This window comes from Streptomyces curacoi, assembly GCF_001513975.1.
In the GTDB taxonomy this organism is placed as follows: Bacteria; Actinomycetota; Actinomycetes; order Streptomycetales; family Streptomycetaceae; genus Streptomyces; species Streptomyces curacoi.
Genome location: NZ_KQ947993.1, coordinates 113,412 through 168,629, shown reverse-complemented (window position 1 = coordinate 168,629; position 55,218 = coordinate 113,412). Strand labels below are relative to the sequence as shown.

The window sequence follows — 55,218 nt, the reverse complement described above, 5'->3', positions numbered from 1 at the left end:
CGTCGAACTCGTCCCGCTCACCGGCGCCCGCGTGGTGCCCGGCCTGCGTGGCGAGACCGGAGGTGCCCTCGATGCCTGAGATCTCCCGTGCCGCGTACGCCGACCTGTTCGGCCCGACCACCGGTGACCGCATCCGGCTCGCCGACACCGATCTGCTGGTCGAGATCGAGGAGGACCGCAGCGGCGGGCCCGGGCTCGCCGGTGACGAGGCCGTGTTCGGCGGTGGCAAGGTCATCCGCGAATCCATGGGCCAGTCGCGTGCCACGCGGGCAGAAGGCACCCCCGACACGGTGATCACCGGCGTCGTGATCATCGACCACTGGGGCATCGTCAAGGCCGACGTCGGCATCCGCGACGGCCGGATCACCGGCATCGGCAAGGCGGGCAACCCCGACACGATGGACGGGGTGCACCCGGATCTGGTGATCGGGCCGGAAACGGAGATCATCGCGGGCAACGGCAGGATTCTGACGGCCGGTGCGATCGACGCCCACGTCCACTTCATCTGCCCGCAGATCGCCGACGAGGCACTGTCGGCGGGGATCACGACGCTGGTCGGCGGTGGTACCGGTCCGGCCGAGGGCTCCAAGGCGACGACCGTGACGCCCGGCCCGTGGCATCTGGCCCGGGTGCTGGAGTCGATGGAGGCCTACCCGCTCAACATCGGCCTGCTCGGCAAGGGCAACACCGTCTCCCACGAGGCGATGCTGTCCCAGATCCGCGGCGGCGCGCTCGGCCTCAAGCTGCACGAGGACTGGGGCTCCACCCCGGCCGTCATCGACGCCTCGCTGACCGTCGCCGACCAGACCGGCATCCAGGTCGCCATCCACACGGACACGCTGAACGAGGCGGGCTTCGTCGGTGACACGCTCGCCGCGATCGGCGGGCGCGGCATCCACGCGTACCACACCGAGGGTGCGGGCGGCGGGCACGCACCGGACATCATGACCGTCGTCTCCGAGCCGCACGTGCTGCCGAGCTCGACCAATCCGACCCGGCCGTTCACCGTCAACACCGCCGAGGAGCACCTCGACATGCTGATGGTGTGCCACCACCTCAACCCGGCGGTCCCCGAGGACCTCGCCTTCGCCGAGTCACGGATCCGCCCGTCGACGATCGGGGCCGAGGACATCCTGCACGACCTGGGCGCGATCTCGATCATCTCCTCGGACTCGCAGGCCATGGGACGGGTCGGCGAGGTCGTCCTGCGGACCTGGCAGACCGCCCATGTGATGAAGCGGCGGCGGGGCGCGCTGCCGGGCGACGGGCGGGCCGACAACCTGCGGGTGCGGCGGTATGTCGCCAAGTACACGATCAACCCCGCGCTCGCGCAGGGCCTCGCCCGCGAGATCGGCTCCGTGGAGACCGGCAAGCTCGCCGACCTGGTGCTGTGGGAGCCGGCGTTCTTCGGCGTCAAGCCGCACCTCGTCATCAAGGGCGGGCAGATCGCGTACGCGCAGATGGGCGACGCCAACGCGTCCATCCCGACGCCGCAGCCGATCCTGCCCCGGCCGATGTTCGGCGCGATCGGCCGGGCGCCGGCCTCCAACTCGGTGAACTTCGTGGCACCGCTCGCGATCGAGGACGGGCTGCCGGATCGGCTGCAACTCGGGAAGCGGTTCGTGGCCATCGAGTCGACGCGTGGGGTCACCAAGGCCGACATGCGGCAGAACGACGCGCGGCCCGACGTGCGCATCGATCCCGACAGCTTCGCCGTGCACATCGACGGAGAGCTGGTGGAGGCCACGCCCGCCGCCGAACTGCCCATGGCGCAGCGGTACTTCCTCTTCTGAAGGCTGGGATCTGATGTCACGGGCAGCACTTCTCGTCCTGGCCGACGGCCGCTTTCCCGCCGGAGGGCATGCGCACTCCGGCGGGGCGGAGGCGGCCGTCAAGGCGGGGCGGATCACCGGGGCCGCGAGCCTGGAGGACTTCTGCCGGGGGCGCCTGCACACGGCCGGGCTGGTCGCCGCCTCGCTCGCGGCGGCGGCCGCACTCGGGGTCGACGCGGTGGTCCTGGACGAGGCCGCCGACGCCCGTACGCCGTCCCCCGCGTTGCGGCTGGCCGCGCGGAAGCTGGGGCGGCAGTTGATGCGGGCGGCTCGGGCGACGTGGCCGTCCCAGGAGCTCGATGATCTGGCGCGCCGCTTTCCCAAGGGGGCCCATCAGCCGGTGGTGCTCGGGGTCGCCGCTCGGGCGGCGGGGTTGGGGGCCGTCGACGCGGCGTACTGTGCGGGGTACGAGAGTGTGAGCGGGGCGGCGAGTGCGACGGTGCGGTTGCTGAGTCTCGATCCCTTCGACGCGACGGCCGTGCTGGCGCGGTTGGCGCCGGAGGTGGACCGGGTCGCGGATCGGGCGGTGGAGGCGGCGCGAGGTGTGGTCGATGAGGGGACCGATGCCTTGCCCGCGGCTTCTGCTCCGCTGCTGGAGATCGGTGCGGAGGTGCATGCCGGGTGGCCTGTGCGTCTGTTCGCGTCCTAGTGGTTCTTCGCCCCGCCGCCCCTACCCGTCCCATCCTTGAAGGGGCTCCGCCCCTTCGACCCCCGCTGGGGGCCTGCCGCCCCCAGACCCCCGCTTCGGCCCTGAACGGGCCTCGTCCTCAAACGCCGGACGGGCTGGTTGTTGCGGACCGGCGCGGAGAAGCCAAGCCCTCGGCCCACATATGAAAGGAGCCGCCCCATGCACCTCGACCACTCCCACCACGGCCCCTCCGCCGTCAGTGCCGACGCTCACCGTCCCGACGGAACGCGGCGTGCCCTGCGCATCGGTCTCGGAGGGCCCGTAGGGTCCGGTAAGACCGCGACCGTTGCCGCGCTCTGCCGTGCCCTGCGCGACGAGCTGTCCCTCGCCGTCGTCACCAACGACATTTACACGCGCGAGGACGCCGAGTTCCTGCTGCGGGAGGCCGTGCTGCCGCCCGAGCGGATCACGGCCGTGGAGACCGGGGCCTGTCCGCACACCGCCATCCGGGACGACATCTCCGCGAACCTCGAAGCCGTCGAGGATCTGGAGGACGAGGTCGGCCCCCTCGATCTGATCCTCGTCGAGTCCGGCGGGGACAACCTCACGGCCACCTTCTCCAAGGGGCTCGTCGACGCGCAGATCTTCGTGATCGACGTCGCCGGGGGTGACGACATCCCGCGCAAGGGCGGGCCCGGCGTGACCACCGCCGATCTGCTCGTCGTCAACAAGACCGACCTCGCGCCGTACGTCGGCTCCGACCTCGGCCGGATGGCCGCGGACGCCAAGGCGCAGCGGGCCGAACTGCCGGTGGTGTTCCAGTCGCTCAGGGGCGGGACCGGAGTGAAGGACGTCGCCGACTGGGTGCGGGCGCGGCTCGCGGCGTGGACGGCATGACCGTGGCCGGCGGGGTACGGGCCGTCGCCCGGATCGTCGCCCGGGACGACGGGCGGGGTGGTACGTCGCTGCCGGTGCTCGATGGTGACGGACCGCTCGCGCCGAGGCGGACCCGGGGGAGCGGCGCCGAGGCGCGGGTCGTGCTCGTCGGTGCGATGAGCGGGCCGCTCGGTGGTGATCACTTCAGCGTCGAGGCCGATGTGGAGGCCGGCGCCCGGCTGCGTGTCGGGTCGGCCGCCGCCACCATCGCACTGCCGGGGCAGAGCAAGGGCGAGGCCCGTTACGATGTACGGCTCTCCGTCGCCGACGGGGGCGAACTGCACTGGCTGCCCGAGCAGTTGATCTCCGCCCGGGGCAGTGACCTGTACGTCACGACTCGGGTGGACGTCGGTGCGACGGGGCGGCTCGTGCTGCGTGAGGAGCAGGTGCTCGGGCGGGTGGGGGAGGAGCCCGGTCGGCTCGGCAGCCGGCTCCGGGTGTGTGTCGCGGGACGGGTCGTCCTCGATCAGGAGCTGGCCTGCGGGCCCGGTGCGCCGGGTGGCTGGGACGGGCCCGCAGGGCTCGGCGGATCTCGTGCCGTCGGGCAACTCGTCGTCGTACGGCCCGAGTTCGCGGACGTTCCGGTGACGGCTCGGCCCCTGGGCGAGAACGCCGCCGTGCTGCCCCTCGCCGGGCCCGCCGCTCTGGTGAGCGCCGTGGCGGCGGACGCGCTGCGGCTGCGCAGGCTGCTCGACGAGGCGCTCCGTTCCCTCGGCTGAGTGCCGCTGAGCCGAGGGAAGGACCGCGTCAACGGCGCGTCAACTGATGGGCAGCCGCGGGAACTTGCGCTCCCTCTCCTTGGCGGCGGCCTCCTCCGCCTTGACGACGGCCGCGTACTGGTCGACGTACTCCTGCTCGGACAGCGCCAGGATCGCGTACATGATCTCGTCGGTCACGGCGCGCAGGATCGCCTTCTCGTTCTCCATGCCGGCGTAACGGGAGAAGTCGAGCGGCTCGCCGAAGCGGATCTTCACCGGGTGGATGTTCGGGATGACCTTGCCCGGCGGCTGCGCCTCGAACGTGCCGATCATCGCGCAGGGGATGACCGGGACCTGGGCCTTGAGCGCCATCACCGCGACCCCGACCTTGCCCTTGTAGAGCCGGCCGTCGTGCGAGCGGGTGCCCTCCGGGTAGATGCCGAGGAGTTCGTCCTTGCCGAGGACCCCGAGCCCCTCGCGGATCGCGGCCTGGCCCGCCTCCTTGCCGGTGCGGTCGACCGGGATCTGCCCGGCGCTGCGGAAGAAGGCCGCGGTCAGGCGGCCCCTGATGCCGGGGCCCGTGAAGTACTCCTTCTTGGCGAGGAAGGTGATGCGCCGCTTGAGTATCGCGGGCATCAGGAAGTGGTCCGAGAACGACAGGTGGTTGCCGGCGACGATGGCCGCACCCGTTGCCGGTACGTGCTCAAGGCCTTCTATTCGGGGCCGGAAGACCAGTCTCAGCAGGGGTCCCAACAACACGTATTTCAGTACGTAGTAGAACAAGGGGGTCGCTCCTCACTCCGGCGGATCAGCTCCAACCGCCGTGCTGTGGCAGGTCAACCGGCGTGCCGTGGGGCTGCCAGTCTAGGCGCAGGGCTGACCGGCCGGAACCTGGCCGGATCGGACTGACGCCGGCCGGCGCAGATTGTCCTGACGGGGCGTCAGGATGCTGGCGGACGGCGTCGCGTGCGGATGGGGAGGACCGCCGGACCAGCCTGGTGGCGTCGGCGGGCGCGCGGCAACCCGACGGCGTGGTTTGGCGTGATCGCGATCGCCGGGTGGCAGGCGTCCCACCCTTGCCAAGGCGGCGCTCCCTCTGCTCGTTCACAGCCGTACGACGATCAGCGCGGTGTCGTCGGTGGCGCCGCCCGGCGGCAGCAGCTCCAACAGCACGGCGTCGGCGAGGCGCTCGGGGTCCGCCGTGCGGTGCCGGGAGAGCGAGTCGGCGAGACGGGACAGGCCGGTGTCGATGTCCTCGCGGCGGCGCTCGATCAGGCCGTCCGTGTACAGCACGAGCGTGGCGCCGTCCACGAACGTGGTGACGGCCTCGGGTCTCGGGAGCGGGTCGGGGCGGGCGTCCAGCGGTGTGTCGGTGGCCTGGTCGAGGAACTCCACGCGGCCGTCGGAGTGCACCAGCGCGGGCGGCGGATGGCCCGCGCTGCTGTAGGTGATGGTGCGGGCGTCGAAGTCGATGAACGTGGTGACCGCGGTGGCCGACTCGGCGCCGTCGACCACATGGGCGTACCGCCCCAGGACGTTCAGCGCCTCGGCCGGGCCGTCCGCCACCCGGGAGGTGGCGCTGAGGGCGCTGCGCAGCTGGCCCATGACCCCGGCGGCCTCCAGGCCGTGGCCGACCACGTCGCCCACGGACACCCCGATGCGGTTGCCGCCCACCAGGTCGACCAGGTCGTACCAGTCGCCGCACACGTTCAGCGCGCCGACGGCGGGCCGGTAGCGCACCGCGGCCCGGTGGTTGCCCACCTGGCGGCGGGCGGGCAGCATCGCCTCCTGCAGGGCGAGGGCCACCTCGCGCTCACGGGCGTGGGCCTGGCGCAGCCGTTCGTTGAGCTCCTGCAGCTCGCGGGCGCGCGTGTACAGCTCGGCCTCCAGGACCCGCGCCCGGCTGTCGCCGCCCGAGCCGCCGCGCAGGCGGACGAGCTCGGTGACCTCCTCCACCCGGTGCAGGATGAAGGCCACCTTGCCGTCCGGGCCGCGGACGGGCGCGTTGATCGGGCTCCAGTACCGCTCCTCCCAGTGGCCGGGGCGCATGGGGTCCTCGATGTCGTAGCGCTGCAGCGCCATCGTGTCGCGCTCCCCGCTGGTCACCACACGCAGCATCGACGCCCGGACGTCGCGCATGCCGGAGGCGGCGGGATCGTTGGGGTTGTCCGGGAAGATGTCGAAGATGTACTGGCCCACCAGCTGTTCGCGGGTGCGCCCGGACAGGCGCTGGAAGTCCTCGTTGGCGTCGGCGTAGACCAGCTCCGGCGTCAGCAGCGCCACCATGCCGGGCAGCGCCTGGAACACCGCCTCGTAGTCGATCGCCGTCTCTTTCATGGCTCCTGCCTCACCCCCGAACGCGGCTCCCGCCTCGGCCCCCGGAACCTGACCAGTTTCCCACGGTGTGCGGCATATGCGCCGATGTACTGCATCTGGGCCGATACGGCAGATCAGGGGGACGGATCCGTGAGGGACTGCTGGGCCCAGATGATCTTCCCCTCGGGGACGAAGCGCGTGCCCCACCGCTGGGTGAGCTGGGACACCAGCAGCAGCCCGCGCCCGCCCTCGTCGGTGGTGCGGGGATGGCGCAGATGCGGGGCGGTGGCGCCGCCGTCGAAGACCTCGCAGATCAGCGCCCGCTCCCTGATCAGACGGAGCCGGATGGGGCCGGTGGCGTACCGGATCGCGTTGGTGACCAGCTCGCTGACGACCAGCTCCGTCGTGAAGGCCAGTTCCTCCAGACCCCAGTCCGCCAGCTGCCGGGCGGCCACCTTACGGGCGTCGGCGACGACCGCCGGGTCGGCGGGCAGGTCCCAGTCGGCGACCTGGTCGGCGCCGAGGATCCGGGTACGGGCCATCAGCAGGGCCACGTCGTCGTGCGGCCGGTCCGGGACCAGGGCGTCGACGACGGCCCGGCAGGTCAGGTCCAGGGCGGTGCCGCGCCGCTCCAGGGCCCCCCGCAGCCGGTCCCGGTCGGCGTCCACGGCCCAGTCGTCCCCGTGTGCCAGCAGCCCGTCGGTGTGCAGGGCGAGCGTGCTGCCCGCCGCAAGGGCCAGCTCGACCGACTCGAACGGGGGGCCGCCCACTCCGAGCGGCGCTCCCTGCGGAAGGTCGACGAAGCTGACCGTGCCGTCGGGCAGCACGACCGCGGGCGCCGGATGGCCCGCGGCCGCCATCGTGCACTGCCCGTCGACCGGGTCGTAGACGACGTACACGCACCCGGACCCGACGGGCTGGGTGCTGTCGTCCTCCGCTCCGCCCGGCTCGATGCCCTCCTCGCGGGCCGACCGTGCGACCACGTCGTCCAGGTGGGCCAGCACCTCTTCGGGCGGCAGATCCAGCGCGGCCAGCGTCCGTACGGCGGTCCGCAGCCGCCCCATCGCCGCGGCGGCGTCGATGCCGTGCCCGGGCACCTCGCCCACCACCAGGGCGACGCGGGCGCCCGACAGCGGGATCACGTCGTACCAGTCGCCGCCGAGGCCGGTAAGCTCGTCGGCCGGCCGGTAGCAGGCGGACACCTCCACCGCTTGCTGCTCGGGCAGCCGGTGCGGCAGCAGGCTGCGCTGCAGGACCAGCGCCGCGTCCCGCTCACGGGTGTAGCGCCGGGCGTTGTCGACACAGACGGCCGCCCGGGAGACGAGGTCCTCGGCCAGGTTCAGGTCGTCCTCCTCGAAGGGCTCCTGGCGGTGGCGCCGGAAGAAGGTCGTGACGCCCAGGGTGACGCCCCGCGCGCGGATCGGCACGATCATCACGCTGTGCAGGCCCAGTTCGAGGAAGATGGCGGCCCGGCCGCCGCGCGCGTGATCGGCCCATGCCTCGCCGAGGGGATCGAGTTTCTCCTCCCGCCAGGACCGGGCCGTTCGCAGACAGCGGATCGGCGGCGATCCCGCCGGATAGGTGACCAACTCGCCGATGCCGACGACGGCCTCCGGCACCTTCGCGGTCACCGAGCGATGCCCCGCACGGCGCAGCGGCACCGGATCCGTGTCGCTCAGCGGGCCGGGCGCGGGCTCCCCGCCGCGCAGCACCGACTCCAGCAGATCCACGGTGACGAGGTCGGCGAGTCCCGGCACGGCCACGTCCGCCAGCTCCTGGGCGGTGCACGTGATGTCGAGCGTGCGGCCGATGCGCTCGCCCGCCCGGTCGAGCAGGGCCAGGCGCTGCCGGGCGCGGTGCCGGTCGGAGATGTCCTCCACCGTGTAGTACACGCCCATGGGGTGGCCGTGGCCGTCGTCGAGCCGGGTGAACGACATCATGTGCGCGGTCTCGCGGAGCGGGGCGGAACGTGCCCGGCCCACGTGCTCGTAGCCGACGATCGGTTCGCCGGTGACCAGCACATGGCGCATCTGCGCCTCGATGGACTCGGCGTCCAGACCGGGCTGGATGTCCGCGAGCCGCAGACCGAGCCGCCGGCTCGGCGGGCCGCCGCCGAACTGGGCGAGGGCCGCGTTCGACCAGACATACCGCAGATTCGTGTCGACGATGGCTATGCCGACGGGAGAGCGGGCGACCATCTGCTCCAGTACGTCACGGCTCATGTCCCAGCCGGGTGACTCCGCGAGCTCGGACAGCAGCACCAGCCACCGGGAAGGGCCCTGCGTGTCGAGGGCCGACGTGATCCGCACCATGAGCCCGACGCGCACCCCGCCCCTGCGCCGGGCCGTGAGCAGCCCCGCCCAGCCGCCCTCCCTGCGGCACCGCTCCATCAGCTCCGGCACCCGCCCCGCGTCCTCGGCGGTCAGCAGTTCGGCGACGTTCCTGCCCACCGCCTCGGAGGCCGGGTAGACCAGCAGCCGCTGCGCTTCCCTGGTCCACCCCGTCACCAGACCCCGCGCGTCGAGCAGCAGAGGCGCGGCGTCCGCCACGTCGAACCACTGCCGGGCAACGCCCTGCTCCTCGTAAGTGCCCACGGCCGACCTCTCTGTCGCTGAGAGCGGTCTACCACCTCTTGTCCCCATCTTCACCCTTCCGGGCAACGCCGCCTCTTTGCGGGGGCCGGGCGTGTGGGGGGAGCTGGGGGCACGTCGGGGCGAGGAGGTGGGGGAGTACGGGGTGGTTGGGCGTGGTCGGGGACCCGGGGTGTGGCTGTGGACGGTGAACCGTGGCTTCGCGTCCCGCGGGCTGATCAGCGGCTTGGTCGTCCGCCGGAACGTCGGCAGCCCGGCCCCCGACGGTTCGGGAGCCGGGCCGCCGTGCCGGGCGGCGCTGTTACGCCAGTACCTTCTCCAGCGCCCCGAGTGCCCCCTCCAGCTCCTCCGAGGTGATCGTCAGAGGCGGTGCCAGGCGGATCGTGGAGCCGTGGGTGTCCTTCACCAGGACCCCCTCGCGAAGGAGCCGTTCGCCGATCTCCCGGCCCGTGCCCACCGCCGGGTCGATGTCGACGCCCGCCCACAGGCCCCGCGCGCGGAAGCCGAGCACGCCCTTGCCGACCAGCGCCGCAAGGCCGCCGCGCAGGACCACGCCCAGCTCGGTGGCCCGGCGCTGGTACTCGCCCGTCTCCAGGAGTTCGACCACCGCCGTGCCGACCGCGGCGGCCAGCGGGTTGCCGCCGAACGTCGAGCCGTGCTCACCCGGCCGCAGGACGCCGAGCACTTCCCGGCGGGCCACCACCGCCGACACCGGCACGATGCCGCCGCCCAGCGCCTTGCCCAGCAAGAGCACGTCCGGGACGACCGACTCGTGCTCGACGGCGAGGGTGCGGCCCGTGCGGCCGAGGCCCGACTGGATCTCGTCGGCGATGAACAGGCAGCCCTTGCGGCGGGTCAGTTCCCGTACGCCGGCCAGGTAGCCCTCGTCCGGGACGACCACCCCCGCCTCGCCCTGGATGGGCTCCAGCAGCACCGCCGCCGTCGTCTCGTCGACCGCCGCCTCCAGCGCCGCCAGGTCGTTGTACGGCACGATCCGGAAGCCCGGTGTGAAGGGGCCGAAGCCCTGCCGTGCGGTCTCGTCCGTGGAGAACGACACGATCGTCGTCGTACGGCCGTGGAAGTTCTCCGCCGCCACCACGATCGTCGCCCGGTCGGCCGGGACGCCCTTCACCTCGTACGCCCACTTGCGGGCCACCTTGATGCCGGACTCGACCGCCTCGGCGCCCGTGTTCATCGGCAGCACCATGTCCAGGCACGTCAGCTCCGCCAGCCGCTGGGCGAACTCGGCGAGACGGTCGTTGTGGAAGGCGCGGGAGGTCAGGGTCAGGCGGTCCAGCTGGCGGTGGGCCGCCTCGATCAGCGCCGGGTGGCGGTGGCCGAAGTTCAGGGCCGAGTAACCGGCCAGCATGTCGAGGTAGCGGCGGCCCTCGACGTCCTCCACCCAGGTGCCCTCGGCGCGGGCGACGACCACGGGCAGCGGATGGTAGTTGTGCGCCAGGACCGGCTCCTCGGCGCGGATCAGATCGGCGGACGAACGGGTCTGCGCGGGGGCGCTCATGAGCGGATCTCCTGGGTGCAGCACTTGATGCCGCCGCCGGCCTTGTGGAACTCCGACAGGTCGACGGGGACGGGGACATAGCCGCGCTCGTCCAGGCGGACGGCGAGGGCCTCGGCCTGCGGCGCGATGAAGACATGGCGGCCGTCGGACACGGAGTTCAGGCCGAACGCCTCCGCGTCGTCGCGGGTGGCGAGCACCGCGTCCGGGTACAGCCGCGCGAGCACCTCGCGGCTGCCGGGCGAGAAGGCCTCCGGGTAGTAGACGATGTTGTCGTCGTCCAGCACGAACAGAGCCGTGTCCAGGTGGTAGAAGTACGGATCCACCAGCGTCAGGCTGATCACCGGGTGGCCGAAGAACTCCTGCGCCTCGCGGTGCGCCTCACGGGTCGTACGGAATCCGGTGCCGGCGAGCACATAGCGGCCCGTCCAGACCAGATCGCCCTCGCCCTCGCAGACGGACTCCGGGCGGTGGACGTCGTAGCCCGCCGACTTGAACCATGTGTCGTAGTGCTCGGACTCGGGACGGCGCTCGGGCGCGTGGAAGAGGGAGCCGAAGACGCGGCCGTCGACGACGACCGCCGAGTTGGCGGCGAAGACCATGTCGGGGAGGCCGGGGACCGGGTCCACGGCGTCCACCGCGTGACCATGCGAACGGTAGGCGCTGATCAGCGACTGCCACTGCTCCTGGGCCAGATCGACGTCCACCCGGACGTCGGGATGCATCCAGGGATTGATCGCGTACTGCACGGCGAAGTGTCTGGGTTCACAGACCAGGAAGCGCCGCCGGCGCGGCACACGCGTTTCGGGCACAGAGGGGTCCCTCCGTTTCCTGCGGTGTCGATGAGGATTGACACAAAGGTAGAAACGGACGCCGACGCCCGACAAGAAACAGGAATTGCGTGTCCACGCAGGAATGCTGCGTCTTTCGCCAGGTCAGCGCACGACTGCTGCGTCACCCCAGGAAGACCCGGTGTTCTCCTCCGGAACGGCCTGGGTGGCTCCCGCCTCCGGGCTCTCCGGGATGAGATGGGACAGCACCATCACACTGATCGTCTTGCGGATGAACGGCTCGACGCGGATGCGCTCCAGCACCTCCTCGAAGTGCTCCACGTCCCGCGCCCGCACATGCAGCAGCGCGTCCGCGCCGCCGGTCACCGTCATCGCCGCGGTGATCTCCGGATGGTTGCGGACCACCTCCGCGAGCCGCCGCGGCGGGGCCGCGCCCTCGCAGTACACCTCGACGTACGCCTCCGTCCGCCAGCCCAGCGCCGACGGCTTGACCGTGGCCGTGAACCCGGTGATCACTCCCGTGTCGCGCAGCCGGTCCACGCGCCGCTTGACCGCCGTCGCGGACAGCCCGACGCTCGTGCCGATCTCCGCGAAGCTCGTCCTGGCGTTCGCCATGAGGGCGGTGATGATCTTCCGGTCGAGTTCGTCGAACGATGCCGCGCCGCTGTTCATGAGGGCACTGTAAGCGGCCCGCCACCCAGCGAGAACGCCCACCCGGAGCACATGTCCAAGCGTGCGAATTACTCCTACACTCCGGGTTCATGCTGCGCGCCCTGGCTGTCGACGACGAACGCCCCTCGCTGGAGGAGCTGCTCTACCTGCTGAACGCGGACCCCCGCATCGGCAGCGCGGAGGGCGCCGGTGACGCGACCGAGGCGCTGCGCCGGATCAACCGCGCCCTGGAGTCGGGCCCCGGCGGGCCGGAGGCGATCGACGTCGTCTTCCTCGACATCAACATGCCCGGCCTCGACGGCCTCGACCTGGCCCGGCTGCTCACGGGCTTCGCCAGCCCGCCGCTCGTCGTGTTCGTCACCGCCCACGAGGACTTCGCCGTCCAGGCCTTCGACCTCAAGGCCGTCGACTACGTCCTCAAGCCCGTCCGCAAGGAGCGCTTGGCGGAGGCCGTCCGCCGCGCCGCCGAGCTCAGGGACACCGCGGCCCCCCGCATACCCGTGAGCGAGCCCGACCCCGACCACATACCCGTCGAGCTCGGCGGCGTGACCCGCTTCGTCTCCGTCGACGACATCACCCACGTCGAGGCCCAGGGCGACTACGCCCGCCTGCACACCGACAAGGGCAGCCACCTCGTCCGCATCCCCCTGTCCACCCTGGAGGAGCGCTGGCGCTCCCGCGGCTTCGTCCGCATCCACCGCCGCCATCTCGTCGCCCTGCGCCACATCGGCGAGCTGCGCCTGGACGCCGGCACCGTCAGCGTCATGGTCGGCGCCGAGGAACTCCAGGTCAGCCGCCGGCACGCGCGCGAGCTGCGGGACCTGCTCATGAGGAGGCCGTGACGATGCCCCAGAACCCCGCGGAGCGCCGCGTCGTCGTCACCGGCCCGCCCCGGCGCACCCGCCGGGTCTCGGGCTACTACCGGCCGCGCACCGAGATCGACGAGCAGACCACCCTCGGCCACACCTACGTCCGCTCCCTGATGCGCACCCAGCTGCGCACCGCCCTCGCCGTCCTCGCCGTCCTCGGCCTGCTCGTCGGCCCCCTGCCGCTGCTCTTCGCCGCGATGCCGCACGCCCGCCACCTGGAATGGGCGGTCCTCGGCTTCGGCCTGTACGCCCCGCTCGTGCTGCTGGCCCGCTGGTTCGTACGCCGCGCGGAACGCAACGAACGCGACTTCGTACGGCTCGTCGAAGACCGCTGAGCCAGAACCGACCGAGCCCGAGAGAACCGATGCGGCCGTGAACTCCAGCTACGCCGTCCCCGCCGTCGCCCTCGTCGTCCTGGCGACCGTCCTCGTCGGCGCCTTCGGTCTGCGCATCTCCCGCACCACCTCCGACTTCTACGTCGCCTCCCGCACCGTCGGCCCCCGCCTCAACGCGGCCGCCATCAGCGGCGAGTACCTCTCCGCCGCCTCCTTCCTCGGCATCGCGGGCCTGGTCCTCGTCCAGGGCCCGGAGATGCTCTGGTACCCGGTCGGCTACACCGCCGGATACCTGGTCCTGCTGCTGTTCGTCGCGGCCCCGCTGCGCCGCTCCGGCGCCTACACCCTCCCCGACTTCGCCGAGGCACGGCTCTCCTCCCAGGCGGTGCGGCGGCTCGCGGGCGCCTTCGTCGTCGGCACCGGCTGGCTGTATCTGCTGCCCCAGCTCCAGGGCGCCGGGCTGACCCTGACCGTGCTGACGGGCGCGCCCGACTCGCTCGGCGGGCTGATCGTCGCGGTCGTCGTGGTCGCCATCGTCGCCGCCGGCGGCATGCGCAGCATCACCTTCGTGCAGGCCTTCCAGTACTGGCTCAAACTCACCGCCCTGCTGGTCCCCGCCCTCTTCCTGATCCTCGCCTGGCAGGGCGACGGCGCCCCCAGCCGCGCCTTCGACGAACCGGCGACCTTCCGCGAACGCAGTGTCGTCCGCGTCGACGACACCCTGGACCTCACACTCGACCGACCGCTGACCGTCACCGTCAGCGGCACGATCGACGGCCGTGCCCACGACAACGACCGGCTCCGGCTCCCCGCCGGCACCCACCGCGTCGAGGACGGCACCCGCCTCACCTTCGCCAAGGGCGGCGACGTCCCCGAACGCGACCGCGGAGCGGGCGGCGACCTGTCGCCCTCGCAGGCCGAGAGCCGCGGCGAACGCCCGCTGTACGCCACGTACGGACTGATCCTCGCCACCTTCCTCGGCACCATGGGCCTGCCGCACGTGGTCGTCCGCTTCTACACCAGCCCGCACGGCGTCGCCGCCCGCCGCACCACCGTCGCCGTCCTCGGCCTGATCGGCGCCTTCTACCTGCTGCCACCGGTCTACGGTGCCCTCGGCCGCCTCTACGCCCCCGAACTCACCCTCAGCGGCGACGCGGACGCCGCCGTCCTGCTCCTGCCCGACCGCGTGATCGGCGGCCTCGGCGGCGACCTGCTCGGCGCACTGATCGCCGGGGGCGCCTTCGCCGCGTTCCTGTCCACCGCCTCCGGCCTGACCATGGCCGTGGCGGGCGTGCTCACCCAGGACGTGCTCCCGTCCCGGGGCGTACGGCACTTCCGGCTCGGCACCGTCCTCGCCATGGCCGTCCCGCTCGCCGCGAGTGTCCTGGTCGGCGGGCTGCCGGTCGCCGACGCGGTGGGCCTCGCCTTCGCCGTGTCGGCGTCCTCCTTCTGCCCGCTGCTCGTCCTCGGCATCTGGTGGCGGCGGCTGACCCCGCCCGGCGCGGCCGCCGGGATGCTGGTGGGCGGCGGCTCCGCGCTGCTCGCCGTCGCCGCGACCATGGCCGGTTTCCCCGGCGCCGGGGCACTGCACGCGCTGCTCGCCTGGCCCGCGCTCTGGTCGGTGCCGCTTGGCTTCCTCACCATGGTGCTGGTGTCCCTGGCCACCCCGGGCCGGGTGCCGGCCGGGACGGCAGCGATCCTGGCGCGGTTCCATCTGCCGGAGGACCTGCGGGCGGAGGTGAAGGCATGAGCGGATTCATCGCCGGACTCTGTGTGGCGATCCTCCCGCTGCTCGCCGCAGGCTTCTGGCTCGGCCGGCGCACGGCCCGCACCGAGAACCTCGGCGGACTCGGCACGCCCGTCGAGCACGCCACCTTCGAGACCCTGCACACCGCGTCCCTCGCCGCACCCCCGCTGCGCGCCGGCCTCACCGAGGAGACCGCCCGCAAGTCGGCCCGCAGACTGCGCTCACTCCTCGGCACCGACGCGCTGTGCCTGACCGACGAGAAGCAGGTCCTCGTCTGGGACGGGGTCGGCGGCCACCACCGTACGGAGATCATGGAACTCCTCGCCGGCCCCCTGGAGTCGGGCCGCGGCGAGGCCTTCCCGCTCACCTGCGACACCCCCGACTGCCCGGTGCGCTGGGCGGTCGTCGCCCCGCTCACCGTGGACGACCGGGTGCACGGCGCGCTCGTCGCCTGCGCGCCCCGGGAGTCGGCGGTGCTCGTGCGGGCGGCGGGCGAGGTGGCCCGCTGGGTCTCCGTGCAGCTGGAGCTGGCCGACCTCGACCAGTCCCGCACCCGCCTGATCGAGGCCGAGATCAAGGCCCTGCGGGCGCAGATCTCCCCGCACTTCATCTTCAACTCGCTCGCGGTGATCGCGAGCTTCGTGCGCACCGACCCCGAGCGCGCCCGCGAACTGCTCCTGGAGTTCGCCGACTTCACCCGCTACTCGTTCCGCAGGCACGGCGACTTCACCACCCTCGCCGACGAACTCCACGCCATCGACCACTACCTGGCGCTGGTGCGGGCACGCTTCGGCGACCGCCTCTCCGTCACCCTCCAGATCGCCCCGGAGGTGCTGCCGGTCGCCCTGCCCTTCCTGTGCCTGCAGCCGCTCGTCGAGAACGCCGTCAAGCACGGCCTGGAGGGCAAGGCCGACAAATGCCGCATCCAGATCACCGCGCAGGACGCCGGCGCCGAGGCCCTCGTCGTCATCGAGGACGACGGCGCCGGAATGGACCCCGTCCTGCTGCGCCGCATCCTCGCCGGCGAGGTCAGCCCATCGGGCGGTATCGGGCTGTCGAACGTCGACGACCGGCTCCGTCAGGTCTACGGAGACGACTACGGCCTCGTCATCGAGACCGCGCCGGGAGCCGGGATGAAGATCACCGCCCGGCTGCCGAAGTACCAGCCGGGGGTGCACTCCGCGGGGCGGCTCGCCCGGGGGTGAGGCTCAGGTGCTGCGGCTGACGACCATCCCCAGCGTGATCAGCCCCAGCACCACCCACCCGAACCACAGCCAGCCGTTGCTCCCGAGCGCCACCGTGTAGGCCGTCACCACGACGAGGCCGCCGACGGTGACCACCCCCATCGCCTTCGTAGAACCGTCCGTAGAACCGGGCATCGCAACACCCTCCTAAGGTTCGACCTCCTCCATGGTGCCCCCGTTCTGCCTCCGGACGGTGCACACGACGAAATGCGTCCCCGACTTCCAGGCCCCCTCGCTCGTCCAGGAGCCGGCCGTGTACACGGAAGGATCGAAGCCGTACTCGCGCGGCGGCACCTCCCGGGCGCACGCCGTGTCCGACTCGGTGCGTGCCTCGGTCAGTGTGACGTCGGCGCCCAGCCGGGTGAACCCGAGCACCTGCTCGTCGTGCGGGCCCGCGCAGGACACCAGGCGGGCGTCCCGGTGGGAGCGGACGTCCAGACAGTCCCGTCGCTGCATGGTCGCCGTGTCCGCGAAGGCCGACCCCGGCCTGCGGTGCTCGCCCAGCGGGCCGTACACCGGCCCGTGCGCGCCCAGCACCAGACAGGCCGTGCGCCGCCCGGCGGCCTCGAACCCCGCCTCGGTCGGGACGACGGCGAAGCTGCGGACGTCCGCCAGCCGGTCGCGGACGCCCTCCGTCCGCTTCTCGCAGGCCGCCGGCCCTTCCTGGCGCGCCTCGGCGGCGGACCCGGCCGCCACGAACGCCATGACCTGCCCGTCGGGTGCCTTCTCCCGGCAGCTGGGATCCAGGCTGAGCCGGGGCGTGCCCCGGAAGGCGGTCGCGCCGGGCCAGTCGGCGAGCACGCAGTCACCGGCCTTCAGGGGCTCGCCGAGCCCGACGGCTTCTCCGTACGGCCGCTCCGCCCCTTCGGGGTCCGACTGCTGCGCCATGGCGTACCAGACACCGGCCCCCGCGACCGCCAGCCCGAGCAGGCCGGCGAGGACCGCGTGGAGGACGCGAGGACGGGTGGAGGGCTGCCTGCCCGGCCCGGGGTCGAAGACCTGCGGACCACCGGGCTGCTCGGGCAGCGAGTATCCGGAAGGGGAGGAATGTCCGGAGGGGGAGGAGTATCCGGAGGAGGAGTATCCGCAGGAGGAATGTCCGGCGGCGGAGGGATATCCGTCGGGGGAGCCGAAGCCCAGCGCCTCGCCCGGCCGAGGGAACACGGGCAGGGAGCCGAACCCCGCCGCCTCCGGTGCGGGCCCCGGCGGTGGCGCCCCATCCCAGTGCGGCTGCGAGCCGAGGTCGGTCTGCGTCCGCGCGTAGGCGTCGGCCTCCGGCGTGACGATCCGCGACAGTCCCGCCTCGGCCTGCGCCGCGGACATCCGCCGCGCCGGGTCCTTCTCCAGCAGTGCCCCCAGGACCGGCCCCAGCGCCCCGGCCCGCGCCGCCGGCCGTGGATCCTCCATCACCACCGCGGTGAGCTCCGCCAGATGCGACTCGCGGTCGAACGGACCCCGGCCCTCGACGCCGTAGTACAGCGTGCAGCCCAGCGAGAACAGATCGGTGGCCGGCGTGGGCGCCCCGCCAGTGACGCGCTCCGGCGCCAGATAGCCCGAGGTACCGACGAGGACCGATGCCAGCGTGTACCGCGGCTCACCGGCGTCCGGCTGCACCGAGATGCCGTAGTCGGTGAGCAGCACACGGCCGTACGGCGCCCCGGCGCGATCCGGCGCCAGCAGGATGTTCGCCGGTTTCACGTCCCGGTGCAGGACGCCCCGCTCGTGTCCGGCGGTCAGCGCGTCGAGCACGGCGAGCCCGATGCGGGCACACTCCGCGGGCGCCAGCGGGCCGTGCCGGCGGATCAGATCCCGCAGGTCGACGGCGCCCGCCACGTACTCCATGACGATCCACGGCAGCCCCTCGTGCTCCAGCACGTCGTGCACGGTCACCACATGCGGATGCCCGCGCAGCCCGGCCGCGTGCCGGGCCTCGGCCCGGGCCCGGGCCACCCGGGCCTCGCGCTCGTCGGTCTCGGCCGGATCCCGGAACACGATCTCCTTCAGCGCGACCTCGCAGGCGAGTCTCTGGTCGTGGGCGAGCCAGACATGGCCCATACCGCCGCTGCCGAGCCGGTTCAGCAGCTGATAACGGCCGGCGATGATCCGGCCCACTCCCGACGTCGGTGATCCTGAAGGCATCCGGTGGCTCCCGGTTCTGCGGGGTCCTGCATGGCTGCTATGCGGTCGTGCTCGCGGTGGGCTCGCCGGTGGACGGGGCGCCGGTCGCCGGTCCGGTGCTGACCGGCGAGCTCGTGGCCGGCGAGCTGGTCTCCGGCGGCGGCGCGCTGCTGGTGACCGGGGCGGTGGTCGGCGGCGAGCCGGTGGTCGGCGGGGGTGCGCCGGTCACGGGCGGCGGTGGCGAGCTGGTCGTGGGGTCCTTGGTCGACGGGGGCGGCGAGGAACTGGGCGGCGGGCCCGACGACGACGTGCCCGAGGACGGGGGCCTGCTCGTGGCATCGGGGCTGCTGGGCCCGGAGCTGCCAGGGCCGGAGGACGAGGGCGGCGGAGTCGAGGCGGACGGCGAGGACGTCGACGGCGTGGAGTCCGACGGCGTGGAGTCCGACGGATCCCGCGTCGGCGGGGAGGTCGTCGCCTCCGGGGGAGCGGTCCCCGCGTCGGAGGACCCGCTGGACGGCGCCCCGGCGGACCCGTCCGAAGACCCGTCCGAAGACCCGTCGGATGTCGTCCCCCCGGCCACGCTCAACGTCACGTACTCCCCGAACCGCAGCTCGGTCCCCGCCGGCGGATCCGACGCCATGACCCGGGCGTCGTCCGGCGGCAGCCCGCCGCCCTCGAAGGCGACGGCGAGCCCCTCGCCGGCGAGTTTCCGGCTCGCCTGGCCGAACGTCGTCCCGGCGAGGTCGGGCACCGCGCGCCGCTCACGCGTGTCGAACGCGGTGTCGTCCTTGCCCGTGGTGCCGACGGGACGGTGGATGCCCCGGTCGGGTTCCTCGACGTCGACGAGCGCGAGCCGCTCCACCGCCCGCGCGGCGGGGCGCACGGCCACCACGGAGGACTTCTCGTATCCCTGCCATTCCTCGTTGCGGTCGTCGAACTCGACCTTTATCCGAGTCGTGTCGCCCTCGAAGGGCCGCAGCGGATTTCCGCACGAGCACTTCACGGCGGGAAGGCCTTCCGCATCGACGAGAATCGCGATTCCCGCCTGCAGCAGCGCGTTGAAAGGGACGGCCTTTCCCGTTTTGTAGTCATGGTTCTGCACGAGGGTGTCGTGACGCAGGAGAACGGGTGTGAGGCGATCGAGATAATCCGGAATTCCGGCCGTGTCGATCGAGAGCGCGGCTGCCCACGCCTGCGCCTTGCGCTCATGGGCGGGATCGGTGAGGAACTCCTTGAGTCGTACGACATCGCAGATCGTCGGCTGTTTCGACCCCCCGTACAGCCCCGGAGTGTCGCCCTGCTGCAGACCGCCGTGCATCGTCTGCGCCCGGATCCGGGCGTCCTGCCCCAGACCCTGGCTCTCGTCGAAGAAGGGCGCGAGCGACGGAACTCCCGCGGCCACCGCCTTCACCACGAACAACGGTGCGTCCCGGTCGCACCCAGCGAGCGCAAGAACGAGGACCAACAGGACGGCGATCCTCCGCATCGCCGATTTCCCGGACCTGCGTACGAGAACACGAAACGCCATTACCGCTCCCCCCGGCGGTTCCCCCGACGCGCTTCATGCTACTGAAAGGCGAAGCCTTTCGGTTTCCTCAGTTTCCGCGTGCGTTCAATGAGGCCAAATAGGCGTTGTAGGCCTCGAGTTCCTTGTCGCCGTCCCGGTCGGCGGCCCGGTCCTTGCGCTTGGCCTGGCGCTGCTCCGAGCTGTACCACTGGAACAGCAGTGCGATGAGCACCAGTACGGACGGAATCTCACTGAACGCCCAGGCGATACCGCCGGCCGCGTTCTGGTCGGAGAGCGCGTCGATGCCGAGCGAGGCGGGCGGGTTCTTGAACGTCTCGACCATCGGGGACGACGCCATCATCAGCGCGATACCGAAGAACGCGTGGAACGGCATCCCGGCGAACAGCTCCAGCATCCGCATCAGATACCCCGGCCGGTGCGGCCCCGGGTCCACACCGATGATCGGCCAGAAGAACACCACACCCACGGCGAGGAAGTGGACCATCATCGAGATGTGGCCCGTCTTGGAGCCCATGAGGAAGTCGAAGAGCGGCGTGAAGTACAGCGCGTACAGGCTGGCGATGAACAGCGGAATGGTGAACGCCGGATGGGTGATGATCCGCATGTACCGGCTGTGCAGCAGGGCCAGCAACAGCTCCCGCGGCCCCTTGCGCCCCCGCGCCGCCGGCGGCAGCGCCCGTAGCGCCAGCGTGACCGGGGCGCCGAGCAGGATCAGGATCGGCGACAGCATGCTGATCACCATGTGCTGGACCATGTGCACGCTGAACATGACCATGCCGTAGTCGTTCAGCCCGGTACACATGACGAGCATCACGGACAGCACCCCGACGACGTACGAGACCGTACGCCCCACGGGCCACTTGTCCCCGCGCCGCCGCAGCCGCACAACGCCCCACCCGTACAGCGCGAGCCCGACCAGACAGGCGACGAGGAAGAAGGGGTCCGCGGACCACGCAAGCCCCCGTCCCAGCGTGAACGGCGGCAAGTCCATCATCATGCCGTGCCCGCTGTGATCCATCCGGCGGCTCCTGTTTCGTGCGGGGTTGTGCGATCTGTCCGCACCAAGACTAGAACTGCCCCCGGCCACGTCAGTGACCGGGGGCAGGACAGCAGCCTCAGGGGCGCGGGGCCGTGTTGATGCGCGGCTCCGCCGCGTGGCCTAGAGCACGCACTCCGCCTCTTCGTACCGCTCCTCCGGAACCGTCTTCAGCGTCTCGACGGCCTCCGCGAGCGGCACCATCACGATGTCGGTCCCGCGCAGCGCCGTCATGTGACCGAACTCGCCCCGATGCACGGCCTCCACCGCATGCCACCCGAACCGCGTCGCCAGCACCCGGTCGTACGCGGTGGGCGTACCGCCCCGCTGCACATGCCCGAGGATCACCGGCCGCGCCTCCTTGCCGAGCCGCTCCTCCAGCTCGATCGACAGCTGACGGGCGATCCCGGCGAACCGCTCGTGCCCGTAGATGTCCTTGCCGCCCTCGTCGAACTCCATGGTTCCGGGCCGCGGCTTGGCCCCCTCCGCCGCCACGACGATCGCGAAGCGCTTGCCCGCCTCGAACCGCTCGCCGACCCGCTGGGCCAACTCCTCGATGTCGAAGGGGCGTTCCGGTACGACGATGGCGTGCGCGCCGGCCGCCATGCCGGAGTGCAGCGCGATCCAGCCGGTGTGGCGGCCCATGACCTCGACCACGAGGACCCGCTGGTGGGACTCGGCGGTGGTCTTCAGCCGGTCCAACGCCTCGGTCGCCACGCCCACGGCCGTGTCGAAGCCGAAGGTGACGTCCGTGACGGCGATGTCGTTGTCGATGGTCTTCGGCACGCCCACCACGGGCAGGCCGCTGTCCGACATCAGCCGGGCCGCCTTCAGCGTGCCCTCACCGCCGATCGGGATGATCGCGTCGAGGCCGAGCTCCTCGACATGGCCCTTGGCCCGCTCCACACCGTCCCGCAGATGGGAGGGCTGGACCCGGGAGGAACCGAGAATCGTGCCGCCGCGAGCCAGGATGCCGCTCACCGCGTCGAGGTCGAGCTTGAGGTAGTCGCACTCCAGGAGGCCCTTCCAGCCGTCCCGGAAGCCGATGACCTCGTCGCCGTGGTCGACGACGGCGCGGTGCACGACGGACCGGATGACGGCGTTCAGGCCGGGGCAGTCGCCGCCGGACGTGAGGACACCAATGCGCATAGCCCGAAAAACCTTCTCACCGTGGGCCTGGACCGGACCACGCTGTCCGGCTCGAATCCCCGCCACCCTAGCGGCATCGGGGGGCGGGGCCGAAGCGTGCGTCCGCCTGCTGGACGGCCCCGCTCACCTGTGCGGACGGGCTGTCAGACGGGCTTCTTCCGCCGGCTGGGACGGCAGCTCAGGCAGGCTGCTGAGCAGCCGCGATGCGCTCGTTGCGCAGTGCCTCGTACCAGCGGTCGTCGACCGGCGGCAGCGCGTTCACATCCAGCGCCAGCTTCAGCAGCAGATCGGCGATCAGCGGGTTACGGGCGAGCACCGGGCCGTGCATGTACGTACCGAAGACGGTGTCGTTGTACGCCCCCTCCGTGCCGTCGCCCGTGCCGTTGCCGTTGCCGAACCGGACCTTGGCGAAGGGACGGGCCGTGGGACCGAGGTGGGTGACGCCCTGGTGGTTCTCGAAGCCGGTCAGCGGGGGGAGGCCCAGGCGCGGGTCGATGTCGCCGAGCACGTCACCGACGCACCGGGCGCCCTCACCGCGCACGGACACCACGTCGATCAGCCCGAGGCCGGGCTCGCGCTGGCCGAGGTCGTTGATGAACTCGTGGCCGAGGATCTGGTAGCCGGCGCACACCGAGAACACGATCGCGCCGTTCTCGACGGCCCGGTGCAGACCGCCGTCCCGGCGCAGCCGCTCGGCCGCGAGCCGCTGCGGACGGTCCTCGCCGCCGCCGATCAGGTAGATGTCGCCGGAGGTCGGGATCGGCTGGTCGCTGCGCACGTCGAGGCGGGCCACGTCGAGGCCGCGCTGCCGGGCCCGGCGCTCCACGACCAGGACGTTGCCCTGGTCGCCGTAGGTGCTGAGCAGGTCCGGGTAGATCCAGACGACGCGCAGACTGTTGTCGCTCATGAAGTCACTGTCCTTGTGAATGCGTCTGAGTCCGTCAGTTGCCGACGCGGCGGCGCAGGTCCTGGAAGGCGGTGTAGTTGGCGATGACCTCGATACGGCCGGGCGGGCACTGCTGCACGGCCTGGTCGAGGTTCTCGCAGACCTGGAACTGCTGGTTTGCGACCTCCAGCCGCACCGCGAGGTCGAGTCTGCGGTCACCGATGACACAGATCGGGTGCCCGGTCAGCCGCGTGTAGTCGACGTCCCACAGCCAGGAGGTGTCCGTGCCGTCGGCGCTGCGCGCGTTCACGGAGAGGATCACCGGGGTCGGCGGCGGATCGATGAGGGAGAACGTCTCCAGCCAGCCGGCCGGGTTCTTGGCGAGCAGCAGCCGCAGATCCCGCCCCTGGAACTGCACGACGTCATAGCGCCCGGCGACGGCCTGCACCTGGTACATCCGCTCCAGGGCGACCTGCGGCGGCACCCCGAACACGGCGGCCACGGCGGCCGAGGAGGCGGCGTTGGCCTTGTTGGCGCGGCCGGGCAGCTGGAGGTGGATGGGCCAGGCGGACCCGTGCGGGTCGAGGACGTGGTCCCCGGACAGCGCCCAGCTCGGCGTGGGACGGCGGAAGCCGCACTCGCCGCAGAACCAGTCGTCGCCCGGGCGCTGCATCACGCCACCGCAGGACGGGCAGGACCAGGCGTCGTCCTTCCACATCTGCCCGGCGGCGACCCAGATCACATTCGGGGAGGAGGAGGCGGCCCACACGACCAGCGGGTCGTCGGCGTTGGCGACGATCACGGCCTTCGAGCCCGCGAGCCCCTCGCGCCAGTTCTCCGCGAGCATCCGGGTCTCGGCGGCGCGGTCCAGCTGGTCACGCGAGAGGTTGAGCAGCGCGATGCACTTGGGGTCGGTGTCCCGGGCGACCCCGGCGAGGTACTTCTCGTCGACCTCGATGACGCCGTAGCGCGCCTCCGAGCCACCGGCGAGCGCCGAGGTGATACCGGCGGGCATGTTGGCACCGAGGGCGTTGGAGACGACCGGCCCGGCGGCCCGCAGGGCCTCGGCGATCAGCCGCGTCGTCGTGGTCTTGCCGTTGGTCGCCGAGACCAGGACCACGTCCAGGTTCTGCGCGAGCCGGGCGAGGAGGTCGGGGTCGAGCTTGAGCGCCACCCGGCCACCGATCACCGAACCGCTGCCGCGCCCCGCGGCGCGCGATGCCGCCGCGACCGCCTTGCCCGCGGTCACGGCCAGCTTGGCCCGCGGCGTGAGCGGGTCCGAGTTGCCTGCCATCAGTTCTCGATCCTCCTTGCGTACGCGCCGCGCCTCTGCCTGACGGCAACGTGGTGGTGGTCAGCCTATCGAGATCCATTCGCACTCCCGAATCGCCGTACCCTTGCGGCCATGCGGAACGGCTCCATTCCGGGTGCGCACGGGCGCGTCCGTCCCCTCACCCTGCTCGGCGACCCGGTGCTCCAGGCACCCTGCGAGGAGGTCACCGACTTCGGCCCCGAATTGGCGACGCTGGTGGAGGACTTGTTCGCGACGATGTACGCGGCGCGGGGCGTGGGCCTGGCCGCGAACCAGGTGGGGGAGCGCTTGCGGGTGTTCGTGTACGACTGCCCGGACGACGAGGACGTACGACACCTCGGGCATGTGGTGAATCCCCGGCTGGTGGAGACGGACGGGGTGGTGATCCGCGGTCCGGAGGGCTGCCTGTCCCTGCCGGGGCTGGAGGCGGGGACGGAGCGGTACGACCACGCCGTGGTCGAGGGCTTCACGATGACGGGCGAGCCGGTGACGATCCATGGCACGGGGTTCTTCGCCCGCTGCCTCCAGCACGAGTGCGACCACTTGGCGGGCACGGTGTACGCGGACCGCGTGACGGGCTGGCGCCACCGCCGCCTGATGCGACAGGTGGCCCGAGCTTCCTGGCGCAGGTCGGCATTGCCCACCTAGGGGCGCGGGGCTGTGTCGGCATGCGGCTCCGCCGCGTGGGCGCGACCAGCCCCCACTGGCCGATGGACGGCAACGACCGTCAGAACCCCGGACCGCCCATTTTGTCCCCGGCGGCAGCCAGCCGTCCCCACAGCAGGTCGGCCAGACTGCGCACCAACTCCGCACGCGAACAAGGCCTTTCACCGAGCCACCAGTCACCGGCCGCGTGCATCATCCCGACGATCCCGTGCCCCCACACCCGAGCCAGCTGCTGACTGCCGGGCCCGAGGTCCAGCCGCTCCTCGATGACGGTGGCCAGCTCCTCACCCATCCGCCGCAGCAACGGCGCCGAGTGCTTGCCGACGTCGAACCCCTGGTCCCCCGCCTGGCCGCCTTCGGCCGGATGCATCAGAAACCGGTACACCTGAGGCCGTGCCTCGATCGCCGCGAGGTACGTGTCCAACGTGGACTCGACGCGCTCACGCCGATCCGCCGGGGCGTCCAGCGCCGCCCGCAGTGAATCCAGCAGCGCGTCCGTGTGCCGCTTGGCCAACGCCGCGTAAAGTCCGCCCTTGTCGCCGAAGTGCCGGTACAGAATCGGCTTGGTGATGCCCGCCTCCGCGGCGATCGCGTTCATCGAGGCCTGTGGGCCGTCGCGCAGCACCACCCTGTCGGCGGCCTCCAGCAGCTCGCGCCGACGGCGGTCGGCGGACCGCTGCTGATCGGTCCGCTGCGTGGTGTCCATGAGCTCTCCCCACCCGTGGTGAATCGATGACGCCTGCGCAAACTAACACTCAACCTGCCTCAACCATCGAACGGGCTGCCGACCGGTCCTCATGAGTTGACTTTATCTACCCGCGGGTAACAAACTAGGGTTACCGCTAGTAACAAGCATGCACGTAGCCATGCACGTACGCCGCTGGAGGGGACATGGCCGAGTTCACCATGGAGCTCAACGACGAACAGAAGGAGGTCCGCGACTGGCTCCACGGCTTCGCCGCCGATGTGATCCGCCCCGCGGCCGCCGAATGGGACGAGCGTGAGGAGACTCCCTGGCCGGTCATCCAGGAGGCCGCGAAGGTCGGCATCTACTCCCTCGACTTCTACGCCCAGCAGTACTTCGACCAGACCGGGCTCGGCATCCCCATGGCGATGGAGGAGCTGTTCTGGGGTGACGCGGGCATCGCCCTGTCGATCGTCGGCACCGGTCTCGCCGCGGTCGGCGTCCTCGCCAACGGCACCGAGGAGCAGATCGGCACCTGGGTGCCCCAGATGTACGGCGACGCCAATGACGTCAAGCTCGCCGCGTTCTGCTCCTCCGAGCCCGACGCCGGGTCCGACGTCGCCTCGATGCGTACGCGTGCCGTGTACGACGAGGCCAAGGACGAGTGGGTGATCAACGGCACGAAGACCTGGGCGACCAACGGCGGTATCGCCAACGTCCACGTCGTCGTCGCGGTCGTCGACCCGGAGCTGGGCTCCAAGGGCCACGCGTCCTTCATCATCCCGCCGAACACGCCGGGGCTGTCCCAGGGGCAGAAGTTCAAGAAGCACGGCATTCGTGCCTCGCACACCGCCGAGGTCATCCTCGACAACGTCCGGGTGCCGGGCTCCTGCCTGCTGGGCGGCAAGGAGAAGCTCGACGAGCGGCTGGCGCGGGCCCGCGAGCGGGCCAGGGCGGGCGGTGAGCGGGTGAAGAACGCGGCGATGGCCACGTTCGAGGCTTCGCGTCCGGCCGTCGGTGCGATGGCCGTGGGTACGGCCCGTGCCGCGTACGAGGTCGCCCTCGACTACGCCAAGACGCGGGAGCAGTTCGGGCGGCCGATCATCGACAACCAGGGTGTGGCCTTCCAGCTGGCCGAGATGCGGACGCAGATCGATGCCGCGCGTCTTCTGGTGTGGCGGGCGTCCTGGATGGCGATCAACGGCAGGCCGTTCACGGCGGCCGAGGGGTCGATGTCGAAGCTGTTCGCGAGTGAGACGGCGAAGAAGGTCACGGCTCAGGCGATACAGATCCTCGGGGGCAACGGCTACACGCGGGAGTACCCCGTGGAGCGGATGCACCGGGACAGCGCCATCTACACGATCTTCGAGGGGACGAGCGAGATCCAGCGACTGGTGATCGCCCGTACGTTGTCGGGGATGCCCATTCGGTAGCGGCATGGAGGGCGCGACGCGGTCTGCGGCTGGTTTGCTGCTGGTCGCGCCCACGCGGCGGAGCCGCATGTCGATACAGCCCCGCGCCCCTGGGCCGGCTGCTCTTACGGCGTACTTCCGCTGCTGTGCGCGATGCACGCCACATCGATCCGGTCGGCGAGCTTCGCGAGCTCGATGGTCAAAGCGGCCACCGTGTCCTCGTCGAGCCCTTCCTCCCCGGCCTCGACGAGGTGCAGCCACCGACCGCCCACCGTGCGCAGCAGCTTGCTCACATCGGCCGCGGAGACCTGCAGGGTCCCGCGGTCGTCGACGATCAGCGGCAGAGTAACTTCGCGGTTCACACCCGGGATCGTAGTCGCGCTGTGCTCACGCACCCTGCCAAACCGTAGTGATGTTGCAGAACTCGCGGATTCCGTGCCCGGACAGCTCACGCCCGTACCCGGACCGCTTCACGCCGCCGAACGGGAACGCCGGATGGGACGCCGTCATCCCGTTGACGTACACACTTCCGGCCTCCAGATCCCGTACGAACCGGTCGACCTCGGCCTCGTCGCGCGTCCACACGTTCGAACTCAGCCCGAAGGGTGAGTCGTTGGCGATCAGCACGGCCTCGTCCAGGTCGCCCGCCCGGTACAGCGTGGCGACCGGCCCGAACGCCTCCTCCCGGTGGATCCGCATCTGGCGGGTGATACCGGCGAGGACGGTCGGCGGGTAGTACCAGCCGGGCAGTTCGGGCCGGCGCAGCCGGTGACCGCCGCACAGGACCTCCGCCCCACTGCGCCGGGCGTCGTCGACGAGCTCCTCCAGATCGTCCCGCCCCTTCTCGCTCGACAGCGGGCCGACCTCCGTCTCCTCCTGCATCGGGTCACCGACCACCAGCGCCTTCATGCCCTCGACGAACCGCTCGGCGAAGGCGTCGTAGACGTCCGTGTGCACGATGAACCGCTTGGCGGCGATGCACGACTGCCCGGTGTTCTGCACCCGAGCGGTCACCGCGACCTGCGCGGCCCGGTCGAGGTCGGCCGACGGCATCACGATGTACGGGTCGCTGCCGCCCAGTTCGAGCACCGTCTTCTTGACCATCTCGCCGGCGGTGGAGGCGACCGCGCGGCCCGCGGGCTCGCTGCCGGTGAGGGTGGCCGCCCTGACGCGCTCGTCGCGCACGATCTCGTCGACCTGGCCGGAGCCGATGAGCAGGGTCTGGAAGCAGCCCTCGGTGTAGCCCGCCCGGTGGAACAGGTCCTCGATGTAGAGCGCGGTCTGCGGGACGTTCGAGGCGTGCTTGAGCAGGCCGACATTGCCCGCCATCAGCGCCGGTGCCGCGAACCGGACCACCTGCCAGAGCGGGAAGTTCCACGGCATCACCGCGAGGACCGGTCCCAGCGGGCGGTAGCGCACCCGCACCCGTGACGCGCCGGAGTCCTTCACGTCGGACTCGGCCGGCTCCTCGTCGGCCAGCAGCTCCTCGGCGCGGTCGGCGTACCAGCGCATCGCCTTGACGCACTTGGCGACCTCCGCGCGGGACTGCTTGATGGGCTTGCCCATCTCGGTCGTCATGACCCGGGCGATGTCCTGCTGGTCCTCTTCCAGGAGGGTCGCGGCCTGGAGCAGGAGACGGGCGCGGTCGACGAAGCCGGTCAGCCGGTAGGTGCGGAACGTCGCCTCGGCGAGCTGGAGCCTGCGCTCGATCTCCTCGGCGCCCATGGCCTCGTACGTCTTGAGCGTCTCGCCGTTCGCCGGGTTCACCGTTGCGATGGGCATGACCGACCTCCTGGGAGCGGACTGTTGATTCGACCTTCGCGCGCGGCGGGGCGGACCGCAACGCGTGTACGTCTGCTCAGGCCGAGTGCTCCGCCAGCCGGTCGAGAAACGTGGCCTGGGCCTTGACGACGACCTCGCGTGCCCGGTCGAGGCCGAGCCACTCCACCCGGTCCAGCTCCGGGAACTCCCGCGTCTGCCCCGAGCGGGGCGGCCACTCCATGCGGAAGGTGCCGGGGACCACCGTCGCCGGGTCGAGGTCGGCCTCGACCGCCCACACCGTGACGACCTTCCCGCCGGACTGCCGCACCTCGCCGAGCGGTACGGCCTCCCCGTCGGGCGGCGGCAGCCCCAGCTCCTCCTGGAACTCGCGGCGCGCCGCCTCCCAGGAGGGCTCGTCGGGTTCGTACTCGCCCTTGGGGACCGTCCACGCCCCGGCGTCGCGCTTGGCGAAGAACGGGCCGCCCATATGGCCGAGCAGCACCTCAAGGCCGTCGTCGGTGCGGCGGAAGAGCAGCAGGCCCGCGCTGCGCTTCCCACCGCGGGACGCGGTCACGGCTTCACCCCCGCGGTCACGGCTTCACCTCGGGGTGGGCGGCGAGCAGGGTCTCGACGGTGTCGGCCTCCTCCGGGCGCTTGTCCTCGCGGTAGCGGACCACGCGGGCGAAGCGGAGGGTGACGCCGGCCGGGTAGCGGGTGGACCGCTGCAGGCCGTCGTAGGCGATCTCGACGACGAGTTCCGGCCGTACGACCACGCCCCACCCCTTGTGCTCCACGGCCAGCTCCTGGAGCCGTTCGGTCTGCCACGTCAGCAGCGCGTCGGTCATGCCCTTGAAGGTCTTGCCGAGCATCGCCAAGCCGCCGTCCGCCGTACGGGCACCCAGGTGGAGGTTGGAGAGCTTGCCGGTCCTGCGCCCGTGGCCCCATTCGGCGGCCAGCACCACCAGGTCGAGGGTGTGCACGGGCTTGACCTTCAGCCAGGACGCGCCGCGCCGGCCCGCGCTGTAGGGGGCGTCGAGGGCCTTGACGACCACGCCCTCGTGGCCGCGCTCCAGGGTCTCGGCGAGGAAGTCCTCGGCCTGCGGGAGGTCCTCGGGGCCGGAGACGAGCGTGCGGCGCACCCGCATCGGCCCGGGGACCAGTCGGGCCAGTTCCGTGTGCCGCTCGGTGAACGGCAGGTCGAGCAGGTCGCGGTCGTCGACGGACAGGGCGTCGAAGAAGACGGGCGAGACGGGGACCTCACGGGCCGCCGTCGTCACGTCCACGCGGGAGCCGACGCGCCCTGCGGTCTCCTGGAAGGAGCGGGGGCGGCCCTCCTCGTCGAAGGCGATGACCTCGCCGTCCAGGATGAAGCGCTCGCCTCGCAACTCCAGGGCGGCGGAGGTCAGTTCGGGCAGGCGGTCGGTGATGTCGTCGAGGGTGCGGGTGTAGATCCGTACCGCGTCGCCGTCCCGGTGCACCTGGACACGGATGCCGTCCAGTTTCTCCTCGACCGCGCAGGCGCCGAGTTTGTCGACCGCCTCGGACACCGAGGAGGCGGAGTGCGCCAGCATCGGCAGGACCGGGCGGCCGACGGTGAGCCGGAAGCGGTCGAGGGCGGCGGGGCCGTCGGCGAGGAGGGCCTCGGCCACCGTCTGGAGCGACCCGGCGAGCATCACCGCCCGCCGTACGTCCGCGGGCGGTGTCCGCGTCGCCTGGGCCAGGCCCTCCACGGCCACGGCGTCCAGGGCGCCCTGCCGCACCTCGCCGGTGATCAGCCCGAACAGGAAACGCTGCTCGTTCTCCGTGGCCGCTCCCATCAACTCGCCGACCAGGCGGGCGCGTTCGGCCTGCGAGCCGGTGCCGGACACCTTGCCGAGTTCGGTGAGCCGCGCGTCCACCTCGCGCACGGTGAGGGACGGTTCGGCGGCCGGGGCGGCCGGGCGGCTCAGCACCTTCCAGCCGATGCCGAGCCGCCCCTGCGGCAGGCGCCCCGCCAGATACGGGATGACGATCGGTACGTCGTCCGCCTCGGCGTCCCGGAACAGCTCCGCGAGCAGAGCGATCTTGCGCGACCGTGCCGAGGTCGCGGCTACTTCCTGGGACACCTGGGCCAGCCGGGTCAGCAGCATGCAGCCCATGGTGCAACGGGCTCCGCAGGTTTACACCCCCACGCCGCTGTCCTGGGCCGGGGTGGCCGCGTCGAGGTCGGTCATCAGCAGCTCCCCGTTGATGGTGGCCCCGGCGCGGTAGCCGCCGGCCGCCGCGTTCACGACCTGCTCGGCGAAGCCCATCGTGTTGCCGACCGCCCAGACGCCCGGCACGGAGGTGAGCCCGGTGGGGTCGACCACCGGGTACGCGCCCATGGGGGTCTCCTGGAGCTCGGCGCCGAGCTTCTCCAGCAGCCCGGTCTGCGGGACCGCGCGGGGCGCGGTGAACACGACCTCACGCGCGTGCACCGATCCGTCCGCCAGCCGCACGCCGGTGAGCCGGTCGCCGTCGATCACGAGCTCGGCCACCTCGCCGGGCACCACCTTCACCCCGGCCGCCGCGAGCCTGCGCAGGTCGTCGTCGGAGAGGTCCGACTCGGCGACCTCGTGCAGGAAGAAGGTCACGTCCTTCGACCACTGCGACACCATGAGCGCCTGGTGCACGCTCATCGGCGAGGTCGCCAGCACACCGAACGCCTGGTCGCGTACCTCCCAGCCGTGGCAGTACGGGCAGTGCAGCACGTCCCGGCCGAAGCGCTCGGCGACGCCGGGGACGGCCGGCAGCTCGTCCTTGAGGCCGGTGGCGACGACGAGCCTTCGGGCGTGCACGTGCCGGCCGCCGGCCAGCGCGACCGCGAAGCCCTCGCCGCGCTCGACGTCCACCACCCGGTCCCGGATCAGCTCGACGCCGTACCGCGCGATCTCCTCGCGCCCGGCGGCCAGGAACTCGGCGGGCGGCATGCCGTCCCGGGAGAGGTAGCCCTGCATATGGGCGGAGGGCGCGTTGCGGGGTTCCCCGGCGTCGACGACCAGGGTGCGGCGCCGGGCGCGGCCCAGGACCAGGGCGGCGGACAGGCCTGCCGCGCCACCGCCGACCACGATCACTTCGTATGTCTCGGTCATACCGACACGGTCGCTCCGCGGTCGCGAGATTGACAAACGTCTTTGCTGATTCTGCAATATCTCCCATGACTACCGATGACGTTCTCGCGGAGGTCGGACCGAGGCTGCGGCGGATCAGGAAGGACCGGGAGGTGACGCTCGCGGCGCTGTCCGAGGCGACCGGGATCTCGGTCAGCACCCTGTCCCGGCTGGAGTCGGGTCTGCGCAAGCCCAGCCTGGAGCTGCTGCTGCCGATCGCGCAGGCCCACCAGGTGCCGCTGGACGAGCTGGTCGGGACACCGCCGGTGGGGGACCCGCGGGTGCGGACCAAGCCCCTCGTGCGGCACGGCCGCACCTACTGGCCGCTCACCCGGCAGCCCGGCGGCCTCCAGGCCTTCAAGGTGCTGGTGCCGCAGCGCAGGGAGGAGCCCGAGCCGCGCACCCATGAGGGCTACGAGTGGTTGTACGTGCTGTCCGGGCGGCTGCGGGTCGTACTGGGCGAGCACGACGTGGTGCTCACGGCGGGAGAGGCGGCGGAGTTCGACACTCGGGTGCCGCACTGGTTCGGGTCGACGGGGGAGGGGCCGGCGGAGTTCCTGAGTCTGTTCGGGCCGCAGGGGGAGCGGATGCACGTACGGGCGAAGCCCCGGGAGTCGTGATGCCCGCTACTGTTCCGCGGCTACCTGTTCCCTGATCGGCAAGCGACCGCTTAGTATGCGAACCGACCCCGGTCAGACGAAGCAGTCCCCCGTGGAGGCCCCGCATGCAGGCATGGCAAGTGCACCAGAACGGCGAGCCGAGCGAGGTGATGCGCCTTGAGGACGTCGAGACGCCCACGCCCGGTGACGGCCAGGTCCTGCTGAAGGTGCGTGCCGCGAACATCAACTTCCCGGATGCGCTGCTGTGCCGGGGCCAGTACCAGGTCCGGCCGCCGCTGCCGTTCACGCCGGGCGTGGAGATCTGCGGCGAGACCGAGGACGGGCGCCGGGTCATCGCCAACCCCGCGCTGCCGTACGGCGGTTTCGCCGAGTACGCCGTCGCGGACGCCGCCGCCGTCCTGCCCGCGCCCGAGGCGCTGGACGACGCCGAGGCCGCCGCCCTGCACATCGGCTACCAGACCGGCTGGTTCGGGCTGCACCGCCGGGCCGGTCTTCAGGCCGGGGAGACCCTGCTCGTCCACGCTGCCGCAGGAGGGGTCGGCAGCGCGGCCGTGCAGCTCGGGAAGGCCGCCGGCGCCACCGTCATCGGTGTCGTGGGCGGCGCCGAGAAGGCGGCCGTCGCCCGGGAGCTGGGCTGTGACGTGGTCATCGACCGGCGCGGTGAGGACGTCATCGCCGCCGTGAAGGAGGCCACCGGCGGCCGGGGCGCCGACGTCGTCTACGACCCGGTCGGCGGCGAGGCCTACGCCCAGTCCGCCAAGGTCGTCGCCTTCGAGGGCCGGATCGTGGTCGTCGGCTTCGCGAGCGGGAGCATCCCCAGCCCGGCGCTCAACCACGCCCTGGTGAAGAACTACTCGATCCTCGGCCTGCACTGGGGCCTGTACAACACCAAGAACCCGAAGCTGATCCAGCACTGCCACGAACAGCTCACCGAACTGGCCGCCCGGGGTGCCATCAAGCCGCTGGTGAGCGAGCGCGTACCGATGAGCGGGGCCGCGGCCGCCGTACAGCGGGTCGCCGACGGTGTCACCACGGGCCGCGTCGCCGTGCTCCCGGGACTCACCGAAGGAGGAGCGGCATGATCGACGCCGCCGAACTGCGCCGCCGTACGGCGGAGTTGCTGGCCGCGCACCCGCCGGCCACCACCGACCGCCTCGACTTCCTCCGCGCCCGCTTCGACGCCGGCCTGGCCTGGGTGCACTACCCCGAGGGCCTCGGCGGACTCGGTGCGCCCCGTTCCCTCCAGGTCGTCGTGGACGCCGAGCTGGAGGCCGCGGGCGCTCCCGACAACGACCCGCGGCGCATCGGCATCGGCCTGGGCATGGCCGCGCCGACGATCCTCAAGTACGGAACCGAGGAGCAGAAGCGGCGCTATCTGCGCCCCCTGTGGACCGGTGAGGAGGTCTGGTGCCAGCTCTTCAGCGAGCCCGGCGCCGGATCCGACCTCGCGGCGCTCGGCACCCGGGCCGTCAGGGAGGGGGACGACTGGGTCGTCAACGGGCAGAAGGTGTGGACGTCCAGCGCCCACCTCGCCCGCTGGGCCATCCTCATCGCCCGCACCGACCCGGACGTGCCCAAGCACGCGGGCATCACCTACTTCCTGTGCGACATGACCGACCCCGGCATCGAGGTCCGTCCGCTGCGCCAGATCACCGGCGAGGCCGAGTTCAACGAGGTCTTCATCAGCGACGTCCGCATCCCCGACTCCCGCCGCCTCGGCGAGGTCGGCGACGGCTGGCGGGTCGCGCAGACCACCCTGAACAACGAGCGCGTCGCCATCGGCGGCATGCGGCTGCCGCGCGAGGGCGGCATGATCGGCCCGGTCTCCACGACCTGGCGCGAACGCCCCGGACTGCGCACCCACGACCTGCACCAGCGGCTGCTCAAGCTGTGGGTCGACGCCGAGGTCGCCCGCCTCACCGGCGAACGCCTGCGCCAGCAGCTCGTCGCGGGCCAGCCCGGCCCGGAGGGCGCCGGCATGAAGCTCGCCTTCGCCCGCCTCAACCAGGAGATCAGCGGCCTGGAGGTCGAACTCCGCGGCGAGGAGGGCCTGTTGTACGACGACTGGACCATGCGCCGGCCCGAGCTGGTGGACTTCACCGGCCGCGACGCCGGCTACCGCTACCTGCGCTCCAAGGGCAACAGCATCGAGGGCGGGACCAGCGAGGTCCTGCTGAACATCGTCGCCGAGCGCGTCCTGGGCCTGCCGTCCGAGCCGCGCACCGACAAGGACGTCGCCTGGAAGGACCTGTCCCGATGAGCACACAGCCCGACCTGCTGTACTCGGAGGAGGAAGAGGCGCTCAGGGCCGCCGTACGGGACCTGCTCGCCGACCACTGCGACGCGCCCGGCGTCATCGCGCGCACCGAGTCCGACGCCCCGCACGACCTCGCGGCCTGGAAGGCCCTCGCCGACGGCATGGGCCTGGCCGGTCTCCTCGTGCCCGAGGAGCGGGGCGGCCAGGGCGCCACCCACCGCGAAGCCGCCGTCGTGCTGGAGGAACTGGGGCGCGCGGTGGCCCCCGTGCCGTATCTGACCAGCGCCGTCGTGGCCACCGAGGCGCTGCTCGGCTGCGAGACCGACGGTGGCCTGCTCGCCGAGCTGGCGTCCGGACGGAAGATCGGTGCCCTCGCCGTCGCGCTCAACGTCGGTCCCGGCGGCGCCTACCGAGTCGTACGGCACGAAGACGGCGCGCTGCACGGTGAGTTGACCGCCGTCGCGGACGCGGCCGTCGCCGACGTCCTGCTCGTCCCCGCTGACGACGGCGGGCTGTACGCGGTGGACGCCGACGCCGTGACCCTCACCCCACAGGTGTCCCTGGACCTGACCCGCCCCCTGGCGACGGTCACCCTGGACGGTGCGCCCGGCCGGCTGCTGGGGGACGCCGAGCCCGCCGTACGACGCGCCCTGCGCGCCGGGGCCGGGCTGCTCGCCTCCGAACAACTCGGGCTGGCCGACTGGACGCTGACCGAGACGGTCCGCCATCTGAAGGACCGCAAGCAGTTCAACCGTCCCGTCGGCGGCTTCCAGGCCCTCAAGCACCGGCTCGCCCAGCTGTGGCTGGAGGTCGTCAACCTGCGCGCGGCCGCCCGTAACGCCGCCGACGCGCTCGCGACCGGAGAAGACGCGGACGTGGCGGTCGCCGTCGGCCAGGCCTACGCGGCGCCCGTCGCCGTGCACGCCGCCGAGGAGGCGCTGCAACTGCACGGCGGTATCGGGATGACCTGGGAGCACCCGGTCCATCTGTATCTGAAGCGAGCCAAGGCCGACTCGATCGCCTACGGCACCGCGGGCGCCCACCGCGAGGCCCTGGCCGAACTCGTCGACCTGCGGGCTCCCTGACGTACACCTGAGCGAAGCACACGAAAAGCCCGCCCGACCTGGGGTGGGCTTTTCCGTGCGCGCTGCGCCGATGAAGTGAACGCAGGGCGGCGGTCCGGACAACTCCCCGCCCGGCCCTGCTGTTTGGGCCCATCGGGATCGCATACTCACAGCGGTTCCCCACGGCCCTCTCAGGGAGGCAGCGCATGGCACTCACCACCCGTCGCAGAGCCCTCACCACCCTCGGCGCGGCCCTCACGGGCACGGTCGCCCTGCCCGCCGCCCGTGCGTCGGCGGGCGAACGAAAGCACGGACCGCGCCCGTTGTGGCGGGCGCACGCCCACAACGACTACGAGCACCCACGCCCCCTCCTCGACGCCCTCGACCACCGTTTCGGCAGCGTGGAGGCCGACATCTTCCTGGTCGGCGACCAGCTCCTCGTCGCCCACGACCCCGAGGACCTCGACCCGACCCGCACGCTTGAGTCCCTCTACCTCGACCCGCTCGCCGCCCGCGTCCGGGCCAACCACGGTTCCGTCCATCGCGGCTACCGCAGGCCGCTGCAGCTCCTCATCGACATCAAGACGGAGGGCTCCTCGACGTACCTCGAACTCGACCGGCACCTCAGGCGCTACCGGCACCTGTTCACGACGTACGCCCACGGGCGCGTGTTCCCGGGCGCGGTCACCGCCGTGGTCTCCGGCGACCGTGCCGCCCGTACGCCGATGGCGGCCCAGACCGTGCGCCGGGCCTTCTACGACGGCCGGCTCGCCGACCTCGGCAGCTCCGCGCCCGCCTCCCTCATCCCGCTGATCAGCGACAACTGGACACTCAACTTCACCTGGCTCGGTGTGGGCGCCTTCCCGGACGCCGAGCGGCACAAGCTGCACGGCATCGTCCAGGCCGCGCACTTGCGCGGGCAGAAGGTGCGGTTCTGGGCCACCCCGGACATGGCGGGTCCCGCCCGGGACGCGCTGTGGAGCGAACTCCTCGCCGCGGACGTCGACTTCGTCAACACCGACGACCTCGCCGGCCTGGAGGACTTCCTCGACGCCCGCCGCGCGGTCCGGAACGCGTGACACCACACGTTCGGCGGACAGGTCAGCCGCACGGACGAACCCTCCGCTACGCCACACTTGCGGCCGAACGCTGCGAAGTGGACGTGGCGGAGGAGGTTGAGGATGGCCGTTTCCATCTCTGTGGTGCTGCTGCTGTTCGTCCTGGCAGTGATCTTCTTGCGCAACGGCGGGCTGAAGTTCTCCCATGCGATCGTGTGCCTGCTGCTCGGCTTCTATCTGGCCAGCACGAGCATGGCGCCCACCATCCACAGCGGCCTGACGGCCACGGCGGACATCGTCAGCAGTCTCAGACCCTGAGGGTCAGCGAGTCGAGAACACCCCGATGCCGTTGGGTACGGGGCGCTCCACGCCGTCGGACGGGTGGTTCCGTACGGAGACCCGCGCCGCCCCGGGCTCCCGGGCGACCAGCGTCGAGGAACCGCCGCCGTCCAGGCTGAAGGCGTCGACCGAGCCCAGGTCCCGCATGACAGAGGCCACTTCGGCGATGGTCAGGCCCGACCGGTACGCCGGCGCGCCGTCCAGCGCGAGCAGCAGCAGGCGCCGGCCGCCGTCCGCGATGCCCACGGCGGTACGCACGGCCGAGGCCCTGGTGTCCAGGCCGGGCAGCGGCTGCCCGTCGTCGAGGACCGGATAGCCGCCGAGGGCGAAGCGGAACGGGACCTGTGACGCCGACGCCGCCAGCCGGTGCCGAACCTCCACCCGCTCACCCGTGAAGAGCTTCCGCAGGTGCTGCGCACCCGCCTCCCGGCCCACCAGGACGGTGGTGTCCGGGGCGATCGGCCCGCTCCCGGGAGTGTCGGCGGCCGACACGACCCGGCCCCGGCGGACCGTCACCTCATAGGTGTCGGTACTGCACGGAGCCGCCCGGTCGGTGTCCGTGCCGCAGGTGGCGCGCACCCGGGACACGCTGCCCCACCCGGCGGTGAACGCCCCGATGGAGCCCACCGGCAGGGCGTACTGGTTGAGCCCGCGCAGCGGCAGCCGGGCTTCGGACGTGCGGATCGAGCCCACGAGGGTCAGACCGTCGAGCCGGGCCCGGCGGTCGACGCCGACCCCGATGACGTCCTCGGTGCTGGTGCCGGGCGGCAGCGCGGGACCGAAACGCTGGCCGTTCGGCACCGCCGCCTTCAGCACCCGCCCGCGCGCGATCGCCGGGCCCACACTCGCGCCGGTCGCCTGGACGCCCGGGTGCTGCGCCTCGCTGATGTTGAAGAAGTCGCCGTTCACCCCGGCGACGGCCCCCTGCGCCGTGGCCAGCTGCGAGACGGTCGCCCGCGCCGCCACCGCCCCCGGATACAGCAGATCGAGGCGTACGCGTGGATTGCGCAGGTCGACGGTGAGCACATGGGCGTGCGCTGTGCCCCTCGCCGCCGGGATGTCGAACTCGTCGTATCCGACCCCCGGCGCGATCTCGCTGCCCCTCTGCGCGGCGCCGGCCGGTGCCGCCCCCACCAGGGCCGCACCGGCCAGCGCGCTGAGTGCCGTGAGCAGCGCGAGTGCCGCTCTGCCTGCTCCGAGCCTTTTTTGACGTGGCGTCACTTATCCCCCCTGATGTCGCGTCAAATGTCCCAGGAGTCAGGGGAAGTGCACCAGACGGCGATGACCTGCGCGATTGCTAAGCGCCGACGACGCGAGAACGGGTGAGGAAACGCACCCCCTCGGGTGCCTCCAGGGAGAAGCCACTGCCCCGCCCCTCGACGACGTCGACGATCAGCCGGGTGTGGCTCCACACCTCGTACTGACTCCGCGCCATCCAGAACGCGACCGGCTCCGCCACCCCCTCGACATCCAGCTCCGCGAGCAGGACGTCCGCGTCACCCGTACGGAACTCGCCCCGCGGGTAGCACATCGGGGCGCTGCCGTCACAGCAGCCGCCGGACTGGTGGAACATCAGCGGGCCGTGCGTCGCGCGCAGTCGGCGCAGCAGGTCGGCGGCAGCGGCAGTGAGTTCGACACGCGGAGTCTCCTCATACATGGGACAAGGGCAGCACGGGCAACGTTGCGAAGGGGTTGCGCCTATCGCCGGGTGTCGCCGATGGTGACGACGCCCGTGGCCTTCGTGGCCGTGGCGTTGTCGTAGGCGACATCACCGGTGGACTTCTGCCAGATCCTGATACGGAAGGTGTCCGGGCCGTCGGTCGCGGTGATCCGGAAGCCGTAGCCGCCGCTGCCGTCGACCGTGCCGGAGCCCTGGTACGTGGCCTCGGAACCGGTGACCACGAGCCAGTCGGAGCCGGTGGAGCGGAACTTCAGCCACGCCGGGCCGAAGCTGAAGGCAGCCTTGCCGGTGGGGGTGGTGGCGCCCTAGGCGTAGGCGGCGGCGAAGGAGAAGGCCGCCTTTCCGGTCAGGTCCGGCTCGGCCGGGTAGGCACCGGCCGGGGAGATGAGCACGCCCGTGCCGAGCGCGGGGCCGGCGGCGCGGTCGTAGACGATCAGCTCGCGGAGCGTGCGGCTGTCCGAGGCTCCGTCGTCGTCGGTGACGGTGATCACCGGGTGGCGGATGCCGGCCTTGGCGTAGGTGTGCTCGGCCCGGCAGATGGTGGCGTTCGCCGGGACCTTGGTCGGCTCGGTGCCGTCCTTCCAGTCGACCTCGCAGGTGTGGGTGTCACCGGTGCCCGGGTCGTCGAATTCGGCGGTGACGACGGTCCGCTTGCCGACCGGCACCGGGGCGGCGGCGCCGGTCGCGGAGGTGATCGCCGGGGGCGCGTCGGTGACGGTCACGGTGGCCTTGTCGCTGCTCCGGCCGCCGGTCAGGGTGACCTCGTAGGTGCCGTCGTCGGTGCAGGTGAGCGTGGTCTTCGCCGCCCCGGCGTCGGCGAAGGCGCAGGGCGCGCCCTCCTCGACCGTCCACTTCGGGCTTCCCGCGCCGGAGACGGTGCCGTTCAGCCGGATCCGGTCGCCTTCCACGCCCTCGGTGTCCGGGCCGGCGCGGACGACGGTGACCGGGTCGATGCTCGTCAGGGTCGGCTGACGAGTCCCAGCAACAGCGACGCGGCGGTGAGCCCGGCGAGTCTGCCCGCCAGGCGTCTACCGCGGGCACGGACGCGTGCGGAGTACGGCATGTGGAGTTCCCTGCTGAGGCATGGCGGGGCCTCGGCCGTGGACACCCTGCCGTTTCGGCTGTGTGACGTCGTGTGGCGAGAGTGTCAGCCGGGGGGTGGTGCAGCGTCCAGAGGTTTCGAACAATGTCCGACTGGTCGAACAGCCTTGAATGCTTCCCCGGTTGCCTCGGTCGGAAGGCCTGACATGGCCAATCTGGGCCTGTACGTTTCAGGCGTCGCCCGTCTGCACAACTTCAGTCAACTCCATGGCGTGCACACCCCGTTCTCTCCAGGAGGAGCCCATGCGAAGGCGCACACTCGGGCTTGCCCTTGCGGCCGTGACCGTCGCCGCCGTCGCGGGGTGCGGCTCGCCGGACTCCGGGAGCGGCGCCGCGCCGCCCGCGAACGGCACCGGGGCGACGCGGGTCACGGTCGGCGTCATCCCGATCGTCGATGTGGCGCCGCTCTATCTGGGCGAGAAGAAGGGGTTCTTCCGCAGCCGTGGCCTCGACCTGGAGATGGTCGCCGCCCAGGGCGGCGCGGCGATCATTCCCGGTGTGGTGAGCGGGCAGTTCCAGTTCGGCTTCAGCAACACCACCTCGCTGATGATCGCCCAGACCAAGGGCGTTCCCGTGAAGTCCGTGGTGAACGGGGCGGCCTCCAACGGCAAGGTGGGAGGCGATGTCACGGGCGTGGCGGTCAGGAAGGACAGTCCGGTCAGGTCCGCCAAGGATCTCGCCGGCCGGACGGTCGCGGTGAACACCCTCCAGAACATCGGCGACACGACGGTCCGTGAGTCGGTGCGCAGGGACGGCGGCGACCCGTCCGAGGTCCGGTTCGTGGAGATACCGTTCGACCAGATGCCGGCCGCCCTCGACGGCGGGCGCGTGGACGCCGCCTGGATGGGCGAACCGGCGATGACGGTCGCCGAGGCGCAGGGCGCCCGCGTGATCGCCTCGCCGTTCGCCGAGACCGACCCGAAGCTCACCGTGGCGACGTACTTCACCGCCACGAGGCTCGTACGGGAGAACCCCTCGCTGGTGAAGAAGTTCACCGAGGCGATGACGGAGTCGCTGGAGTACGCATCCGGGCATCCCGACGAGGCGCGCCGGATCCTCACCACCTACACCAAGATCAGCGACGACGTCCTCGTCGACCTCACGCTGCCCGCCTGGCCGACCCAGGTCGACCTGGCCTCCCTGGAGAAGCTTGCCTCGCTGGGTGAGCAGGACGGCATCTTCGGAGGGAAGAAGCCGGACGTCGACGCGCTGTTCTCCTGAGGGCACGCCGGTCCGGTGCGGGGCGACGATACGAGGGGCACGGCTCAGCGATCGCGCCTCGCGCGGCGTGCCTCGGTCAGCAGGGGCAGCAAGGGCAGCAGGGAGATCACGACGACGAGGGCGACCAGCGGCCACAGGAAGGCGTCGATGTCGGGCACGGAGGCGCCGAGGGTGTACCCGGCCAGGACGAGACTCTGCGACCAGAGCAGACCGCCGACGATCTGCCAGACGGTGAAGGTCCGCGTCGGGACGCCCAGCGCACCCGCCGCCGGGTGCAGGACCGTCCGCACCATCGGGACGAAACGCCCGATCACCAGCGCCTTGCCATAGCCGTAGCGGGCCAGGAGCTGCTCCGCCCGCGCCGCCGTCTCCCGCACCCGCCGTCTCGACGTGCGGGCCAACAGGGCCCGCCCGCCATGGCGCCCGAGCAGGAAGCCGACCTGGCCGCCCGCCACGGCGCCGACGGCCGCGCACAGCAGCACCTGCCACAGCACCAGCCGTGGGGCCTGCCCGGCGCTCCCCGCGCACAGCACACCGGCCGGGAACAGCAGCGTGTCACCGGGCAGGAAGAAGCCGAACACCAGCAGACCCGACTCCGCGAAGATCACCACGAGCACACCCAGGGCACCGAAGGTCGCAAGGACCGAGGCGCCGTCCATCGGGTTGACGGCGATCATCGCCCTCACCTCCGGCCGTCCTCGTCGGTCGCCTCCCGTCAAGCATCGCGTGCGCTCGGCGTGGGCGCCTGTCCCGGCCCGGTCTGCTGCTCGGTGGTCGCGATGTAGCGGCGCAGGGCCCGGCGGGTTCGGCTGAGGGTGTCGATCTGCTCGTCCAGGCCGCGCAGCCGCTCCCGCAGGGCGTCCAGCAGCTCCGGGCAGGGCTCAAGCTCGGGCGTGGTGCCGGTGGCGCACGGCAGCAGATAGGCGATGTCCCGGGTGGACAGGCCGGCGTCCAGCAGCCGGCGGATCTGGACGACGGTCACGACCGCGTCGGCGCCGTACTCGCGATAGCCGTTGGCGCCGCGCGCCGGTGTCAGCAGCTTCTGGTCCTCGTAGTAGCGCAACTGGTGCGGATGCACGCCCGTCCGGCGGCTCAACTCCCCGATCAGCATGGCGATCCCCCCTTGACCTTCACACCGGTATGAAGGTCAAGGGTAGGCGCATGACCGCAGCAGCAACGTGGGGAGCACCGCCCATGCCGCACTCCGACAGCACCCGTCCGACGCCGGTGAGCGTCCTCGGCCTCGGCCTGATGGGCCAGGCCCTCGCAAGGGCCTTCCTGCGCGCCGGCCATCCGACGACCGTGTGGAACCGGACCCCGGCGAAGGCCGAGCCACTCACCGCGGTGGGCGCCGCCCGCGCCGAGACGGCGGCCGCCGCCGTCGCGGCGTCCCCGCTCGTGGTCGTGTGCGTCACCGACCACGACGCGCTGCGCGAGGTCCTCGAACCGCTGGGCCGCGCGGTCGACGGCCGCGTGCTGGTCTACCTGGGCTCGGGCACCGCGTCGGGGGCGCGGGAGACCGCGGCCTGGGCGGCGGCGCACGGTGCCGCGTACCTGGACGGCGGGATCATGGCCACACCGCCCGCCATCGGCACCGAGGAGGCCCTCGTGGTCTACAGCGGGCCGCGCGAGGTCTTCGACCGGCAGGAGCCCGTGCTCCGGGTGCTGGCCGGTACCACGACGCACCTCGGTGCGGACCACGGCCTGTCGTCCCGGTACGAGGCCGCCGTGCTGAGTCTGATGTGGAACGTCCTCAACGGCTTCCTGCACGGCGCCGCCCTGCTCACCGCCTCGGGGGTGGACGCGCGGTCCTTCGCCCCGGTCGCGGCCCGGAGCCTGGAGATGGTGACCGGCTGGCTCGGCGGCTTCGCCGAGCAGATCGACGACGGCGCCTTCCCCGGCGAGGACGCCACCCTCACCACCCATCTGGCCGCGATGGAGCACCTCGTCCGGGAGAGCGAGGACCTCGGCGTCGACGCGCGGCTCCCGCGCTTCATCCGCGACATCGCCCGGCGGTCCGTCGCCGCCGGCCGGGGTGACGAGAGCTACGCGGTCCTGATCGACCAGTTCCGCACCTCCGCGGGAGCCGACCGGTGACCGCCCCGCCCTTCGACCCCCGCGCCCTGCTCGCCGAGAGCCGCCTCGGCGTACTGGCGACACTCCGAGCCGACGGCCGCCCGCAGCTGTCCCCGGTCCAGCCCCACGTCGACCTGGACGCCGGGCTGCTGTACGTGTCCACGCGGGAGGGCCTGGCCAAGACGGCGAACCTCCGCCGTGATCCCCGGGCCGCCCTGGAGGTCACCTCGCCGGACGGCCTCTCCTGGGCCACCGCCGAGGGGGTCGTGGACATCACGGGGCCGGGCCGGGATCCGCACGGTCCCGAGGTGGAGGCGCTGGTGCGGTACTACCGGGACGCCGCAGGCGAGCACCCCGACTGGGCGGAGTACCGGGCCGTGATGGTCGCCGACCGCCGTGTCCTGCTGACCATGACCATCGAGCATGTCTACGGCGCCCGCATCGGCTGAGCGGCGGGAGCGGGTTGCCGGCCGGCGTCGCGCTCTTCAGGACGGCCCCGACCGGCTGCCGCGTGCGGTCAGGCGCTTCACCTCCTGCGCAGCCTCGCGGGCCTCCCGCTCGGCCCGGGCGAGGGCGTCGACGACGGCCTGGTGCCGTTCCTCCGCCTCCCGGCGTTCCCGGTCGGCCCTCTGGAGCTCCTGCCGTGCCTGGTGCAGCTGTTGTTCGGCGGCGGACACCTGCTGCTCTGCGGCGGACACCTGCTGCCCGGCCTGCTCGTGGCGCTCATGTGCCCGCTGCAGCAACGCCTCCGCGTCCGCCTGATCCGCACGGTGCCGGCGCAGCCGTTGGGCGGCCCCTTCGGCTGCCTCGCGGGCCCGAGCGAGCCGCTCCTGCCGCTCGCGGCGCCGCTCGGCGAGTTCGTCCTTCGTCCCCTTCCTGGGTGCGGGCGGCGTCGCCGCCGGGCGGGTCGGTTTCTGTGGCAGACCCGGCGTCGGCGCAGACTCGAAGGGAAACTCCGAGGGCGGGGTGAGCGCGCCCTCCAGGCGGCCCCCGGCCCACCGGTCGGCCGCCTCCGGGTCGGCGAGCACGGCGCGCAGAGTGGCTTCGACGTCCTGCTGCGCACTGTCCGACAGCCGGTGCCCGGACTCCCGCGCAAGGCGTGCCGCCTGCTGGGACAGGGCGGAGACGACGCGCCGCCGCTGCGCGGACAGCTCACTGATCCCTGCGGCATCCAGGGTGCGGTACGCCTCGCGCAAAGCGCGCCCCAGCTCCAGGAACCGTTGGCTCTCGTCCGGCTGGGCACGCCACAGCAGGTTCGCCGCCCAGGCCGCGAGGGTGGGGCGGCGGGCGGCACGGATCCGGCGGGCGTCCTCGACTCGCCCGGCCGCCTTGGCCTCGGCAGCCAGCTCCTCACGACGGGAGACGAAGCCGGGCGGCGGGGTGGCGTACAGCTCGTCGAGCACCGCCTCCACATCGTGCCGTCCGCCGCCGCGTCCTCCTTTGCGCTGCACGATCCTCAGGCTCCAACAGGCCGGACCGCCACGCACGCCGGAGCTGTCCGACCAGGCGGCGCCCCGCTGTGGGGCGTACGCCTGACGGACGGCTCGGTCCGCGGTCCGGCCGGTGGGTCACGAGGGAAGGCGAGCCGATCCTCAGCGTCCCGGCCCATACGGCTGGAACAGACCCGGGCGTTGAGGTCGGCGAACCCTCACATGCCGTGATGTCGGCGGTCCGTGGCGGAGGCGAAGCCCAGCCAGGTGTGTCGGTTGCCCGCCCAGCACCAGCCCACCTTGGGGGCGTTGCGGCGCTCGCGGCCGTCCCGCCCGGTGCCGTTGCTGATCCAGATCGCCGGAGTGCGGGCGTCCAGCGTGCCGTTGGCCTTGCGCAGCCGGGAGCCGATGGTCATGAAGCAGTGGTTGCGCTCCAGGGCCTCGGGCTGCTGCAGCACCCAGTGGATGCCCTCGGTGAGCAGCAACGGAGTGCGTTCCTGTGCTGCCAGCGCGGGCAGTGCCTCGTCCGGGCTCCAGTTGGCCATCCGGTCGCCGCGGTCGAGGCCGGTGAGGAGGTAGAGCGGGCCCTCGGGCAGCGCGACCGTGTCGAGCGGGGCGAAGGGGTCGACGTCGGGCATGTCGGTGACGACGAAGCCCGGCTTGCCGTCATGGCGGAGCAGCGGCGCGAGGGCGGAGGCAGGCGCCCGGTCCGGGTGAACGGCGAGCAGGGTGTCCTCCCCGCCCGCGGTGGCCTGCCTGCCCGCGGTGGCCTCGGCGGCCTCGGCCCAGGCACGGAGCTCGGCGGCGGAGAGCCCCGCCGACTCATGCACCCCCAGCTCGACGAGCCGCTCGGCCTGCGCGCTCAGGGGCGGGAGGGCGGTCCGAAAGGTGGAGGTGGTGGCCGTGGTTTCGGGCACGATGCTCCCAGTGAAGGCGACGTGGACGGGACCCTCGTCCAACGAAGCCGCCCGCCGGAACGTTCCCGTCGCCGCTGCGTTCACCCCGTCCCGCTGTCGCTCCCGCCGTTGGCCCCGCTCCACCACCCCTGAACGCAACTCGCTTGACCAGTGGGGAAGTTAGGCCGGATATCGCCACCGGAGGCGAAGAATCCCCCCTTACTTTCATGTCATGACCACACCACAAAACGCCGGGAATGCCTCCGGGGGAGCGACCCGAAGAACGATCCTGCGCGGCATGGCCGCCACCCCCTTCGCCCTGGCCGCCGCCGAACTCGCCGCGCCCGCCGTGGCCCACGCGGTCGAACCGTACGGCCTCGTCATCAGCAACAGCCCGACCTGGGTGCCGTCCGGCCCCTACACCTCCGGCATCCAGGCCCTCCGCGCCGAGGGGCTGCCCCGGGTCGGAGTCGACGACGTGCTCGCCGACCTGAACCACGACGCCGTCAGGGTCAGGACCGTGCCCGGTCTCCCGTCCGGCCGCCTCGGTTACGGCTTCCGGTGGCGCCGCACCGACTTCCGTACCCCCCGCTGGCGGCCGCAGGGCATCACCACCAACTTCGACGGCTGGGGCCGTGACGCGACCGGCCCGGACAGCGGTACCGGCAAGAAGGTGGTCCTGGTCTCCTGGTACGCGACCGACGACGCCGATTCGGGCCTCGGCGCCCGGGTCACCTTCGTCGACATCACCAACCGGTCCCGCCCGCGTTACCGCCACGTCCTCCTGATCCAGCCGTACAACATCCGCGGCGGCGACTACACCTTCGGCACCGCCCGGATCCACGCGGGCGGAATCGCGTGGTACGGCAACCGGCTCTACATAGCGGACACGAACAACGGCCTGCGCGTGTACAACCTGGACGACATGTTCAAGGTCCCCAGGGGCTCCGGCATCGGCCGCCAGGAGGACGGCAGCTTCCACGCGTACGGCTACGAGTACGTACTGCCGCAGAGCCGCGACTACCTCTTCACCGACCCCAACCACCGCTTGAGCCGCTACTCGCAGGTGGCCGTGGACCGTACGACCAGTCCGCACACTCTCCTCGTGAGCGAGTTCCACGAGCGCGACGAGCCGGCCGACACGGTGATGCGGGCCGTGCGCTGGAATCTGCACCCGACCAGTGGCGCGCTCGTGCCGGTCGACTCGGAGAGCCGGGTCTACTCCACCGGCGTCGCCGAGATCCGCAACGCCCGCCAGACACAGGGCGCGGTCAGTGCGGGCGGCCGGTACTACCTCTCCATCAGCAACGGCACCGGCGGTCGCGGTTATCTCCGCACCTGGCAGGAGGGCAGCACCTCCCCGGCGGCCCGGGGCTGGCGCCTTCCCATCGGCCCCGAGGACCTGAGCCATCACGGCGGAACGGGCCGGCTGTGGGGGCTCAACGAGTATGAGCGCAACCGGTACGTGTTCGCGATGGAGCCGTAGTCGCGCAGCCTGACCGACCGCAGGGAACCCGGCGGCTCGGCCGTCCGAGCCGGCCTGTCCGGTGCCCGCCCGGGTGTGATCACCCGGCGGACCGGAAGAGGTTGAAGCGGTACGCCTCCATGTCGCGGCGGCGGAGTACGGAGGCGGCGCAGCATCAGGCGGTAGGCCGGGCCGAGCCGGCGGGCCACCGGGCGGGCAGGCGGTCGAAGGCGCACGAGTCGGCCAGGCGGAGGCCCGCGGTCTCCAGGGCGAGCAGGGCGCCCGGCAGCCGCTCGGCGATCATCTCGAACACCGAGCGGACCTGCCGCTCCTCCAGGTGGATGAGCACGGCCTCGGCGGCCGGGAAGTAGGGCCCCGGGCTCTTGAGCACCTCCTCGATCCAGAGCGGATCGGTGACCCAGGCGTCGAACAGCAGGGTCCGCAGGCTCGCGCCGAGCAGGCTCCTGGCCGTCCAGGACTGGGTCACCGGATGCTCCTCCTGGGCTATGCCTTGAGCTTCTTCGACTTCTCCACGGCCGCGGCGAGGCGTTCGACGACCGGGGCCCATCCCGCGTAGCTGAAGCGCTCCTCCATCGACCAGGGCGTGGTCTGACCGGCCTTGACCGCGGGCAGCCGGCGCCAGGTGGCCTTCTCGTTCAGCTGCTCCAGGGACATGGAGGAGGAGCGGTTGTCGACCATGATGAGGTCGGCGTGGTACTTGTCGGCGTTCTCCCAGCTGAGGAACTCCCAGAAGCCCCACTCGTCGGACTTCCTGCCCTCGACGAACTCCACTCCGAGGTCCTTGAAGTAGTTCAGGTCGCAGTAGGAGTCGGGGACGGCGACGTAGAAGTTGTCCTTGTCGCCGGTGACGGCCATGACCTTCAGCCCGCCGTTGCCCTTCGCCGCCGTACGCAGCGTCTCGATGGCCTTGTCGAAGCGGGCCTTGGCGTCGGTGACCTTCCTGGCGCTCAGGTCCGCGCCCAGTGACTCGGCGAGTTCGGCGGTGCGCTTGAGCGGGTTGAGCAGGGAGGTGCGGGCGACGCTGATCCCGACGGTCGGCGCGAGGGCCTCGACCTTGTCCTTGCTCTCCTCGGGCACGAACCACAGGCCCGGCGGCGGGAACATGTTGCTGACCAGTAGGTCGGGCTGGAGGGCGGCGTACTTCTCGACGTTGAACTGGCCCCACGCGGTGCCCAGGCTGGTCAGCTTGGACACGTCCATGTCGCCGGCCTGCGGGTTGGGCTTGCCGTCCACCGGTTCGCTGGGGCCGAAGACGCCCTTGCACTCGATGCCGTAGTCGTACAGGGCGGCGGCGGTGCTGACGAAGGCGACGATCGTCTCGGGTCTCTTGTCGGTCCTGGCCGTGCGACCGCGGTCGTCCTTGAAGGACCACGGTCCGCTGCTCGCGGTCGCCTCGCCGGAAGACGAGCCGGCTGTGTCATTGCCGTCATCGCCGTCCTTGCCGGAGTTGCCGCAGGCGGCGAGCAGAGGGCCGAGGGCGAGCGCGCCGCCGACCGTGAGCAGGCGACGTCGGGACGGGCCCGGCGAAGCGTCCGGGCGGGGCGTCTTTGCGGTCATGAAGGTGCTTCTCTTTCGCTCACAGGGAAGGGCGGGCAACGGGTGAGAACGGACAGGCAAGTAACGGCATGTGGGTGAAGGAAGGGAGTGGGACAAGGCGAGTGAAATAAGGGGAGGTAACTAAGTTCGTGTCCTTCGGAAGGGTGGCGGCCGGAGACGCAGGGCCGGCCGCCGCGCCGGTTCCCGCGCCGCGTCGCGATGCAGCCGACGGCGGGCGACGAGTTCGACGGTCAGCGCCACGGCGAGCGCCTCAACGGCCAACAGGGCGATCAGGACGAACACTTGGACGGCGCCGGCGAGCAGGGGCGAGGCGCCGGCCAGGAGCATGCCGACGAAGGCGCCGGGCAGCGTGACCAGGCCGACGGTGCGGGTCTGGTCGAGGGCGGGCAGCAGGGCGTCCGAGGCGGCGCCCCGGGACACCTCCAGGCGGGCGTCGCGCTCGGGGAGGCCGAGCGCCAGACCGGCCTCCACTTCGCCGTGCCGCTGGGTGAGTTCGTCCAGCGCGCGGCGGCCGGCGAGCACCGTCGCGGTGAGCGCGCCGCCGATGAGGATGCCGGTCACGGGGACGATGGCGATGCCGGGCACGGTCAGCAGGCCGGCCAGTACGAGTCCGACGACGACCGGCGCCACCGGGGCCGCGATCGGCAGGGCGGCCCACCACCAGGTGTGGTTCGGCGTGATGCGGCGTCCGGCGGTGCGGGTCGCCACGGCGGACATGAGGAACAGGAACCCGAGCAGGGCCGCGGTGTGACGGACCGCCACCCCGACCACCAGGGACACGGCGGCCAGTTGCGCCGCCGCCCGCACGCCCGCCGTCAGGATCTCGCGAGTCCGCCGGTGCGAGCCGTCCGGCGACAGGCGGAACACCGCGACGACCGCGGTGGCCGCGATCAGCAGGACGGCGAGGGCGACGGCGAGTGTGGTGTCGACCGGCAGCAGGGTGTCGGCGGCGAGACGGCTCACGTGGCGTCCTCACCCACGAGTCGCGCCGGACGCGTGGGACGGGGCGTGGGACGAGGTGGCGGCACGAGGCACGTCCGGGTTCGAGCCGGTGGTCACGCGGACGCCGGGGGTGTGACGAGGCGGGCGGTGGTGAGCGCGGCGGCGAGCTGCGGTGCCCTGATGGAGCGGAACATCGGTGGCCCTTCGGTTCGGTTTTCAGTGGAGCCGTGTGGTGCAGGTGGTCCTACGGCCCGGTGTCGGCGTCGCGGGTGTCCGACCACGCCCGCCACAGGGCCGCGTACGGTCCTTCGGCGGCACGCAGTTCGTCGTGTGTGCCGGTCTCGACGATCCGCCCGCGGTCCATGACCACGATGCGGTCGGCGGTCGCCGCCTGGCTGAGGCGGTGGGCGACGATCAGCGCGGTGCGGCCGTCCACGGCACGGGCGACCGCCTTCTCCAGGGCGCGCGCTCCGGCGCTGCCCGCCTCGGCGGTGGCCTCGTCGAGGATCACCAGTGGCGGATCGGCGAGGGTCAGCCGGGCGAGTGCCAGGGCCTGGGTGCGGTCGCCGCTGAGCCGGTGGCCGCCGTCGCCGACCACCGTGGCGAGGCCGTCGGGCAGCGCCTCGGCCCAGGACAGGGCGTCGACGCGGTCGAGTGCGGCGCGCAGTTCGTCGTCGGTGGCGTCGGGCTTGGCCAGGCGGAGGTCGTCGGCGAGGGGGCCCGCGAAGACATGGGTCTCCTGGGTGATCAGCGCGACCGTGCGGCGGGCGGCGACCGGGCTCAGCTCGGTCGGTGGGACACCGCCGACCAGGACGGTGCCGGAGGTGGGCGGCTGGATGCCGGCGACGAGCCTGGCCAGGGTGGTCTTGCCGGCCCCGCTCGCGCCGACGAGCGCCACCCGCTCACCATGACGGATGGTCAGGTCGATGTCGTGCAGCACCGGATGCCCGGCCCGGTAGGCGTGGCTGAGCGCGCGCACGGCGACCTCGGCCCGGCCCGTCCCCATCGGGCGGGCGGCCTGCGGGGGCGGCGGCTGGTCGGTGACGCCGACGAGCCGGGCCAGGCTCGCGGTCGCCGACTGGGCGTCGTCCAGGAGGACCAGGGCGGCGTTGACGGGGGCGAACAGGCTGTGGAAGTACAGGGCGGCCGCGGTCGCCGTACCGATGGACGCCGAGCCCTCGCGGACCAGCCAGTAGCCGGTGACCAGGACGGCGGCCAGCCCGATGTACTCGGCGATGTGCAGACGGCTGTAGAAGCCCAGGACCAGCCGGACGCCGCGCATCCGCAGCGCCACCACCGACCGGGACCGCTCGGCGACCCGCTCGGCGTGCTCCCGCTCCAGCCGGAACGCCCGCACCGTCGAGCTGCCCGCGACGGTGTCGAGCAGTTGCTGCTGCTGGGCACTGCCGGCCGTGCGCTGCTCGGCGTAGAGCGGGACGGCCCGCGCGACGTACCAGCGCGCGGTGGCCGCCTGCACCGGCACCGCCAGCAGCGCGGCGAGCAGGAACCGCCAGTCGAGCAGGGCCATCGCCGCCAGCGTGAGGACGATGGTCAGCAGCGAACGGGCCAGCTCCGGCAGGGCGCCCCGCACCGCCTCGGCGATCAGCGACACATCGGCGGTGACCCGCGCGGTCAGATCACCGGCCCCGGCCTTCTCGACCCGTTCCAGCGGCAGGCCGAGGGCCCGCTCGACGAATCGCTCGCGCAACCGGGCCAGCGTCGTCTCGCCCAGCCGGGAGACCAGCGACAGCCCGCACCCGGCGGTGCCGCCCTGCGCGACGGCGACGGCCACGAGCAGCGCCGCCGTGACGGTGATGGCGTCGACGGACGCCCGGTCGGCGGCCAGATCCACGATCCGGCCCAGCAGTGGCTGCACCAGCAGTCCGACGGCGGTGGAACCGACCATCACCGCGAACGCGGTCAGGGCCAAGGCCCGTTGCGGGCGCAGCAGTTCCGTCATCGCGGCGCGGGTACGCGCGGGTGTGGCGACGGGAAGGAGGACGGGGCCGTCGGACGGTGCTCGGGCCTGGGACGGGGTCATGCGAGCACCGCCGTACGGTAGGACGCGCAGTCGTGGACCAGCTGTTCGTGGCCGCCGCTCGCGGCGACCCGGCCCCCGTCGAGGAGGACGACCCGGTCGGTCACGGCGAGCAGAGGGGGGCTGGTGGTCACCACCACGGTGGTACGGCCCGCGCGAACGTCCCTGATCCCGGCGGCGATGCGTGCCTCCGTGACGGCGTCGACGGCCGTGGTGGGCTCGTGCAGGACGAGGACCGGCGCCTCGGCGGCCAACGCCCGGGCCAGGGCGACCCGTTGCCGCTGTCCCCCGGAGAGCGAACGCCCGCGTGCGGTGACGGCCGTGTCGAGGCCGTCGGGCAGGGTGCGTACGACCTCGTCGGTGCCCGACGCGGCGATCGCGGCCGTGACCGGCGCACCGGTCCGGGAGGGGGCCGCGGCGGTGACGTTGTCGAGGAGGGTGCCCTCGAACAGGTCCGCGTCGTGCTCGGCGACGAGGAGCGCGGCCCGCAGCTCCGCCAGGTCCAGCGCGGCCAGTTCGGTGCCGTCCAGTTCGACGGCACCCGCGTCCGGATCGGCGCGGCGGCCGAGGCAGCGCAGCAGCGCCGACGCGTCGGCGGGATCGGCGGCGACCACGCCGACCGTCTCGCCGGGCGCGATGTCGAGATCGACGTCGCGCAGGGACCCGTACGACAGGCCGCGCAGCCGCAGCCGGCCCGCCACCCGGTGCGGCGCGGGGCCGCCGGGCGACGGCTGGGACCGTACGGCCCGCTCGGCACCGAGGACTTCGGCGATCCGGGCGGCGGAGGCGCGTCCCTGGGCCAACTGCGCGTTGACCCAGGAGAACTCGGAGAGCGGGCCGATGAGGAACAGGGCCAGCGCGACGGACGAGACCAGCTCGCCGAGGCCGATGTCGCCGCGTGCGGCCAGCCGTCCGCCGACGAGCACGACCAGCGCCAGGAACGCCCCGGTGAGGATGGTCACGACCCCGCTCTGCCACGCCTCGGCGCGCGCCGCGCGCAAGGTGGCGGTCAGCGAGTCCCGGCTGACCCGCCGGTAGCGTGCGACCGCCGCCTGCTCGGCGCCGATGCCCTTGAGGACCCGCAGCCCGGCCACGAGGTCCGCCGCGACGCCCGAGGCCCGCGCCGCGCGCTCCTGCTCGGTCTCGCTGCGCCGTTCAAGAGGCTTGCTCAGCAGGTGCACCAGCCACAGCAGCAGGGGAGTGCCCAGCAGAACGAGAAGCCCGAGGGGCACGGACACCCGCAACAGCACCACCGCACCGACCGCCAGACCGGTCGCGGCCGCGATACCGACGACGAGGGCCATCGTGACGGCACCGACCCGCCGGGCGTCCTCGGTGGCGGTGTTCGCCAGCTCACCCGGCAACCGGCCCTCGTCCGCGCCGCCTTCGGGGGCGAGCACGCGATCGATCAGCTCGGTTCTCAGGCGGTGCGCGGCGGTCACTGACGCCCGTTCGCCCGCTCGGGCGCCGTAGCGGAAGCTGAAGGAGAGCCCGACGTACACGACGGCCAGGACGCCGAGCCACCACAGCAGACCGGCGACGTCACCGTCCACGACCCCGCGATCGATGGCCACACCGATGAGCACCGGAACCAGCGCCTCGCCCGTCTGATGACCCATGCCCAGCAGCGCGCCGAGCGCGACATCGCGCCGCTGTTCTCGCACCGCCCGCCACAGGACGGTCCGTCCCGGCAGGTCCGCCTCTCTCACGCACCCCTCCGGAGCGGTCTTTCCCATCAACTTGGACAGGCACCCTGTCCCTGCGAACTTAGGGAAGCCTAACCACGACATGCCTCCTCGACCACCCCTTGGAGTTTTGAAGGGGTGTCAGCTGGGGAGCCGGGAGGGGCGGGAGAAGCGCTGTCGTCGACGCGTACGAGGCGGTAGCCGTGCTCGTACGCCGAAACTCCGCGCCGGTCGGCCCGCTTCGGCCGGGCGCGTCGCGCCGCGAGGATCAGTGCGTCCACCTCCGGGTGTCTCCTGCGCAGCCCGTTGAGGGCTTTCAGGGGCACGCCGGCGACCGCGGCGGCCACCGTGTGCCGGGCGCCCGCGCGGATCGCCTTGAGTACGACGGACAGCGCGGCGGACGACAGGTGCGCCGGTCTGCCGTGGCCGCCGGGGGCGTTCGACCGGGCCAGGGCGCTCGCGCTCGCCATGGCTGCCGCGAACGAGGGGTTGCGCAACTGCCAGTGCTGCAGCAGCCGTTCCGGGATTCCCGCCGCGAGGGCGCAGCCCTCCGGGCCGAGACCCAGGGCCGCCGATCGCACGGCCTCGGCCATGCGGGCCAGTGTCTCCTCGTGGATGCTCGGACTTCGCCCCATGGCCGCGAGGAGGGCGCCGTCGAGCTCTTCCTGCGCGGCGAGTCGTTCCAGCACGCCGTCGGCCCAGCCCGCCAACTGGCAGGCGGAGTCTTCGTGTTTGTCCACCGAGCACCTCCATTAGGTAAGCCTAACCTAATTGCATGCGCCTCGGAGTGCTGAATGCTTGAACCAGTCTTGGCTGATTTGCCTCTTGTGGTTTCCCTCGGGAATGCCTTCCGTTGCGGATAAGGTTAGGCTAACCTCGCCGGGTGCATGCAGGTGAAGAGAGTGCCGCGGTCACACGTCCGCACGGCCATGAACTGTCGGCGACGGGTGTCACCGTGGCGTACGACGGCGTCGATGTCGTACACGACGCCTCGATGACGCTGCGGCCCGGCGAAGTGACCGTCCTGGTGGGGCCGAACGGCAGTGGCAAGTCGACGCTGCTGCGTACCATCGCGCGGCTGCAGCGGCCCAGGACCGCCACGCTCACCATCGACGGCGACACCGACGGCCTCGCGCTGACTCCGCGTGAGTTCTCGCGCCGCGTGGCCCTGCTGACGCAGGGACGCCCCACGCCCAGCGGGCTGACGGTACGGGACGTCGTCGAGTTCGGCCGCTACCCGTACCGGGGCCGCTGGGGCAGGGCGGACCCGGGCGGCCGGGCCGCGGTGGACCGGGCGCTCGCGATGACGGGCGTCGCGGAATTCGCCGAACGCGGTGTCGAGCACCTCTCCGGCGGGCAGCTTCAGCGCGTCTGGCTGGCCGGCTGCCTCGCCCAGGAGACGGGCGTGCTCCTGCTCGACGAGCCGACCACCTACCTCGATCTGCGCTACCAGGTCGAACTCCTCGACCTCATGCGCGATCTGGCGGACGTCCACGGGATCGCCGTGGGCGCCGTCCTGCACGACCTCGACCAGGCCGCGGCCGTGGCCGACCGGATCGTCCTGCTCCACGAGGGGCGGGTCATCGCCGACGGCGGCCCCGAGGACGTCCTCACGCCGCAGCGGCTGACCGACACCTACGGCATCCGCATCGAAGTCGACACCGATCCCCTCACCGGCCGGCTGCGCACCCGCGCGATCGGCCGACACCACTCGCGAAGCGAAAGGCTCAGCACACCCTCATGAGACGCCTCCTCACGACCGCGGCGGCCGCCACCGCCGCGGCCCTCACCCTGGCCGCCTGCGGGACCACCGAGCCCGCAACCGACGACGCCGCGGCGAAGAAGACCAGCGAGCGCATCACCGTCACCGACGCGTCGGGCACGAAGGTCGACCTCGACGGGCCGGCCACG

The 55,218-nt window shown here is 72.1% G+C and carries 56 protein-coding genes (2 of these 56 running past the window's edge); 23 read left to right on the top strand and 33 right to left on the bottom strand.

The window, feature by feature from the left end; translation table 11 throughout:
• The 5 genes from AQI70_RS30660 to AQI70_RS30640 form a co-directional block, all read left to right on the top strand.
• On the top strand, positions 1 to 79 hold the 3' end of the coding sequence (locus AQI70_RS30660; RefSeq protein WP_062155713.1) for an urease subunit beta. The gene continues 233 nt to the left of window position 1, outside the view; the window shows 79 of its 312 coding nt (coding positions 234–312); its start codon lies beyond the left edge, outside the window; its stop codon occupies positions 77 to 79.
• Positions 72 to 1,793, top strand: a complete 1,722-nt coding sequence (locus tag AQI70_RS30655) for an urease subunit alpha (RefSeq protein ID WP_062155712.1) — start codon at positions 72 to 74, stop codon at positions 1,791 to 1,793. The genes AQI70_RS30660 and AQI70_RS30655 overlap by 8 nt, the downstream gene beginning before the upstream one ends.
• A 13-nt stretch (positions 1,794 to 1,806) precedes the next feature.
• On the top strand, positions 1,807 to 2,481 hold the full coding sequence (locus AQI70_RS30650; protein WP_062155711.1) for an urease accessory protein UreF: 675 nt from the start codon (positions 1,807 to 1,809) through the stop codon (positions 2,479 to 2,481).
• Positions 2,482 to 2,679: 198 nt separating this feature from the next.
• Complete coding sequence (gene ureG, locus AQI70_RS30645) at positions 2,680 to 3,357, top strand: urease accessory protein UreG (protein ID WP_062155710.1); 678 nt, start codon at positions 2,680 to 2,682, stop codon at positions 3,355 to 3,357.
• Complete coding sequence (locus AQI70_RS30640) at positions 3,354 to 4,115, top strand: urease accessory protein UreD (protein ID WP_167358926.1); 762 nt, start codon at positions 3,354 to 3,356, stop codon at positions 4,113 to 4,115. Before ureG ends, AQI70_RS30640 begins: the two co-directional genes overlap by 4 nt.
• 39 nt (positions 4,116 to 4,154) lie before the next feature.
• On the opposite strand, the gene AQI70_RS30635 is transcribed toward AQI70_RS30640, so the two are convergent.
• The 6 genes from AQI70_RS30635 to AQI70_RS30610 all read right to left on the bottom strand — a co-directional run bounded on the left by AQI70_RS30635 (position 4,155) and on the right by AQI70_RS30610 (position 11,980).
• On the bottom strand, positions 4,155 to 4,877 hold the full coding sequence (locus AQI70_RS30635; protein ID WP_062155708.1) for a lysophospholipid acyltransferase family protein: 723 nt from the start codon (positions 4,875 to 4,877) through the stop codon (positions 4,155 to 4,157).
• Between the two features lie 321 nt (positions 4,878 to 5,198).
• On the bottom strand, positions 5,199 to 6,431 hold the full coding sequence (locus tag AQI70_RS30630; RefSeq protein ID WP_062155707.1) for a PP2C family protein-serine/threonine phosphatase: 1,233 nt from the start codon (positions 6,429 to 6,431) through the stop codon (positions 5,199 to 5,201).
• Positions 6,432 to 6,544: 113 nt separating this feature from the next.
• Positions 6,545 to 9,004, bottom strand: a complete 2,460-nt coding sequence (locus tag AQI70_RS30625; protein ID WP_062155706.1) for a SpoIIE family protein phosphatase — start codon at positions 9,002 to 9,004, stop codon at positions 6,545 to 6,547.
• Between the two features lie 298 nt (positions 9,005 to 9,302).
• Positions 9,303 to 10,520, bottom strand: a complete 1,218-nt coding sequence (rocD, locus tag AQI70_RS30620) for an ornithine--oxo-acid transaminase (RefSeq protein ID WP_062155705.1) — start codon at positions 10,518 to 10,520, stop codon at positions 9,303 to 9,305.
• A complete protein-coding gene (gene ddaH / locus AQI70_RS30615; RefSeq protein ID WP_037890637.1) occupies positions 10,517 to 11,329 on the bottom strand; it encodes a dimethylargininase in 813 nt (270 codons plus the stop codon). Before ddaH ends, rocD begins: the two co-directional genes overlap by 4 nt.
• Positions 11,330 to 11,452: 123 nt before the next feature.
• Positions 11,453 to 11,980: an Lrp/AsnC family transcriptional regulator gene (locus AQI70_RS30610; RefSeq protein ID WP_004002967.1), complete on the bottom strand. Its 528-nt coding sequence runs from the start codon at positions 11,978 to 11,980 to the stop codon at positions 11,453 to 11,455.
• Positions 11,981 to 12,069: 89 nt separating this feature from the next.
• On the opposite strand from AQI70_RS30610, the gene AQI70_RS30605 reads away from it, so the two are divergent.
• Genes AQI70_RS30605 through AQI70_RS30590 form a run of 4 tightly spaced genes read left to right on the top strand, consistent with a single transcriptional unit; the run spans position 12,070 to position 16,136 of the window.
• The gene (locus tag AQI70_RS30605; RefSeq protein ID WP_062155704.1) at positions 12,070 to 12,822 is read left to right on the top strand and encodes a LytR/AlgR family response regulator transcription factor; all 753 of its coding nucleotides are present in this window, start codon (positions 12,070 to 12,072) and stop codon (positions 12,820 to 12,822) included.
• Between the two features lie 2 nt (positions 12,823 to 12,824).
• Positions 12,825 to 13,184 carry a hypothetical protein gene (locus tag AQI70_RS30600; protein WP_062155703.1) on the top strand — a complete coding sequence of 120 codons (360 nt, stop codon included), beginning with the start codon at positions 12,825 to 12,827 and terminating at the stop codon, positions 13,182 to 13,184.
• A 37-nt stretch (positions 13,185 to 13,221) separates the two neighbouring features.
• Complete coding sequence (locus tag AQI70_RS30595; protein WP_062155702.1) at positions 13,222 to 14,934, top strand: sodium/solute symporter; 1,713 nt, start codon at positions 13,222 to 13,224, stop codon at positions 14,932 to 14,934.
• Entirely contained in the window at positions 14,931 to 16,136 is a 1,206-nt protein-coding gene (locus AQI70_RS30590) for a sensor histidine kinase (protein WP_062155701.1), read from the top strand. The genes AQI70_RS30595 and AQI70_RS30590 overlap by 4 nt, the downstream gene beginning before the upstream one ends.
• A 3-nt stretch (positions 16,137 to 16,139) precedes the next feature.
• On the opposite strand, the gene AQI70_RS38795 is transcribed toward AQI70_RS30590, so the two are convergent.
• The 7 genes from AQI70_RS38795 to AQI70_RS30560 form a co-directional block, all read right to left on the bottom strand.
• Entirely contained in the window at positions 16,140 to 16,277 is a 138-nt protein-coding gene (locus tag AQI70_RS38795; protein ID WP_167358925.1) for a hypothetical protein, read from the bottom strand.
• 45 nt (positions 16,278 to 16,322) lie between these two features.
• Positions 16,323 to 18,314, bottom strand: coding sequence for a serine/threonine-protein kinase (locus tag AQI70_RS30585; protein WP_062155700.1), 1,992 nt, complete (start codon positions 18,312 to 18,314; stop codon positions 16,323 to 16,325).
• 37 nt (positions 18,315 to 18,351) lie between these two features.
• The gene (locus AQI70_RS30580) at positions 18,352 to 19,779 is read right to left on the bottom strand and encodes a PASTA domain-containing protein (RefSeq protein WP_244181901.1); all 1,428 of its coding nucleotides are present in this window, start codon (positions 19,777 to 19,779) and stop codon (positions 18,352 to 18,354) included.
• A gap of 109 nt (positions 19,780 to 19,888) precedes the next feature.
• Positions 19,889 to 20,839 carry a cytochrome c oxidase assembly protein gene (locus tag AQI70_RS30575; RefSeq protein WP_004002975.1) on the bottom strand — a complete coding sequence of 317 codons (951 nt, stop codon included), beginning with the start codon at positions 20,837 to 20,839 and terminating at the stop codon, positions 19,889 to 19,891.
• Between the two features lie 141 nt (positions 20,840 to 20,980).
• On the bottom strand, positions 20,981 to 22,006 hold the full coding sequence (locus AQI70_RS30570) for a 6-phosphofructokinase (RefSeq protein ID WP_062155698.1): 1,026 nt from the start codon (positions 22,004 to 22,006) through the stop codon (positions 20,981 to 20,983).
• Between the two features lie 178 nt (positions 22,007 to 22,184).
• Positions 22,185 to 22,913, bottom strand: a complete 729-nt coding sequence (locus AQI70_RS30565; protein ID WP_004002977.1) for a type 1 glutamine amidotransferase — start codon at positions 22,911 to 22,913, stop codon at positions 22,185 to 22,187.
• 34 nt (positions 22,914 to 22,947) lie between these two features.
• Positions 22,948 to 24,186: a MurT ligase domain-containing protein gene (locus tag AQI70_RS30560; protein ID WP_062155697.1), complete on the bottom strand. Its 1,239-nt coding sequence runs from the start codon at positions 24,184 to 24,186 to the stop codon at positions 22,948 to 22,950.
• Between the two features lie 111 nt (positions 24,187 to 24,297).
• On the opposite strand from AQI70_RS30560, the gene def reads away from it, so the two are divergent.
• Positions 24,298 to 24,852 carry a peptide deformylase gene (def, locus tag AQI70_RS30555; protein ID WP_062155696.1) on the top strand — a complete coding sequence of 185 codons (555 nt, stop codon included), beginning with the start codon at positions 24,298 to 24,300 and terminating at the stop codon, positions 24,850 to 24,852.
• Positions 24,853 to 24,931: 79 nt separating this feature from the next.
• Here the strand turns inward: def and AQI70_RS30550 are convergent, their stop codons facing one another.
• On the bottom strand, positions 24,932 to 25,576 hold the full coding sequence (locus tag AQI70_RS30550; RefSeq protein ID WP_062155695.1) for a TetR/AcrR family transcriptional regulator: 645 nt from the start codon (positions 25,574 to 25,576) through the stop codon (positions 24,932 to 24,934).
• Between the two features lie 185 nt (positions 25,577 to 25,761).
• Between AQI70_RS30550 and AQI70_RS30545 the strand changes: the two genes are divergently transcribed.
• Positions 25,762 to 26,988, top strand: coding sequence for an acyl-CoA dehydrogenase family protein (locus AQI70_RS30545; protein ID WP_004002981.1), 1,227 nt, complete (start codon positions 25,762 to 25,764; stop codon positions 26,986 to 26,988).
• Between the two features lie 104 nt (positions 26,989 to 27,092).
• Here the strand turns inward: AQI70_RS30545 and AQI70_RS30540 are convergent, their stop codons facing one another.
• The 5 genes from AQI70_RS30540 to AQI70_RS30520 form a co-directional block, all read right to left on the bottom strand.
• On the bottom strand, positions 27,093 to 27,329 hold the full coding sequence (locus tag AQI70_RS30540) for a DUF6213 family protein (RefSeq protein ID WP_004002982.1): 237 nt from the start codon (positions 27,327 to 27,329) through the stop codon (positions 27,093 to 27,095).
• Between the two features lie 25 nt (positions 27,330 to 27,354).
• Positions 27,355 to 28,749 (bottom strand): NADP-dependent succinic semialdehyde dehydrogenase, encoded by a 1,395-nt coding sequence (locus AQI70_RS30535; RefSeq protein WP_062155694.1) that lies wholly within the window; start codon positions 28,747 to 28,749, stop codon positions 27,355 to 27,357.
• A 76-nt stretch (positions 28,750 to 28,825) separates the two neighbouring features.
• Positions 28,826 to 29,302 (bottom strand): NUDIX hydrolase, encoded by a 477-nt coding sequence (locus AQI70_RS30530; protein ID WP_062155693.1) that lies wholly within the window; start codon positions 29,300 to 29,302, stop codon positions 28,826 to 28,828.
• Between the two features lie 16 nt (positions 29,303 to 29,318).
• Entirely contained in the window at positions 29,319 to 30,857 is a 1,539-nt protein-coding gene (locus tag AQI70_RS30525) for an ATP-dependent DNA ligase (RefSeq protein WP_062155857.1), read from the bottom strand.
• A 30-nt stretch (positions 30,858 to 30,887) separates the two neighbouring features.
• Complete coding sequence (locus AQI70_RS30520; protein WP_062155692.1) at positions 30,888 to 31,838, bottom strand: NAD(P)/FAD-dependent oxidoreductase; 951 nt, start codon at positions 31,836 to 31,838, stop codon at positions 30,888 to 30,890.
• Positions 31,839 to 31,903: 65 nt separating this feature from the next.
• Between AQI70_RS30520 and AQI70_RS30515 the strand changes: the two genes are divergently transcribed.
• From AQI70_RS30515 to AQI70_RS30490, 6 genes are all read left to right on the top strand, one after another.
• Positions 31,904 to 32,476: a helix-turn-helix domain-containing protein gene (locus AQI70_RS30515; protein ID WP_062155691.1), complete on the top strand. Its 573-nt coding sequence runs from the start codon at positions 31,904 to 31,906 to the stop codon at positions 32,474 to 32,476.
• A gap of 104 nt (positions 32,477 to 32,580) precedes the next feature.
• Positions 32,581 to 33,558, top strand: a complete 978-nt coding sequence (locus AQI70_RS30510) for an NADPH:quinone oxidoreductase family protein (RefSeq protein ID WP_062155690.1) — start codon at positions 32,581 to 32,583, stop codon at positions 33,556 to 33,558.
• Positions 33,555 to 34,736, top strand: a complete 1,182-nt coding sequence (locus tag AQI70_RS30505; protein WP_062155689.1) for an acyl-CoA dehydrogenase family protein — start codon at positions 33,555 to 33,557, stop codon at positions 34,734 to 34,736. The genes AQI70_RS30510 and AQI70_RS30505 overlap by 4 nt, the downstream gene beginning before the upstream one ends.
• A complete protein-coding gene (locus AQI70_RS30500; protein ID WP_062155688.1) occupies positions 34,733 to 35,818 on the top strand; it encodes an acyl-CoA dehydrogenase family protein in 1,086 nt (361 codons plus the stop codon). The genes AQI70_RS30505 and AQI70_RS30500 overlap by 4 nt, the downstream gene beginning before the upstream one ends.
• A gap of 185 nt (positions 35,819 to 36,003) precedes the next feature.
• Positions 36,004 to 36,876, top strand: a complete 873-nt coding sequence (locus AQI70_RS30495; protein WP_062155687.1) for a phosphatidylinositol-specific phospholipase C/glycerophosphodiester phosphodiesterase family protein — start codon at positions 36,004 to 36,006, stop codon at positions 36,874 to 36,876.
• A gap of 102 nt (positions 36,877 to 36,978) precedes the next feature.
• Entirely contained in the window at positions 36,979 to 37,173 is a 195-nt protein-coding gene (locus AQI70_RS30490; RefSeq protein ID WP_037890649.1) for a hypothetical protein, read from the top strand.
• Between the two features lie 3 nt (positions 37,174 to 37,176).
• Here AQI70_RS30490 and AQI70_RS30485 read toward each other — a convergent pair whose 3' ends face one another.
• From AQI70_RS30485 to AQI70_RS40820, 4 genes are all read right to left on the bottom strand, one after another.
• On the bottom strand, positions 37,177 to 38,415 hold the full coding sequence (locus tag AQI70_RS30485; protein WP_062155686.1) for a phosphodiester glycosidase family protein: 1,239 nt from the start codon (positions 38,413 to 38,415) through the stop codon (positions 37,177 to 37,179).
• A 76-nt stretch (positions 38,416 to 38,491) separates the two neighbouring features.
• The gene (locus AQI70_RS30480) at positions 38,492 to 38,851 is read right to left on the bottom strand and encodes a DUF779 domain-containing protein (protein ID WP_062155685.1); all 360 of its coding nucleotides are present in this window, start codon (positions 38,849 to 38,851) and stop codon (positions 38,492 to 38,494) included.
• 41 nt (positions 38,852 to 38,892) lie between these two features.
• Positions 38,893 to 39,096, bottom strand: a complete 204-nt coding sequence (locus tag AQI70_RS40825) for a hypothetical protein (RefSeq protein WP_062155684.1) — start codon at positions 39,094 to 39,096, stop codon at positions 38,893 to 38,895.
• 84 nt (positions 39,097 to 39,180) lie between these two features.
• Entirely contained in the window at positions 39,181 to 39,783 is a 603-nt protein-coding gene (locus tag AQI70_RS40820) for a PKD domain-containing protein (RefSeq protein ID WP_062155683.1), read from the bottom strand.
• 436 nt (positions 39,784 to 40,219) lie between these two features.
• On the opposite strand from AQI70_RS40820, the gene AQI70_RS30465 reads away from it, so the two are divergent.
• Complete coding sequence (locus AQI70_RS30465; RefSeq protein WP_062155682.1) at positions 40,220 to 41,197, top strand: ABC transporter substrate-binding protein; 978 nt, start codon at positions 40,220 to 40,222, stop codon at positions 41,195 to 41,197.
• A 44-nt stretch (positions 41,198 to 41,241) separates the two neighbouring features.
• Here the strand turns inward: AQI70_RS30465 and AQI70_RS30460 are convergent, their stop codons facing one another.
• Positions 41,242 to 41,874 (bottom strand): DedA family protein, encoded by a 633-nt coding sequence (locus AQI70_RS30460; protein ID WP_062155681.1) that lies wholly within the window; start codon positions 41,872 to 41,874, stop codon positions 41,242 to 41,244.
• Between the two features lie 38 nt (positions 41,875 to 41,912).
• Positions 41,913 to 42,308, bottom strand: a complete 396-nt coding sequence (locus AQI70_RS30455; protein WP_062155680.1) for a MerR family transcriptional regulator — start codon at positions 42,306 to 42,308, stop codon at positions 41,913 to 41,915.
• Between the two features lie 83 nt (positions 42,309 to 42,391).
• Here AQI70_RS30455 and AQI70_RS30450 point away from each other — a divergent pair, with 83 nt between their 5' ends.
• Positions 42,392 to 43,294: an NAD(P)-dependent oxidoreductase gene (locus AQI70_RS30450; protein WP_062155679.1), complete on the top strand. Its 903-nt coding sequence runs from the start codon at positions 42,392 to 42,394 to the stop codon at positions 43,292 to 43,294.
• A complete protein-coding gene (locus AQI70_RS30445; RefSeq protein ID WP_062155678.1) occupies positions 43,291 to 43,722 on the top strand; it encodes a PPOX class F420-dependent oxidoreductase in 432 nt (143 codons plus the stop codon). Before AQI70_RS30450 ends, AQI70_RS30445 begins: the two co-directional genes overlap by 4 nt.
• Positions 43,723 to 43,758: 36 nt before the next feature.
• Here AQI70_RS30445 and AQI70_RS30440 read toward each other — a convergent pair whose 3' ends face one another.
• Together AQI70_RS30440 and AQI70_RS30435 are read right to left on the bottom strand one after the other, a co-directional pair.
• Complete coding sequence (locus AQI70_RS30440; protein ID WP_062155677.1) at positions 43,759 to 44,724, bottom strand: hypothetical protein; 966 nt, start codon at positions 44,722 to 44,724, stop codon at positions 43,759 to 43,761.
• A gap of 197 nt (positions 44,725 to 44,921) precedes the next feature.
• Complete coding sequence (locus AQI70_RS30435; protein WP_062155856.1) at positions 44,922 to 45,620, bottom strand: DUF5701 family protein; 699 nt, start codon at positions 45,618 to 45,620, stop codon at positions 44,922 to 44,924.
• Between the two features lie 211 nt (positions 45,621 to 45,831).
• Here AQI70_RS30435 and AQI70_RS30430 point away from each other — a divergent pair, with 211 nt between their 5' ends.
• Positions 45,832 to 47,085 carry an LVIVD repeat-containing protein gene (locus tag AQI70_RS30430; protein WP_159042711.1) on the top strand — a complete coding sequence of 418 codons (1,254 nt, stop codon included), beginning with the start codon at positions 45,832 to 45,834 and terminating at the stop codon, positions 47,083 to 47,085.
• Positions 47,086 to 47,239: 154 nt separating this feature from the next.
• On the opposite strand, the gene AQI70_RS30425 is transcribed toward AQI70_RS30430, so the two are convergent.
• From AQI70_RS30425 to AQI70_RS30400, 6 genes are all read right to left on the bottom strand, one after another.
• The gene (locus AQI70_RS30425) at positions 47,240 to 47,551 is read right to left on the bottom strand and encodes a hypothetical protein (RefSeq protein ID WP_062155675.1); all 312 of its coding nucleotides are present in this window, start codon (positions 47,549 to 47,551) and stop codon (positions 47,240 to 47,242) included.
• Between the two features lie 17 nt (positions 47,552 to 47,568).
• A complete protein-coding gene (locus AQI70_RS30420) occupies positions 47,569 to 48,642 on the bottom strand; it encodes an ABC transporter substrate-binding protein (protein WP_062155674.1) in 1,074 nt (357 codons plus the stop codon).
• A 120-nt stretch (positions 48,643 to 48,762) separates the two neighbouring features.
• Positions 48,763 to 49,605: an ABC transporter permease gene (locus tag AQI70_RS30415; protein WP_062155673.1), complete on the bottom strand. Its 843-nt coding sequence runs from the start codon at positions 49,603 to 49,605 to the stop codon at positions 48,763 to 48,765.
• 223 nt (positions 49,606 to 49,828) lie between these two features.
• Positions 49,829 to 51,625, bottom strand: a complete 1,797-nt coding sequence (locus AQI70_RS30410; RefSeq protein ID WP_062155672.1) for an ABC transporter ATP-binding protein — start codon at positions 51,623 to 51,625, stop codon at positions 49,829 to 49,831.
• On the bottom strand, positions 51,622 to 53,331 hold the full coding sequence (locus AQI70_RS30405) for an ABC transporter ATP-binding protein (protein ID WP_062155671.1): 1,710 nt from the start codon (positions 53,329 to 53,331) through the stop codon (positions 51,622 to 51,624). The genes AQI70_RS30410 and AQI70_RS30405 overlap by 4 nt, the downstream gene beginning before the upstream one ends.
• A gap of 68 nt (positions 53,332 to 53,399) precedes the next feature.
• Entirely contained in the window at positions 53,400 to 54,047 is a 648-nt protein-coding gene (locus tag AQI70_RS30400) for a hypothetical protein (RefSeq protein WP_062155670.1), read from the bottom strand.
• Between the two features lie 143 nt (positions 54,048 to 54,190).
• Here AQI70_RS30400 and AQI70_RS30395 point away from each other — a divergent pair, with 143 nt between their 5' ends.
• Both AQI70_RS30395 and AQI70_RS30390 read left to right on the top strand, forming a co-directional pair.
• The gene (locus AQI70_RS30395) at positions 54,191 to 55,051 is read left to right on the top strand and encodes an ABC transporter ATP-binding protein (RefSeq protein WP_062155669.1); all 861 of its coding nucleotides are present in this window, start codon (positions 54,191 to 54,193) and stop codon (positions 55,049 to 55,051) included.
• A protein-coding gene (locus tag AQI70_RS30390) for an iron-siderophore ABC transporter substrate-binding protein (protein ID WP_062155668.1) crosses the window boundary here: on the top strand, positions 55,048 to 55,218 show its 5' end (the start). It continues 819 nt past the right edge of the window; 171 of the gene's 990 nt are visible here — the first part of the coding sequence; it begins with the start codon at positions 55,048 to 55,050; its stop codon lies beyond the right edge, outside the window. Before AQI70_RS30395 ends, AQI70_RS30390 begins: the two co-directional genes overlap by 4 nt.

Bases quoted from the DNA above. Each gene is read 5' to 3' on its own strand.
- AQI70_RS30655 (WP_062155712.1), top strand. From the start codon at position 72: ATGCCTGAGATCTCCCGTGCCGCGTACGCCGACCTGTTCGGCCCGACC.
- AQI70_RS30650 (WP_062155711.1), top strand. From the start codon at position 1,807: ATGTCACGGGCAGCACTTCTCGTCCTGGCCGACGGCCGCTTTCCCGCC.
- ureG (WP_062155710.1), top strand. From the start codon at position 2,680: ATGCACCTCGACCACTCCCACCACGGCCCCTCCGCCGTCAGTGCCGAC.
- AQI70_RS30640 (WP_167358926.1), top strand. From the start codon at position 3,354: ATGACCGTGGCCGGCGGGGTACGGGCCGTCGCCCGGATCGTCGCCCGG.
- AQI70_RS30630 (WP_062155707.1), bottom strand. From the start codon at position 6,431: ATGAAAGAGACGGCGATCGACTACGAGGCGGTGTTCCAGGCGCTGCCC.
- rocD (WP_062155705.1), bottom strand. From the start codon at position 10,520: ATGAGCGCCCCCGCGCAGACCCGTTCGTCCGCCGATCTGATCCGCGCC.
- AQI70_RS30610 (WP_004002967.1), bottom strand. From the start codon at position 11,980: ATGAACAGCGGCGCGGCATCGTTCGACGAACTCGACCGGAAGATCATC.
- AQI70_RS30605 (WP_062155704.1), top strand. From the start codon at position 12,070: ATGCTGCGCGCCCTGGCTGTCGACGACGAACGCCCCTCGCTGGAGGAG.
- AQI70_RS30600 (WP_062155703.1), top strand. From the start codon at position 12,825: ATGCCCCAGAACCCCGCGGAGCGCCGCGTCGTCGTCACCGGCCCGCCC.
- AQI70_RS30590 (WP_062155701.1), top strand. From the start codon at position 14,931: ATGAGCGGATTCATCGCCGGACTCTGTGTGGCGATCCTCCCGCTGCTC.
- AQI70_RS38795 (WP_167358925.1), bottom strand. From the start codon at position 16,277: ATGGGGGTGGTCACCGTCGGCGGCCTCGTCGTGGTGACGGCCTACACG.
- AQI70_RS30585 (WP_062155700.1), bottom strand. From the start codon at position 18,314: ATGCCTTCAGGATCACCGACGTCGGGAGTGGGCCGGATCATCGCCGGC.
- AQI70_RS30580 (WP_244181901.1), bottom strand. From the start codon at position 19,779: ATGCGGAGGATCGCCGTCCTGTTGGTCCTCGTTCTTGCGCTCGCTGGG.
- AQI70_RS30575 (WP_004002975.1), bottom strand. From the start codon at position 20,839: ATGGATCACAGCGGGCACGGCATGATGATGGACTTGCCGCCGTTCACG.
- AQI70_RS30570 (WP_062155698.1), bottom strand. From the start codon at position 22,006: ATGCGCATTGGTGTCCTCACGTCCGGCGGCGACTGCCCCGGCCTGAAC.
- AQI70_RS30565 (WP_004002977.1), bottom strand. From the start codon at position 22,913: ATGAGCGACAACAGTCTGCGCGTCGTCTGGATCTACCCGGACCTGCTC.
- AQI70_RS30560 (WP_062155697.1), bottom strand. From the start codon at position 24,186: ATGGCAGGCAACTCGGACCCGCTCACGCCGCGGGCCAAGCTGGCCGTG.
- def (WP_062155696.1), top strand. From the start codon at position 24,298: ATGCGGAACGGCTCCATTCCGGGTGCGCACGGGCGCGTCCGTCCCCTC.
- AQI70_RS30550 (WP_062155695.1), bottom strand. From the start codon at position 25,576: ATGGACACCACGCAGCGGACCGATCAGCAGCGGTCCGCCGACCGCCGT.
- AQI70_RS30545 (WP_004002981.1), top strand. From the start codon at position 25,762: ATGGCCGAGTTCACCATGGAGCTCAACGACGAACAGAAGGAGGTCCGC.
- AQI70_RS30535 (WP_062155694.1), bottom strand. From the start codon at position 28,749: ATGCCCATCGCAACGGTGAACCCGGCGAACGGCGAGACGCTCAAGACG.
- AQI70_RS30525 (WP_062155857.1), bottom strand. From the start codon at position 30,857: ATGCTGCTGACCCGGCTGGCCCAGGTGTCCCAGGAAGTAGCCGCGACC.
- AQI70_RS30520 (WP_062155692.1), bottom strand. From the start codon at position 31,838: ATGACCGAGACATACGAAGTGATCGTGGTCGGCGGTGGCGCGGCAGGC.
- AQI70_RS30515 (WP_062155691.1), top strand. From the start codon at position 31,904: ATGACTACCGATGACGTTCTCGCGGAGGTCGGACCGAGGCTGCGGCGG.
- AQI70_RS30510 (WP_062155690.1), top strand. From the start codon at position 32,581: ATGCAGGCATGGCAAGTGCACCAGAACGGCGAGCCGAGCGAGGTGATG.
- AQI70_RS30505 (WP_062155689.1), top strand. From the start codon at position 33,555: ATGATCGACGCCGCCGAACTGCGCCGCCGTACGGCGGAGTTGCTGGCC.
- AQI70_RS30500 (WP_062155688.1), top strand. From the start codon at position 34,733: ATGAGCACACAGCCCGACCTGCTGTACTCGGAGGAGGAAGAGGCGCTC.
- AQI70_RS30495 (WP_062155687.1), top strand. From the start codon at position 36,004: ATGGCACTCACCACCCGTCGCAGAGCCCTCACCACCCTCGGCGCGGCC.
- AQI70_RS30490 (WP_037890649.1), top strand. From the start codon at position 36,979: ATGGCCGTTTCCATCTCTGTGGTGCTGCTGCTGTTCGTCCTGGCAGTG.
- AQI70_RS30480 (WP_062155685.1), bottom strand. From the start codon at position 38,851: ATGTATGAGGAGACTCCGCGTGTCGAACTCACTGCCGCTGCCGCCGAC.
- AQI70_RS30465 (WP_062155682.1), top strand. From the start codon at position 40,220: ATGCGAAGGCGCACACTCGGGCTTGCCCTTGCGGCCGTGACCGTCGCC.
- AQI70_RS30460 (WP_062155681.1), bottom strand. From the start codon at position 41,874: ATGATCGCCGTCAACCCGATGGACGGCGCCTCGGTCCTTGCGACCTTC.
- AQI70_RS30455 (WP_062155680.1), bottom strand. From the start codon at position 42,308: ATGCTGATCGGGGAGTTGAGCCGCCGGACGGGCGTGCATCCGCACCAG.
- AQI70_RS30450 (WP_062155679.1), top strand. From the start codon at position 42,392: ATGCCGCACTCCGACAGCACCCGTCCGACGCCGGTGAGCGTCCTCGGC.
- AQI70_RS30430 (WP_159042711.1), top strand. From the start codon at position 45,832: ATGACCACACCACAAAACGCCGGGAATGCCTCCGGGGGAGCGACCCGA.
- AQI70_RS30420 (WP_062155674.1), bottom strand. From the start codon at position 48,642: ATGACCGCAAAGACGCCCCGCCCGGACGCTTCGCCGGGCCCGTCCCGA.
- AQI70_RS30410 (WP_062155672.1), bottom strand. From the start codon at position 51,625: ATGACCCCGTCCCAGGCCCGAGCACCGTCCGACGGCCCCGTCCTCCTT.